Raw genomic sequence first — 55,380 nt, forward strand, 5'->3', positions numbered from 1 at the left:
CCTGTGGTGGGGTGGGAGAGTAGGTTGCCGCCACGGTTTTTTTTCGGGTTGAGAGCCTTCCGTCCTCTTTTTTTTGGGGGTGGGGGGCTTTCCCTGTGTGTGGGGTTGGTGTGTGGGGGGGGTCGCCGTGGGCGGCCCCCCTCTTTTTTTGTGTGTGGGGTGGTGTGGGGTGGGGGTGGCTGGGGGCGGCCCCCTTTTTTTTGTGTGTGGGGTGGTGTGGGGTGGGGGTGCTTTTTTTCGTGTTCGGCTGGGTCGTGGTGGTCGGGCGGGGGTTCGCGCCCGTCCCTACCACCGGGCCCCAGCCACAAGGCCCCGAGAGAACAACAACCCCCAAGGCCCCAGCCGAAAGCCCACGCCCCGGCCCGGAGCGAGGGAAAAGAGCAACCCCAGAGACCACGCCCCGCTGCCGAGCCCCACGTCCAAGGGAGAACGGACACTCCCTGACCCTGCGTGGAGGGCGGCCCAGCGGTCCTTCCCCTGGTGGGTGGTGGAATGATTCACCCATGACGATTCCCATCCCCGCCGACCTGGCGGCCGTGGCCGAGGCGGCCAAAGGGTTCATGCCCACGGACGAAGGCACCGCGCTCTACGAGACCGCTCTCCGGTACGCCCATGTGGGGCCCATCGTCGAGATCGGTACCTACTGCGGCAAGTCCACGATCTTCCTGGGAGCCGCCGCCCGGGTCGCCGGTGTGAAGGTCCTCACCGTCGATCACCACCGTGGTTCCGAGGAGCACCAAGAGGGCTGGGAGTACCACGACAGGACGCTCGTCGACGAGGTGACCGGGAGGTTCGACACCTTGCCGCACTTCCGGCGGACCATCACCGAGGCCGGGCTCGACGACGAGGTCATCGCGATCGTCGGTCGTTCCGCCGATGTGGCCTCGGTGTGGGGCACCCCTCTGGGAATGGTGTTCATCGACGGGGGCCACAGTGAGGAGGCCGCCCAGAACGACTACTCCGGATGGAGCCCGCACGTGGCGCCGGGTGGGGCGCTGGTCATCCACGATGTCTTCCCGAATCCGGAGGACGGTGGCCGACCGCCCTACAACATCTACCTGCGCGCACTGGAGTCGGGGGCGTTCAAGGAGGTCGGTGTGGTGGGTTCCATGCGGATCCTGGAACGGGTCGGCTGACGTTCGCGTTCGTCACGGGCTCCGGGCCATCCGGGGCCCGTCGTGCTTTCCGGGAGAGGGTGACGGTGAGCGATATAACAGACTCCCGGATACACACCTACGCAGGGTAAGCCTTGGGTAAGAAGTCATCACCCGGTTATGGATTCGACCTTGACATGGTTACGGGCCGGTATCGTGTCGGAGAGGGGCGGAGCGGGGGCAGCGCCATTCCCCGAAATACCGCTTCGGTCCCGACTTGAACTGAACCGATCCGGGGCGGTCGCGCGTCAAACACCAGGACGGCACGGTGCCGGACGTGATTTGCCATGGGGGCGGGGAGCTGAGCGAGAGCACGAACGGCGCGAACGGGGCGGATGGACAGCGTCCCGAGCATAACGAGGACATCGCGCCGGATACGAAAAAGACCTCTGCCGAGGACATGTCCAACGAGTCCGTGGCGGATGACAGCGCGACCGGTGGTGCCCCGTCCACCGACGAAGACGCGACGGGGCCGGAGTTCGAGACCGGTCCGATCACTTTCAAGACCAGCGGCACCTTCTTCCGCGAGCGTGTCGCTCAGGTACTCGCGGAGCAGGGTTTCGACGACGCCGAGGAAGCGGGGAAGGGCGACCCTGAGAAGTCGTCCGCCCCCGATGAGCCTTCGGTGACCGGAACCTCGGTCAAGGGAGGGACCGAAAATGGTTCCGCTGTGACTGAGCAGGGCGGTTCGGAGACCGTACAGGACGCTCCGGATCTTCCTTCCGAGCCCGAGGCCGTTCCGAGAGACGCCGAGAGCGGACCTGGGTCCGAGGAGCCCGCAGACGGTTGGACGACCGTGCCCTTGGTGAGGCCCGAGACCCCTGCGGAGGCGCCGCCCGCCTCCCAGGCACCACCCGCTCCCCAGACGCCGCCTGTTTCCGAGGCGCCCGCCGGGGGTTCGGCGACCGTGCCTTTCACGAGGCCCGAGACCCCGTCCGAGACCCCTGCGGAGGCGCCGCCCGCCTCCCAGGCACCACCCGCTCCCCAGGCCGCTCCGCGCTTCGACGTTCCGCCTCCGGTTCCGGTGGCGGGTTCCTGGCCGGCCGAGGCTCCGGGAGGTGGGCCGACCGCGCCCATCAGCGAAGAGTCGGCCGCCGAGGCGGCCGCGATGTGGCCTCAGCCGCGAAGATTGTCCGAGCACGTCGGCCGGAGCGCTTCCGGTGGCGCGCAGCCCCCCCAGGGGCCTCCTCCCGGTCCCTCCGGGCCGGCCGGCAGCGGGCCGCAGCGGCCCCCGGGCCAGAAGAAGACCAAGCGCAAGAAGCCGCTCTGGTGGCGGCTGCTGCGCACCTTCCTCATCGTCACCGGGCTGATGATCGTGGCCGCCTGCGGTGCCTTCGCGTACTTCTACGCCACCGTCGAGGTGCCCGACGCCGCCAAGGCCGACGCCCTCGAACAGGGCTCCACCTTCTACTTCGGGGACGGCGAGACCCAGTTCGCCTACCGGGGCACCGACCGCGACCCCATCACCTACGACGAGATGACCGAGGGCGGCGACCACATCGTCGAGGCGGTCATCTCCGCCGAGGACCGTGGTTTCTGGACCGAGCCCGGTGTCTCCGTTCGGGGCACCACCCGGGCGGTGTGGTCCACCGTGACCGGCAAGCAGGTCCAGGGCGGGTCCACCATCACCCAGCAGATGGTCCGCAACTACTACGAGGGCGTCTCCTTAGACCAGACGGTCGCGCGGAAGATCCAGGAGATCATCATCTCCATCAAGATCGACCAGAGCGAGTCCAAGGAGTGGGTGATGGAGCAGTACCTCAACACCATCTACTTCGGTCGCAACGCCTACGGCATCCAGGCCGCCTCGCAGGCGTACTACCACAAGGACGTCGACGAGCTCACGCCGGAGGAGGCCGCCTTCCTGGCCGCCGCCATCCAGCAGCCGACGCCGTTCGGCGAGGCCGACGTCAACACCACCCCGGAGATGGAGCAGCGTTGGCGCTACGTCGTCAACGGTCTGGTCACCACCGAGGCGATCGGCCAGGGCCAGGCCGACGCGATGGAGTTCCCGGCGCCGGTGGAGTACAACCCCGGTGAGAACAACGACCTGAGCGGTTACCGGGGCTACATGTACGAGGCCGCGGTGCGCGAGCTGACGGACCTCGGGTACACCGAGGACCAGATCAACCGGCAGGGCTACACCGTCGTCACCACGTTCGACGAGGGGATGATGGACGCCGCCTACGAGGTGGTGGAGGCCGCCATCCCGCAGGAGGCCATCCCCGACGGCGTCAACATCGGTCTGGCGACGGTCGACCCCGCCACCGGTGAGGTCCTGGCCTTCTACGGTGGCCACGACTACCGCGAGAACCAGTACGACAGCGCCCTGCTGGGCGGTGCCCAGGCCGGGTCCGCGTTCAAGCCGTACGTGCTGGCCACCGCGCTGGAGGAGGGGTACAGCCTCAACAGTTTCGTGGACGGCAGGGGTCCCAGGGAGATCCAGGGCTCGCGCATCCAGAACGCGGGCAACGCGCCCGGCGGTCCGATGGACCTCATCCAGGCCACCCGGGTCTCCAACAACCTCGGCTTCGTCGAGCTGAACATGGAGGTCGGCTACGAGAACGTCCGCGACACCGCGTACGGCATCGGGCTGCGCGATGGCAGCATCGAGGACCACCAGTTGGTGCCCACCCTGGCGTTGGGCGTCTCCACGGTGACCCCGCTCGACCAGGCCGGCGGGTACGCGACCTTCGCCAACGGCGGGGAGCACGTCGAGACGCACGTGATCAAGTCGATCCTCAACGTCGAGGGCGAGGAGGTGCGCCCCGAGGTGGAGAGCGAGCGTGCGCTCAAGGAGTCCACCGCCTCCGACGTCACCTACGCGTTGCAGCAGGTCGTGCAGGGCGGTACCGGTACCTCCGCCAACATCTGGACGCATCCGGTGGCCGGTAAGACCGGTACCACCTCCGACAGCGTCGCCGCCTGGTTCGTCGGGTACACCCCGCAGCTGTCCACGGCCGTGGGTGTGTACAACGAGAACAACCAGGGCTTCAGCATCCCCGGGTACGACATCTCCGGTGGCGGTGTGGCCGCGCCGATCTGGCGTGACTACATGGCCAAGGCGATGGAGGGGTACGAGCGCGAGGAGTTCCCCTCGCCCGCGTTCGCCGGGTCCACCCAGTACTGGGCCCCGGACCCGTCCACACAGGAGCCCGATCCGCCGGTGGACGACACCCCCGTGGACCCCGGCACCCCGGAGGAGCCGATCTCACCGGAGGTCCCGGAGGTTCCGGAGGTGCCCGAGATTCCCGAGGTTCCGGAGGTGCCCGAGATCCCCGGTCCCGGTGACGGTGACACGGGCGGTGGCGACGTGCCACCGGGACGCGGCGAGGAGGGCCGGTTCTTCCCGGAGTCGGAGTAGTCCTCGTCGTGACGGAAGGGGGCCGCGGACATCACGTCCGCGGCCCCCTTCCGTGTGTCTCAGGCGTCCCAGGTGTGCAGGAAGACCTGGGAGCCCGGGGTCGTTCCGGTGAGGGTGTCCACGGCCAGGATCACGGCGGCGGAGGTCCAGGTGCTGCGTTCCACCGGCCAGCGCACCTGTTCGGCGAACTGGTAACCGGTCCAGTAGATTCCGTCGTCTCCGTCGCGCAGGTGCTGTACCTCGCGCAGGATCCGTACGCCGTCGTCGATCCGGCCCACGGCGGCCAGGCTCATGACCAGCTCCGCGGTCTCGGCGGCGGTCACCCACGGCTGGTCGCTGACGCAGCGCACCCCGAGTCCCGGGACGACGAACCGTTCCCAGCGGTCGGCGAGGCGCTCCTGTGCGGCGGTCCCCACGACCGCGCCGCCCAGGACCGGGTAGAACCAGTCCATGGAGAAACGGGCGCGGTCGGCGAACAGGTCCTCGTCGTCGTTGATGAGGTCGGCCAACCGGTCGGCGGCCTTCGTCCATTCCGGGCGCGGGCGGCCCAGGCGTTCGCCCAGAGCGGCTCCGCAGCGCAGCGCGTGGTGCACGCTGGCGCACACGGTGAGCAGCGCGTGGTCGCCGGGTGAGCCGTCCTCCGAGCGGGCCCAGAGGATCTCCCCGCGTTCGCCGCGCAGGTCGAGGACGAACTCCAGGCCCTCCTCCACCACGGGCCACAGCTCCTCGGCGAAGGCGGTGTCGCCGGTGACGAGCAGGTGGTGGAACAGCCCCACGGCCGGGTAGGCGGAGTGGTTGGCCTCCCGCAACTCCGTCACGGGCGTGCCCTGGCGGAACTTGGCGGGCCAGCCGCCCTCGGGGTGGCGGGAGACCGCCAGCCACCGGTAGGCGCGTCGGGCCGCCGCGGCGTGCTCGGGTTCCCACAGTCCGGTCACGGTCAGCGCCATGGCGGACTCCACGTGGTCCCACACGTCGGTGTGGCCTCCGGGGAACCAGGGGACGGCCCCGTTCGCCTCCTGGCTGTGGACCAGGTAGTCCGCGGAGCGCAGCAGCTGTCCGGCGTCGAGGACGCCGGGAAGGCGCAGGGGCTCGGTGACGTCGGTGACGACGGACATCACGCGGTGGTGCGCGGCTTGCGCACGTACACGATGACGCTCTTGCCGATGACCGGGTTGAGCAGGCGTTCGGCCACCCGGGTCACCGTGGGGGCCTGCAACATGTCCCAGACGAGCAGCTCGTGGTAGGCCTTGGCGAGCGGGTGGTCGTTGTTGTCGGTGCCCACCGCGCACTTGATCCACCAGTAGGGCGCGTGCAGGGCGTGCGCGTGGTGGTGCGGGCCGATCTCGAACCCGGTGGCCTTGAGTTTGGCCTCCAGTTCGGCGCGCGTGTAGATGCGGATGTGGCCGCCCTCGTTGGTGTGGTACTCCTCCGACAGGGCCCAGCAGATCCGCTCGGGGAGGAAGCTCGGCACGGTGACCGCGGCGATGCCGCCGGGCTTGAGGACCCGGTACAGCTCTTTCATCGCCGCGGTGTCGTGCGGGAGGTGCTCGAAGATCTCCGCGGCGATGACGCGGTCGAAGGACCCGTCGTCGAAGGGCATGTCGAGGGCGTCGCCCTTGACGGTCTCGGCGGTGGCCTCGGCGGGAGCCTCGCCCTCCTCCTTCATGGCGGCGAACATGGTCTCGACGGAGGCCAGGTCCTCGACGTTCTGGTCGAAGGCGACGACGTCGGCGCCGCGACGGTAGACCTCGAAGGCGTGGCGGCCGCCGCCGCAGCCCAGGTCGAGCACGCGGTCTCCCGGGCCGACGGGGAACAGGGTGAAGTCGACGGTGATCAGTGGAGGCTCCCTAGGATTCTGCGGATGCGGGGGTGCGGCGCGCTCAGGCGCCGTTGGCCCGCACGGGGGCGGGTCGGCTGTCGCCGTCGGTGGGGTGGCCGCCCGTGACGGACGCGATGGTGGACGCGTAGCGACGGGCGGTCAACTCGGCCACCGCGCGCCAGGTGAAGCGTTCTTGGACGCGGTGCCAGGCGGCTGCGCCCATGCGTTCGCGTTCGGTGTCGTCGTCGAGGAGGGCGGTGAGTTCGGCGGCGAGCAGCTCGGGGTCGCCCGGGGGGATGAGGCGGCCGGCGTCGCCGTCGGTGCCGACGACCTCGGGCAGGGCCCCGGCGTGGCTGGCGATGAGCGGGGTGCCGCAGGCCATGGCCTCCACGGCGGGCAGGGAGAAGCCCTCGTAGAAGGACGGTACGACGGCGATCTGCGCGGCGGCGACGAGTTCGGCCAGGGCGGTGTCGTCGATTCCGCTGACGAACTCGACGCGGTCGCGCAGGCCGAGTTCGTCCACGAGGAGGTCGGTGGGGCCGCCGGGGCGGGGCTTGCTGACGATGGTCAGGGTGACGTCGCGTTCGGTCGCCAGTTTCGCGGCGGCGCGCAGCAGCGTGGCGACGCCCTTGAGGGGGCTGTCGGCGCTGGCGGTGCACACGATGCGTCCGGGGATCCGCTCGATCTCGGGGCGGGGGTGGAAGTAGCGGGTGTCCACGCCGAGCGGGGTGACCTCCATGGCGGCGGGGTCGACGCCGAACTCGCGGGCGATGTCGTCGGCGGAGGACCGGGAGGGGACCAGGATCGGGTCGAGGCGGCGGGCCACCCTGGCCTGCATCTTGACGAACCCGTACCAGCGGCGTTTGGAGAGCCTCTGCCACCCCCGCGCCTCGTCGAGTTCGATGCGGCGGTCGACGCTGATGGGGTGGTGGATGGTGGTGACCAGGGGGATCCCGGCGGACGTGATGCCGAGGAGGCCCCAGCCGAGGGTCTGGTTGTCGTGGACGACGTCGAACTCGCCCAGGCGGCGGCGCAGTTCCCGGTTGGCGCGCAGGGAGAAGGTGAGGGGTTCGGGGAATCCGGCGGTCCACATGGTGGCGACCTCCAGGACGTCGATCCAGTCGCGCCATTCGCGTAGGGGCGGGGCGACGAAGGGGTTCGCGTCGTTGTAGAGGTCCAGGGAGGGGATCTTCTCCAGGGTGACGCCCTCGTCCAGGACGGGGTAGGGCTGTCCGGAGAGGACGGTGACCTCGTGGCCGAGCGCGGCGAGTTCCCGGGAGAGGTGGCGGACGTACACGCCTTGGCCGCCGACGTGCTGTTTGCTTCGGTAGGAGAGCAGGGCGACGCGCAGGGGGCGTTCGGGGTGCGGTCCCGTGTTCATGCCCGACTGGGTCAAGAGTCCACCTCTTCGTTGGGTCGCGGGGCCCGTTCGCCGCCGTCGACCGGCGGGGTGGTCGCCGTCGGGCGTCGTGCGCGCGTCGTCCGGCGGCGGGTGTGGGCGCCCCATATGTTACTCGTCAGTTGTCCTCGGGTCGGCCCCGGGCCGGTTGGTAGGGAATCCTATGCCGGGTCGTTCGGGCCGGTGACGGCGGCCCAACGGGGTCGGTCGGCCCCTGCGATCCGCGTGGTCAGGCGGCGCTCCTCCGACAGGCGCAGGTGTGCGGAGGTCTCGGCGGCGGCCATGTGTCGGGCCCTCACGCTCATGTCGGCCCAGGGGCGGCGCCAGGTGAGGTCGGAGGTGATCTCCCAGAGGGTGGCGGCGGTGCCGTCGGGCAGCAGGTCGAGGATCTCGCGGAGGCGGTCCTCGTGGTGTCCCATGATCTCTTCGGCGCGGGTGCGCAGGCCGGTGAAGCGGCGCTCGTGTGAGGGAAGGCACACCAGGGTCTCGGCGTCCGCGAGGTCGGCGATCGCGCGTTGGGAGGCGAGGAAGTCGCCGAGCGGGTCGCCGTCGTCGGTGGTCAGGGGGAACTGGCCCACGTGGGGGGTGATGCGGGGCAGGACGTGGTCGCCGGTGAAGAGGCGGCCGCCGTCGGCGAGGAGCAGGCACAGGTGGCCGGGGGTGTGGCCGGGGGTCCATACCGCGCGCAGGTCGCGTCCGGGCAGGTCGACGCGTTCTCCGTCGGCCAGGGGGAGGTCGGGGACGACGGGGGGAGGGGAGTAGCGGGGGCCGGCCAGGAGTTCGGCGGTGTCGGTCTCGGGGAAGCCGGCGGAGCGCATCTGGTCGGCCAGGTCGCTCCGTTGTTCGTTCTCGTCGCGGGCGCGCAGGCGTTCGGTGACGGTGATGTCGGCGGGGTGCATGGCGATCCAGGCGTCGGAGGCGGCGCGCAGTCGGCCGGTGAGCCCGGTGTGGTCGGGGTGGAAGTGGGTGAGGACGGCGCCGCGGACCTCGTCGATGCCGTGGCCGATCCGGGCCAGGCCCTTGACGAGGGCCTCCCAGGAGTCGTCGTGGTCCCAGCCGGTGTCGATGAGCACGGGGCCGTCGGACCCGGTCAGGACGTAGACGTAGGTGAAGCCGAGGGGGTTGCCGGGGATGGGGACCGGCAGGCTCCACACGCCTGCTCCGAGGTCCTCGACGGGGGGTGTCTCGGGCATGGGCCACCTCTCACTGGAAACCGAATCGGGTTCGATTCTAGGATGGTCGAGGTCGCCGGGGTCGGGCGGGCGGTGGTCAGGCCCTCGGACGAGCACCCAGAGTCACCGATCGGGGGAGAGGGACGCGCGCCGATCGAAATAGAACATATTCTACAAATCTTGTACCGGTGTTCCTAAAAACCCTGGATCGATTCCGCCATGCCGCTACTTCGCCGGTCAATGAGGCGTGGATCATGGATGAGAACCGCTGCGCGAACGGGAAGCGGTTGGATAACGTGTTCTCATCAGGTCGGTGCTCCCGGTGGGCTTCGGCCAATGACACCTGGTAGCCCCTCCCAGTGCCGCGGCGCATGCTCGACACGCGGAACTGACGACGAATGGGAGAGATCCTGTGGCGGTGCAGGCGCCGATCGGAACCATGTCGCGAAGCCAGACCCAGCGCCGTAAGCGCATCGTGCAGACCGCCGCGGCCCTGGCCGTGCGCGGCGGCGTCGAGGCCATGCAGATGCGCTCGGTGGCCGAACGCGCGGGGGTGGCCCTGGGCACCCTCTACCGGTACTTCCCCTCCAAGATGGACCTCGTCGTGGCCGTGGTCACCGAGGAGCTGGACCTGTTGGAGGGCGGCATCGTCCGTCGTCCGCCCACCGCCGACACCCCGGCGGGGCGTGCCGTGGACGTGCTGCTGCGCGCCACCCGGGGGTTGATGCGCGAGCCGGAGCTGGCCGACGCCCTGGTGCGCTCGCTCATCATGGCCGAGGTCAAGATCGAGCTCGACAGTCGGATCACCGACCTGGTGTGGCGGGTGGCCACCGGTTCCCTGGCCGCGGAGAACGGCGAGGGCGACGACATCGACCGCGACGACGTCGGCTACGTGCTGGCCGGATCGCTCACGAGCGTGTGGATCTTCGAGCTGGTGGAGATCCTCAAGGGCCGCCGGGACGTCGACGAGGTCGAACGGCGACTGCACATCGCCGCCGAACGCCTCCTCGTCTCCTTCTGACCTTCCAGGCCCCTCGCCGGAGCGGGGCCGCCGTGGGCGTCAGCCACCGCCCAGAAGCAGCCCCAGCAGACCGCTGAGCAGACCGCCTCCGCGATCGGACCCGTTGTCGGGTTCCTCGTCGGGGGCGTCGTCGTTTCCGGAGGGCTCCACCGAGGGCTGCTGCGGTGGGGCCTCGCCCTCGGGCGGGTCCTCCCGGTCGGGCGGGGTGGTGTTCTCACCGGGTGCCTCGGGGCCGGGGGAGGTCCGTGCTCCGTCGCCGGGGGCCTCGGTGGGCTCCCCCTCCTCGGGGGAGGCGGGGGTGTCGGAGACGCCGGTGGTGGCGTCCGCCTCGGGGCGGGTGTCGGCGGCGGTGGAGGCGGTCTCCACCTGGACGAGGGCGGGGGGGTCGTCCCCCGTCTCCTCGGGGCCGGTGCCGATGACGGTGGCGGGGCCCTCCATGGCGCCCGCCCACGACCACAGCGCCACCGCCAGGGTGGCGGTGGCCAGGCCCGCGACCACGGGCAGCGTCCGGCGCGAGCGCCGGCGGGGGAGGTCCTCGTCCTCGGCGGTGCCCTCGGGGCCGGGCAGCGGTGCCCGCGGTTCCTCCCGGACCGGGTGGTCGGCCGTGTGCAGCCGGTCTCCGGGCAGGAATCGGGTGGGGCGCGGGGCGCCCTTCTCGTCGTCGGCCGGTCCGGTCTCGACGGCGGTGTCGGTGGTCTCGGCGGCACGGGAGCGGTGCAGCGGGTAACCCTCGGAGGTGAGCGGGTGCATCTCCCGGGCGACGCGGCGCCGCTCGTCGGCCAGTTCGGGGTCGGTGCAGCTCTTCACGATGCGCTCCCTCAGGCCCGGGGGTGGACCCGGGGGGCGCAGCAGGGCCAGGGCGGTGGAGACCTCCTCCATCCGGGCCCGCCACCCGGTCGGAGAGATCGGTCCCTCGTCCTCGGGGATCCGGGCGCGGGCGCGGGCGGCGCGTTCGGGGTCGCGGGCCTCGGCCAGGCCGTCGGCGGCGCGGCGCACGGCCGAGCGGGCCAGTTCGACGCACAGTTCCGGGTCCAGCCCCAGGATGCGGGCGATCGCCGACGCGGGCAGGGCGTGGCGCAGGTGGAGTTCGACGAGTTCGCGGTGGCTGGCCGGCAGTCGGGAGAACATGCGCGCGACCGGCTGCTCGGCGGGCACGGTGGCCAGGCGGGTGTAGGGGCATGCGTGGGCGAACCCGCGACGGCGGGCGGCGGCCCGGACCAGGGCGTACAGCCAGGGGCCGCGTTCGGCCGGGTCGGCGGGGCGTTCGCCCAGGGTGCGCGCGGCGACGAGGCCGTCGTGCACGGCGTCGGCCACCTCCGGGCCCTCGCCCAGCAGTGACCAGGCGTACCGGTACAGGACCGGTGCGAAGGCGTCGTAGAGCGCCTCGACCGTCTCCTGAGCCGGTTCGTCTCTTTCGTTGCCTCTGGTCACGATTCTCCCCCCACTCACCGCAGACGGTAGTGGGGGGAGAAGGGGGGTGTGGGGGAATCGGCCGACTGTGGCTCGAAGGTAAGAGTTCTGTTACCTCTCGCCTTGTCGCCGACCCGTCCCACCGGGTCACTCACCGCCGCGCGAAGGCGATCCGATCGAGATCATGCGTTCGACGGAGCGGCGGGCGAGAGCCGAGGTCTCGGCGTCGACGGTGATCTCCGTGGTGCCGTACCGCAGCGAGTTCAGCAGCTTGTCGGCGTTGATCATCTTCATGTAGTGGCACTCGGCGCGCGAGTTGACCGCCTCGAACTCGGTGTTCGGGTTGGCGTTGCGCAGTTGGTGCAGCATGCCCGTCTCGGTCGCGATGAGGACCTTCTTGGCGGTGGTCTTCTCGGCGGCCGTGAGCATGCCGCCGGTGGACAGGACCTTCACGCGTTCCTGCGGCACGGCGCCGCTGCCGACCAGGTACAGGGCGGAGGTCGCGCAGCCGCACTCGGGGTGCACGTAGACCTCGGCGTCGGGCTCGGACTCCACTCGCCGCCGCAGGGTGTGGCCGTCGATGCCGGCGTGCACGTGGCACTCGCCCATCCAGATGTGGATGTTCTCGCGGCCGGTGACCCGCTTGACGTGGGCGCCCAGGAACTGGTCGGGCAGGAAGAGGATCTCGCGATCCTCGGGGATGGACCTGATGACGTCGGCGGCGTTGGAGGAGGTGCAGCAGATGTCGGTCTCGGCCTTGACCGCGGCCGTGGTGTTGACGTAGGCCACGACGACGGCACCGGGGTGTTCGGCCTTCCACTCCCGCACCTGCTCGGCGGTGATGGTGTCGGCCAGGGAGCAGCCCGCGTCGGGGTCGGGCAGCAGGATGGTCTTCTCGGGTGCCAGGATCTTGGCGGTCTCGGCCATGAAGTGCACGCCGCAGAAGACGATGGTGCTCGCGTCGACGGTGGCGGCCAGACGGGACAGGGCCAGGGAGTCGCCGGTGTGGTGGGCGACGTCCTGGATTTCCGGGCGCTGGTAGTTGTGCGCGAGGATGACCGCGTCGCGCTCCTCCGCCAGGCGGCGGACCTCGGTGGCCCATTCCCGCCTGGTCATGGTGTCCGCCGCGGTGGTGACCGGTGCCATGTCCGTACTACTTCCTTGAGGCTGTGGGCAGGGCGCGGACGCCGTGCCGTGGCTGGTCGGTGCGGGCCGGCAGGTTTTTGTCTGCCAGGCACAAACCTCATGCAGCTTAACATGTCGGGGAACGGAAGGGACAGGGTGGATATCCCGGAAGCAAACGGACAGGCGGTGGGCGTCGTGGCGCAGGACGCGGGCCTGTCGGCGCACGAGGCGCTCGCCGTCGTCCTCCAGATCCGCCGAGGTGAGCTGTGCGTGCTGCTGTGGCGGCGCGCCCTGCCGCCCTGCGAGGGGGAGTGGGCGCTGCCCGGCGGGCGGTTGCGGCCCGAGGAGAGCCTGGGCGCCTCGATCCGCCGCCAGCTCGCCCAGAAGGTCGACGTGCGCGACCTCTCGCACCTGGAACAGCTGGAGACCCGCAGCGACCCCGATCGCAACCCCCAACGGCGCACCCTGGCCACGGCGTACCTGGGGCTGGTACCCGCCGACATCGACCCGGTCGTGCCCGACGACACCCGGTGGCATCCGGCCGCGGACCTGCCCCCGATGGCCTTCGACCACGCCTCCATCGTCCGCGCCGGCCGGCGGCGGCTGCGCGCCAAACTCAGTTACACCAACGTGGGGTTCGCCCTGGCCCCGCCGGAGTTCACCATGTCCGAACTGTCGGGGTACTACCGGGCCGCGTTGGGGCACGACGTGGCCGCCACCAACCTGCGCCGGGTCCTGCTGCGCCGCGGTCAGATCGAGGAGACCGGGCGCTCGGTGCCGTCGGGGCGGTCGGGCGGTCGGCCGGCCGCGCTCTTCCGGTTCCGTTCGCTGAGTCTCCAGATCACCGACGCGTTCGCGGTCCTCCGTCCCCCCGGTGCCGGTTCGGGTGGCTTGTAGACTCCCTCGACGTGGCTATTCGTACTGTGGTGTTCGATGTCGGAGAGACCCTGGTCGACGAGACGCGGATCTTCGCGCGCTGGGCGGACCGGTTCGAGATCCCGCACATGGCGTTCTTCGGCACCATCGGTGGCGTCCTGTCCGACGGGGGGACGCTCACCGACGGGTTCCGACTGCTGGTGCCCGGGTTCGACCTGGCGGCCGAGAGCGCACGCTGGCACGCGGAGGACCCGGACGGCGAGCGCGAGCACTTCGGTGAGAAGGATCTCTACCCCGACGTGCGGCCCGCGTTCGAGACCATGCGCGGGGCCGGCCTGTCGCTGGTCATCGCCGGCAACCAGCCGCCCGAGGCCGGGCCCGCCCTGGAGGCGATGGGGCTGGGCGTGGACGGGATCGGGATCTCCGACACCTGGGGTGTGAAGAAACCGCAGGAGGAGTTCTTCGACCGGGTGCTGGAGCTGTCCGCGGTCGCCCGTCCGGGGATCGCGGCCGAGGAGATCCTCTACGTGGGCGACCGGGTCGACAACGACGTCCTGCCGGCGCGGCGGGCGGGCATGGCCGCGGCCCTGCTGCGCCGGGGGATCTACGGGTACCGGCACGCCGCCTCCGCCGAGGCCGGGGCGGCCGACGTCATCGCCGACGACCTGCACGCGGTCGCGGAGTGGGCCCTGGGCCGGGCCTGAGGGCTCCGGCCGCCGGCCGCCCGCGCGTCGGACACGTGCCCCCATACCAGGTCGAGAAAGGTGATGGTGGCGCGATTCGGCCACGGTGCGCGCCACTCCCGTTTGGCGGACTCGAACAGGGGTACCGTGCGAACGGTCCGCCCCCGGGGTCCCCCCTCCCGTCAGGGCTCGCATCCGTACCGCCATCACCCCGCCCCGGACTGGAGACGACGATGATCACCTTCGAGGGCGCCGCCAAGCACTACCCCGACGGGACCGTGGCCGTCGCCGACCTGGACCTGACCGTGGAGACGGGCCGTACCACCGTCTTCGTCGGGCCCTCCGGCAGCGGCAAGACCACCTCCCTGCGGATGATCAACCGCATGGTCGAACCGACCCGGGGCATCGTGCGCGTCGACGGTGTCGACATCCGCGACCGCGACCCCGCCCTGCTGCGCCGCGGCATCGGCTACGTCATCCAGCAGGCCGGACTGTTCCCCCACCGCACCGTGCTGGACAACATCGCGACCGTGCCGCTGCTCCTCGGGGTCCGCAAGAGGACCGCCCGCGCCCGGGCCGCCGAACTCATGGAACTCGTCGGCCTCGAACCCTCCATGGGCCGACGCTGGCCCCACCAGCTCTCCGGCGGCCAACAACAACGCGTCGGGGTCGCCCGCGCCCTGGCCGCCGATCCGCCGATCCTGCTCATGGACGAACCCTTCAGCGCCGTCGACCCCGTCGTGCGCACCGGTCTCCAGGACGAACTCCTGCGCCTCCAGCGGGAACTGCGCAAGACCATCGTGTTCGTCACCCACGACATCGACGAGGCCGTGCGCCTGGGCGACCGCATCGCGGTCTTTCGGCCCGGCGGCGAGCTCGCCCAGTACGACACCCCCGAACGGCTGCTCACCGAGCCCGCCGACGCCTTCGTCGAATCCTTCGTCGGTCACGACCGGGGCGTACGCCGGCTGTCGTTCTTCCCCGCCCGGAGCCTGTCCCTGCGCGAGGACGTCGTCTGCGGCGACGACCTCAAGGTCGAGGACGTGCTGCACATCGCCGAGGGACACCCCTGGATCCTCGTCATCGACGCGGCCCGCGCCCCTCTGGGCTGGATCGCCGCCCGCGCCCTTCGGGACTCGCCCACCGGGATCCGACTCGGCGAGATGGAGACCGTCCCCTACGGGCACACCTTCTCGGTGGAGACCGACTCCCTGCGCGCCGCTCTGGACGCCGCCGTGCTCTCGCCCGCCGGTCGCGCCGTCGGAGTGGACGAGGACGGGTGCGTCATCGGCGTGGTCGGTCAGGACGACCTCGGCACCGCACTGTGGTCGGTGACCGATTGAACGACGTCATGAGCACGACGCTGGACTGGGCCGAGGGCGTGCTGGGCTGGGCCGTGGCCAACTGGAGCCACCCCGGCGAGCCCGACCGGGGCGTCCTGCCGCGCCTGCTGGAGCACATCCGGTTGGCCTACTCCTCCATCGCCATCGGCCTGGCCCTGGCGATCCCGCTGGGGCTGGCGTGCGTGCGCTGGAGGATCCTGTACCCGCCGCTGTTGACCGGGGTGAACGTGCTCTACGCCGTCCCCTCCATCGCCCTGTTCTTCCTGATGCTGCCCTACACCGGGTTCAGCGACTGGACGGCGATCGTCCCGCTGGCCCTGTACACCCTGGTCATCCTGCTGCCCAACGTGGTCGACGGGCTGCGCCAGGTCCCCGACCACGTGCGCCAGGCGGCGGTGGCCATGGGGTTCGGGCCGCTGCGACGCCTGATCTCGGTGGAGACGCCGGTGGCGCTGCCGATCATCATCGCCGGGCTGCGGGTGGCGTCGGTGGCCACCATCAGCATGGTCAGCGTCGCCTCCCTCGTGGGCCTGGGCGGACTGGGCCGGCTCATCCTCAGCGACGGGTTCCGCCGCCAGTTCGACGCGCCCATCATCGTCGGCATCGTCCTCGTGGTGGCGCTCGCCCTGGTCACCGACGCCCTCCTGGTGCTGGCCCAACGCCTGCTCACCCCGTGGGCGCGACGGGACCGGCGACCGCGCACCGGGCGCGCCCTCCGGCGGGCCGCCGCCGCGGCGCCGACGGGCGCGGAGACGATCGGGTCGACGGCGGGCGCACCGCCCGGGAAGGGATGACCGTGGAGATCCTCGACGGACTCGTCGCCTGGTTCAACGACCCCGCCCAATGGGCCGGGCCCGCGGGCATCCCCGCCCGGTTGGGCGAGCACGTGTACTACTCGCTGCTGGCCCTGGTGCTGTCGGCGCTCATCGCCGTGCCGATCGGCCTGCTCACCGGGCACACCGGGGTGGGCGGTTTCCTCACCGCGAGCCTGGCCAACCTCGCCCGCGCCCTGCCGACCATCGGTGTGCTGTTCCTCATCGTGCTGGCCGCGGGGATCGGCCTGGTGCCGGTGATCACCGCACTGGTCGCCCTGGCCGTGCCGCCGATCCTGGTCAACACCCACGAGGGGGTGCGCTCCGTCGAGCCGGGGCTGCGCGACGCCGCCGCCGGCATGGGCATGCGCGGTCGGGAGGTCCTGCTGCGCCTGGAGGTGCCGGTGGCGATGCCGCTCATCCTCATCGGGATGCGCACCGCCGCCGTCCAGGTCGTGGCGACCGCGACCATCGCCGCCTACGTCGGTGTCGGCGGTCTGGGCCGTTACATCGTCGACGGTCAGGCCCGTCAGGACCTGTCCATGATCCTGGGCGGTTCCGCCCTGGTGGTGCTGCTCGCGGTGGCCACCACCCTGGTGTTCGCCGGGTTGCGACGCGTGCTCGTCGCACCCGGGTTGCGCGCGGAGGCCGCGCCCGCGCGTTGAGGGGCCCGCCGCCGGCGGGCCGATGAGAGAGAAGGTTGCGAACGATGAAGACACGGATCGCCCTCGCCGGGCTCCCCCTGGTGCTCCTGCTGAGCGCCTGCGGCGGCAGCGACCCCTTCGAGGAGGAGGACGGGGGCGACGCCGCGGGAGGCGGCGGCTCCGGCGCCATCGTCGTGGGCTCGGCCGACTTCCCCGAGAGCACGCTGCTCGCCGAGATCTACGGGCGCGCCCTGGCCGCCGAGGACTTCGAGGTGGAGTACCGGCTCAACATCGGCAGCCGCGAGGTGTACTACTCCCAGATCGAATCGGGCCGCCTGTCGGTGTTCCCCGAGTACAACGGCGGCATCCTGGCCTACCTGGACAACGAGGCGCCCTTGGGCACCTCGGAGGAGACCAACGCCGCGATCACCGAGGCGCTCCCCGAAGGCCTGGAGATCCTGGAGTCCTCCGACGCCGAGAACAAGGACTCGGTGACGGTGACCCCGGAGACCGCGGAGGAGTACGGGCTGGGCACCATCGCCGACCTGGCGGAGGTGGCCGACGACCTCACCCTGGGCGCGCCGCCCGAGTTCGAGACGCGGCCGCAGGGCGTTCCCGGCCTCGCCGACGCCTACGGCGTGGAGTTCGGCGGGTTCCGCGCCCTGGAACCGGCGCTGATCCCGCAGGCGCTGCTGGACGACGACATCCAGGCCGCGAACCTGTTCACCACCGACCCGCAGATCGCGGTGGAGGGCTTCGTCGTCCTGGAGGACCCGGAGAACCTGTTCGGCGCCCAGAACATCACCCCGCTCATCAACGCCGACCAGGTGGACGAGGACGCCCGCGCCGTGCTGAACGCCGTCTCGGCGGCCCTGACCACCGAGGCGCTGACCACGCTCAACGAGCGGGTCATCGTCGACAAGGAGGAGGCGGCCGACGTCGCCCGGGAGTGGCTGGAGGTGGAGGGCCTGGTTTAGGCCGTGTTCTCGTGAACCTCCGTGTTCCTTCGCCCCCGGGCTCCGCTTCGGTCCGTGCCCGGCGGGTCCGGGAACGGGGGCCTTCGGCCCCGCGCTCACGTCCTCGTTCCTCGGACGTTCGCTCCGGGCCTTCGGAACCCCGGGGGCGACGCCCGAGGGCGCGGAGGACCATGCGAAGAACAGGCGTCGACCGGGGCCTCTCGGAGTCCCGTTCCGCGCACGACCGCGCCCGGCCCCTCACGGGGTCGGGCGCGGTCGTGCGCTCCGGGTCAGTCGACGGTGCGGTACCGGCCCGCCCGGCGGACCAGGGCCGCCCCGGTGCCCGTCGTGCCGGGCAGGGAGACGACCTCGGCGAAGAAGACGGTGTGGTCGCCGACCACCACCTGTCGGCGCACCGCGCACTCGAACGCCGCCAGCGCCTCGTCCAGTACGATCGCCCGGGTGCGGGCGCCCCGGTGGTGCGCCTGGCCCGACACCAGCAGCCGGGCGCTGGGCCGGCCCTCGGCGGAGAAGCGGCCCGCCAACGCCAGTTGGTCGCCGCCGAGCACGCTCACCGCGAACGCGCCGACCTCCTCGATCACCTCGGCCATGTACCCCTCGGAGCCCACGCTCACCGAGATCACGGGCGGGTCGGCGGAGACCGACCCGAAGGCGCTCACCGTCGCCCCGATGTCGTCCCTGCCGTCGGCGACGGTCACCACCGTGACCCCGGCGGGCAGTGCCCCCATCGCCTCCAGGTACGGTCCGGTCGCCACCGGGTCGTCCACCTCGTCGTCCCCTCGTTCGGTGTCGGCGGCCATCGCGGCCGCCGACGTCGATCATCCCGCACACCCGATCCCGGGGCGTGTCACCCGGGCGCGCGCTCCCGTCGTCTTCGGAGGGCCCGCGGCGCCCTCCCGTCCCGGGTGCGACCCGCTGTCGACGGCGTCCCTCCCACGGCGGGCGGGGCCGCGGACCGCGCCCTACCGGAGGCGACCGGGGTCGGGCATGGTGAGCGGGCCCCCCTCGGGCAGTCCCAGGACGGCGGCGACGTGCCGCAGCGGCCCCCAGGCGCTCAGCGAACTCTGCGGCTGGGCGGCCGCCGGGTCCTCGCTGGACTCGTGCTGGCGCAGTCGGTCCAGCGGGTGCTGACGGGGGAAGGGGCGCAGCGGCAGGGCCCGGCCGCCGACCTTCTCCCGGGCGATGCGCACCGCCGTCTCCAGCCCGCCCAGGGCGTCCACCAGTCCGCGTTCGCGGGCGTCCCGGCCGGTCCACACACGCCCCCGGGCCACCTCGTGGACCTGGTCGCGGGTCATGTTCCGGGCGGCGCCGACCTTGGCGGTGAAGTCGTCGTAGACCTGGTCCAGCAGCGCGTTGACCCTCTCCCACTCCGACTCGGTGAAGGCCCGGTCGGAACCGAACATCCCGGCGTGCTCGCCGGTGCCCACCGTTTCGCTGGTGATGCCGTACCGCTCCAGCAGCGGTCCCAGGACCGGTTTGCCGACGATGACGCCGATCGATCCGGTCAGGGTGCCCGGCTGGGCCACGATCGCGTCCGACCCCAGTGTCACGTAGTAGCCGCCGGAACCGGCGAAGTCGCCCATCGTCGTCACCACCGGGATGCCGGCCTCGCGGGTCAACTGGGACTCGCGGCGGATCGCGTCGGACGCGGTGGGGGAACCGCCCCGGCTGTCCACCCGGAACACCACGGCCTTGACGTGCGGGTCGCGGCGGGCGGCCCGGAACGCCGCCGCCACCGTGTCCGAACCCATGACCGTGCCGCCGCCCAGCGGAGAGCGCCGGGTGCGGCCCAGGCTGATGGTCCCGGTGGCGGTGATCAGCGCGATGTGGTCGGCGGCGCCGACCGGGCGCGGGCGCTGTGCCGGTGTGTGCTTCCGGTGGTAGCGGGTGACGAACTGGAGGCGCGGTTCGGTGTCGGCGTCCCCCCGGGCCCGTGCCAGCAGGTCGGAGTAGATCTCGTCGCGGTAGGCCAGCCGGTCCACCAGTCCGTGTTCGAGGGCCTCCGCGGCGAGGAACGGCCCTTGGGAGACGAGGGCGCGCACCCGCTCCTCCGAGAGGGTGCGGGCCTCGGCGATCCCCTCGACGATCTGGTCGCCGAGGGAGGTGACGATCCGGTCGGTGGCCTCGCGGTGGGCGTCGGTGAACCCGGTCTCGGTGACCCCGTTGAGCGCGTTCTTGTACTCGTGCCGTTTGCCGACCTCGTAGTCCAGGCCGAGCCGGTCCAGGGCGCCCTTGACGAAGGTGCTCTTGATCATGAGGCCGGTCAGCCCCAACAGCCCCGTGGGGGCCATGACGATCTCGGAGAACGCGCACGCCAGGTAGTAGGGCAGGTTTCCGTCGCCCGTCTCACCGAAGGAATCGGCCCAGGCCACGGCCGGTCGTCCGGTGGATCGGAAGTCGGCGACGCACGTGCGCAGTTCCTGGATCTTGGCGAAGCCCAGGGACCGGGTGTCGACCCGGACCAGGAGGGCGGCGACCTCGGGGTCGCGGGCGCCGCGGCGGATCCCCTCCACCACGTCGAGGTAGTGCTGTCGGCGACGGTTGAAGAGTTGACCGATGGGGTCCCCGGGGGCCTCGTCGGCGACCCCCTCGGTCAGGTCCAGTTCCAGTACGAGGGGACCGGTCCGGCGGGGCCCGAACCGGTCGAGGGACAAGGGTTGCGTGATCTTCGCGAGGTCCACCATGGCCCCAGGGTAGTCGCCGGGGGCCGACCGGGTCGGGTGTCGCGGGCCGCCTGTGGACGATGTCGGGAACGTGCGGCTCGTACCCGTGCGGACCGGGTTGTCGGGGCTCCCTTCCGGTGGCGCTAAGGTCGACTGTGTTCTGACCATCGGGACGCACGGTCGAGAGGGACGAGGCATGGCGGGCATCCACGGGCGAGGTCATCGGGCACGCGGTGCGCGCGCCACGGGAGCGGCGATCGCGGCCGCCTCCCTCCTGCTGCTGACGGCCTGCGCCGGGGAGCCCGAGGACGAGGGCGACGACGCCGGCCTTCGGATGGGGGCCGACGGTGTGGTGCCCGGTGTGGAGCCGCCCGGTCCGGAGGGGTTCACCACCGAGAAGGTCGACGGCGTCGCGATCGACGTCCCCGAAGGGTGGGCGGTGCAGAACCAGGACGGCACCCTGTGCGCCAGTCCGCCCGGACAGGACCCCTGTGCCTACGGGTCGATCCAGCTCACCCCCAAGGCCGCGGAGAAGAACCCGAACGACTGGCCCAAGAAGGGCGACGCCCACTCCAAGGACGACGGCTGGGCCGCCGACACGGGCAGCTGCCGCAGCCTCAACTCCGCCGCCTCGGGCGGTATCGGCGTCTCCGGGGCGGAGTTGAAGGTCTCCGACTTCACCGAGCACGCCGACACCCTGAAGTCCCACCACTCCGTGTGGCAGGTGACCTGCGCCAACGACGAGGCCTTCGAGGTGCGCATGTGGTTCCTGCCGGTCAGCGACGTGCTGTTGTACGTGTGGTCGGCCGACTCCCAGTACAGCGCGGTCTACGACGAGGTCGCCCGCTCGATGGACACCACCGAGTACCGCGGCTGAGCCGAACTGCTCGACGTGTCGGCCCGTTCGGGTGTCCACACGGTGGCCTGAGGCCGTAGGGTCGTAGTCGTCATCGTCGCGATGCGGTGACGGTGGTTTCAGGCGACGCGTGAATCGGGGTGCAGCACTGGTGACCGGCATCGGAGCGGCGGGACAGTTGGTTCAGTACACGCTGGAGAACGGGATGCGTCTGGTGACCGCGCCCGCCTCCACCGGTCAGGTGGCCGCCGTGAACCTGTGGTACGGGGTCGGTTCCCGCCATGAGGTGCCCGGCCGTACCGGGTTCGCGCACCTCTTCGAGCACCTGATGTTCCAGGGCAGCGGCAACGTGGCCAAGGGCGAGCACTTCGAGGAGATCGAGCGGCTGGGCGGTGACATCAACGCCTCCACTTCGAGCGACCGCACCAACTACTACGAGACGGTGCCCGTCCACGCCCTCGACCGGATCCTGTGGTTGGAGGCCGACCGGCTGGCCACCCTGCGCGAGGGCATGACCCAGGAGGTGCTGGACAACCAGCGCGACGTGGTCAAGAACGAGCGCCGCCAGCGGTACGACAACCAGCCCTACGGGACCGCGCTGGAGCGCATCCTGCGCCTGGCCTACCCCGAGGGGCACCCCTACCATCACCCCACCATCGGCTCCATGGCCGATCTGGACGCCGCCGACCTGGACTACGTCAAGTCGTTCCACAAGGTCCACTACGGCCCGGACAACTGCGTGATCACCGTGGTCAGCGACCTCGACCCGGAGGACGTCCGCAACCGGGTGGAGAAGTTCTTCGGCCACATCCCGGCGCGCGGGGAGGTCCCCGAGGCCCCCGACGCCACCCTGTACGCGCCGCTGGGCGGACCGCTCCGCGACCGGGTCGTCGAGACCGTCCCGGCCGCCGGGGTGTTCCTGTGCTACCGGGCGCCGTCCTACGGCGAGCGCGGGTTCGACGTCGCCCACCTGCTCTCGGCCGTGCTGGGGCAGGGGCAGGGCAGCCGCCTGTACCGGTCGCTGGTCGTGGACCGGCCGATCGCCGCCGACGACGGCGGGGCCGCCGCCGACGTCCTGCCGTTCCGGTACACCGACAGCCTGCTGCTGGTGAACATGCTCGCCCGCGAGAACGTCGACGGCGACACCCTGGAGGCGGAGATCCTCGCGGAGGTCGCCCGGGTGGCCGAGGGCGTCACCGAGGACGAACTCGACCGGGCGCGCGCCGTCCTGGAGCGGGACCACCTGCAATCCATCTCCGGGCCCGCGGGGCTGGCCGACTCCATCAGCTCCTGCACCCAGCTGTTCGACGATCCCGAGCTGGCGCTGACCTGGCCGACCCGTTGGGCGGACATCACGGCCGAGGAGGTGCGCGCCGCCGCCGAACGGCTGCTCGTCGACGAGAACATGCTCGTCGTCCGATTCGACCCGCGCGGTGAGGACGCCGCCGAGACGCCGGAGGTCGAGGCCCGGGCCGCCGCCTCCGACGACGCCTGAGTCCCGAGCAACCACAGAAAGAGTCGCAGAGCATGTCGCAGAACCGCCCGGACCTCGGTACTCCGGCGTCCTACACCTTTCCCCGGCCTCAGCGGATCACCGTCGGCGGCGGCACGGTCGTCGCGATCGACGTCCCCGGCCAGTACCTGGTCTCCGTTCGCCTGGTGCACCCCTACGGCGGCGCGGTGGAACCGCTCGACGCCATGGGCGTCGGCGCCCTGACCAGCGAGGTGCTGGAGGACGGCCCCGACGGCAACAGCTCCCTGGCGCCCGCGCTGGAACGGCACGGGGCCGAATGGGTGTCCCGGGTCAACTGGGACGGGTTCATCACCGGCCTCGACGTCCCGGTGGGCCGTCTGGGCGAGGCCGTTCGGCTCTTCGCCGACGCGGTGCGCCGGCCCGCGCTGAACCCCGACGACATCGTCCGCCGCCGCGAGCAGCTGCTGGAGCGCTTCTGGTTGGAGGCCGCCACCGCCGGCACCCTGGCCATGCGCAGTCTCGGCGGGCAGCTGTTCACCGGCCGTTACGCCACGCCGCTGGCCGGCGGCCCGGTCCTGTTGGCCGACATCTCCCCCGAGACCGTCGCGTCCTTCCACTCCGACACCCTGGCCTCCGTCGCCGGCACCCTCGTCGTGGTCGGCGACCTGAGCGGGGTCGACCTGATGGACCTGGGCAAGACCGTGTTCGGGGACACCGCGCCCACGCCCGAGCGCGTCATCACCGCACCGGCCCCGCCGCCCGGGCCCCTGCCCCGCGTCCTCATCGTGGACCGCCCCGGTTCGGTGCAGTCGGCCCTGGTCATCGCGCACCGGGCGCCGTCGCGTTCGCAGGTCGACCTGCCGCGTGCCGAGGGCATCGGCGAGGTGCTGGGCGGCATGTTCGGCTCCCGGCTCAACCTGGAGCTGCGCGAGCGCCTGGGGTACACCTACGGTGCCGGCGCGCGGTTCGACCTGCGCCGCGACAGCGGGGTGTTCTTCATGTCCACGCAGGTCGAGGCGGACACCACCGCCCACTCCATCACCTCCTCCCTGGAGCAGGTGGCGAAGCTGCGCGAGTCGGGGGTCACCGAGGAGGAGCTCATCGCGGTCCGCGAGTCCAACACGATCGGGCTGCCGGTGTCCTACTCCACCGCCCGCGCGATGGCCGGGTCGCTGGTCGACATGGTCGTCCACGACCTGCCCGACGATCACGTCGACCGGGTCCGGGCCGGGTACGAGCGGCTCACCAAGGAGGCGTTGGACTCGGCCGCGGTGGAGTACCTGCGCCCGGAGGAGGCCGTGGTCATCGTCGTCGGCGACGCCGAGCGGTTGAGTTCTCCGCTCACCGACATCGGGGTCGGCCCGGTCGAGGTGCGCACCCCCGATGAACTCTGGGTGTGAAACCCGGGACCACCGTGAACCGATGTGCGCGCGGAGGCGTCTCATCCGCACGTGGACCCCTCCTTGTCGAGAACGGGTCGAGGAGGGGTCATCGGCGCATGTGTTCGCTCTCGTTGGACATAACGAAAGCGAACCTATGTGTCGGTGTTATGGCAACGGCCGGTAGGGCGCCCGTGTCCTGCTGGTATAACGATTGATCCGTGCACCTACGTGGTGACAGCGACCGCAATGCTCCGCAGGAGGCCACCATGGCCGGTGAATGGACCCGTGGATAACCGTGTCCTCCCTAGACAACCCCCACACGCAGCGTCCCGAGCCGGCGCCGGATCCCGCGCGCCCGGAGGAGGCCGCCGTGGCCGCCCCCGCGCCTGAGGGGCGTCTGCTGAAGGGGCGCTACCAGTTGCTCGCGGAGATCGCCAGGGGCGGCGTGGGCACCATCTGGCGCGCCGTCGACCTGGTGATCGACCGTGAGGTCGCGGTCAAGGAACTGCGTCTGCCCGAGTCCCTGAGCCGGTCCGACCGCGAGTCCCTGCTCCAGCGGACCACCCGCGAGGCCCGTGTGGCCGGACGGCTGAGCCACCCCAGCCTCATCACGGTGCTCGACGTCGTGGACGAGGACGGGCGACCGTGGATCGTCATGGAGCTGCTGGAGGCCTCCACCCTGGAGGAGATCATCGATGTGGGCGGCCCGCTGCCCTACCAGCGGGTGGCCGAGATCGGGCTCCAGCTCATCGACGCGCTCAAGGTCGCGCACAGCGAGGGCATCGTCCACCGCGACGTCAAGCCGGGCAACGTGATGATCACCAGGAGCGGTCGCGTGGTGCTCACCGACTTCGGTCTGGCGGCCTGGAACGGCGAGTCGGCGCTCAGCGAATCCGGCCGGATCGTCGGTTCCCCCGCGTACCTGTCGCCGGAGCGGGCCAAGGCCGGTCCGGTCGGCCCGGAGTCGGACCTGTGGTCCCTGGGCGCGACCCTGTACGCGGCGGTGGAGGGGTACCCGCCCTACGACCGCAAGGGCTACATCAAGATCCTGCGCCAGGAGCCGTTGGACGAGCCCGCGATGGCCGGTAAGGCCGGCCCGTTGGCGCCGGCGCTGGCCGGGCTGCTCAAAGTGGAGCCCGGGGAGCGGCTGACCGCGGAGAACGCCACCAAGATGCTGCGCATCGCGGCGCTGGCCCCGTGGAGCGGCGAGGACGCCCGCAAGGGCGGGGAGCCCGCCGAGGGGACCGCGGAGGAGGACGGGGAGGAGCCGACCGCGGTGCCGGAGCCGCGCGAGTCGGCCAAGGAGCACTTCAAGGCGGGCGGCCGGATGCTGGCCGAGAACATCAGCGACCGGTTGCGCAACAGCCCGGAGGCGATGAGCGCGTTCGTGGCCTCGCTGCGCGAGTCCACCGACACCCTGGGGCTCACCAACCCCGGTCGACACGCCGGGAAGAACGGCGCGGGCGCGCCCGCCCGCGTCCTCGCGGTCGCGTTGGGCGTGCTGGTGCTGCTGGCGATCGTCCTGTGGGCCCTGCTGGGCCGCTGACCGGTCCTCGAAGGGCGGGAGAGGCGCGCGGGCCCCGGGGCCGCCGCGATGGCCGGATCGAGCGGGTCGGATCACTCGTGGCCGGGGGTTCGGGGGTGGTCTCCCGGGTGGCGAGGCGATCCGGTGGGGCGGCCGCGGGCCGCCGAACAGGATCGCCCCGTCGCCGAGTGGGGCCGGCGGGACTCGAACCCGCACTGTACAGCACCTAAAGCTGGCGTCTCCTGCCAATTGGACTACGGCCCCCGGGCGTGCCCGTGGGGACAACTGTACCGGGATCGGGAGGGCGTCGTCCGCCGGGCCGGGGGGCTCGGACGGTGCTCCTCCTCGATCCCGGTGGGCGGATCAGACGCCCAGTTCCTTCTTGATCCGGTCGACGTGTCCGGTGGCCTTCACGTTGTAGAAGGCCTTGACGACCTTGCCGTCGGCGCCGACGATGACCGTGGAGCGGATGACGCCCTGGACGAGCCGGCCGTAGTTCTTCTTCTCGCCGAAGGCGCCGTAGGCGCGCAGGGTCTCCTTGTCGGGGTCGCCGACCAGGGTGAAGGTCAGCCCCTCCTTGTCGCGGAACTTCGCGAGCTTGTCGGTGGTGTCGGGGGACACGCCGATGACGGTGAAGCCCGCGGAGTCGAACTCGCGGATGTTGTCGCGGAAGTCGCAGGCCTGGGTGGTGCAGCCGGGGGTCATCGCGGCGGGGTAGAAGTACAGCACCACGCTCTGGTCGGTCCGCGTCAGGACCTCTCCGAGGGTGACGGGCTTGCCGTCGGCGTCCTCCAGGGTGAAGTCGGGGGCCTGGTCGCCGGGTTCGAGCCGGATCGGGTCGCTCACGTGGGATTCCTCTCTGTGCCGGGATGCCGGGACGGGCCCGGTCGCTCTCGTCTCCACACTAACGACCCCGTGGGCGAGGGGCGGTGGTGTCCCGTGGTTCGGTTGCGATTCCGGTTCGGTTCATCCGCTTCGGGATCGACCGCCGGTTCGATCACCTATTGTTGACCGCACTTCATGATTGGTCGGTTGGGAGTCTCGGCACCGATGCCTGCATTCACGCTCGACGAGGTCAAGGCCCGTACGCTCAAGGAGCGCGACTCCTGGTGGACGGTCTATCTCGTGGACCCGATCGCGGTCCGTCTCGTGGGACCGGTCGCCAACCGGACGTCGATCACCCCGAACCAGTTGACGGTGGTGGCCCTCTTCCTGGGGTTGGGCGCGGCCGTGTGCTTCGCCCTGGGCTACCGGCAGTTCCTGCTGCTCGGCGCGGTGTTGTACTTCCTGTCCTTCCTGGTCGACTGCATGGACGGCAAGCTGGCCCGGCTGACCGGTACGGAGACGGTGTTCGGCGCCTGGGTGGACTACGTGTCCGACCGGTTCCGGGTGCTGGTCGCGGTGGTGGCCCTCATGGGCGGCCAGTACGTGGTGGCCGAGGAGGCCGACCCGGGCGCCGACCCGGTGTGGTTCGTGTGGTTGGCGCTGGCCGTGGTGTTCCTGGACATGCTGCGCTATCTCAACGCGCTCCAGGTGTACAAGGTGCGCCGGGAGATGCGTTCGCACCTGGCGGCCGCGTTGGAGCGGGCGCGGGCGACCCTGTCGATGCTCGGCCCGGAGGGGGACGACACCGCGGCGGCGACCGGTGCGGGTGGCCGGACCATGAGCGATGGCGGCGAGCAGGCGGTGCTGAGGCACGGCATCGCGGTCCTCGAAGGGATACTGCGCACCCAGACCGAACGGGAGAACCGCAACCGGCGCACGGCCGGCAAGCAGCCGGACCTGACCCTGCCCAAGGTGGACCTGCATCAGGAGTTCCGCACCCGCTTCCCCTGGTACCAGCGGTTCTGGTCGGCGCTCAACGCGCGCCGTGTGCGTACGCACCTGGTCGGCGGCATCGAGTTCCAGATGGCGGTCTTCGTGGTGGCGCCGGTGGCGGTGGCGGTGGCGGGGCTTCCGTCCCTTATCGGCTGGATCACCGCCGTGGCGGGTGTTTTGCTCCTCGCCTTCGAACTCGCCATCATCTATAAACTGTGGTTGTCCACGCGGGACTTCTTCCGCGTGGTCGACGGAATCGACGGCGCGCTGAGATTCTCCGGTCCGTCCGACGGCGCGGAGGACGAGGGTCGGGACACCGGCTCGGACACGGGATCTCATACGACTCTGCGTTAGTGAGAGAGGCAGCCCAGATGGCGGCAGGCGACACCGAACCGCGCCGGACTCCGGCCGATATCGAGGCCGAGATCAACCGCGAGCAGCGACGGCTCGCCGAGACCATCGACGAGTTGGTGGTGCAGGCCAAGCCCGCGAACATCGCACGGCGACAGATCAACCGGGTCAAGGAGAAGGGCGGACGGCTGGTCGACGAGGCCCGCGCCCTGGTCGTCGGTGGTGGCGCGGTACGGGTGGAGAGCCACCTCGTCGAGCCTCGGGAGGGCAGCATCCTCCTCAAGGGCGACGACGAGGTCGTGACCACCTACCAGTCCCGCGGACAGCTCCCCCCCGAAGCGATGATCCTCGCGGTGGGTGTGGGCGCGGTCATCGCGGTGGGCGTGGTGGCCCTGATCGTGCGCCGCAGGCGCGCATAGTCCCATGTCGAAGGGCCCGTGCTCGCGCACGGGCCCTTCGGTCGTGTCCGGGGGTCAGAGGAAGGTCCTGCCCTCACCCCGGTAGGTGGGGACGGCGCGTACGTAGGTGCCGGTGTCGGAGTCGATGAGGTGCAGGGTGTCGAAGCGTTCGCACAGTTCGCCCGCCTTGGTGTGACGCATCCACACCCGGTCGCCGATCTCCAGGGTGTCGGCGACGGCGCCCAGCAGTGGGGTCTGGACCTCGCCGGCGCCCTCCTTGGCGCTGTAGGCCAGGCCGGCGGGCAGGTGGGGGAGGGGCAGGCGGAGCGCGTCGGCGGGCCCCGAGGCGAGGTAGCCGCCGCCCAGGGCGGTGACCGCGCCGCGGGCGGGACGGCGCACGACGGGCAGCGCGAACAGCGCGGCCGGGCGGCCCTCGAACGACCGGTAGTGGTCGAACAGGTGGGGGTGGTAGAGCCCCGAGCCGGCGCCGAGTTCGGTGACGGCCTTCTCCCGGCCGGTGGTGTGCAGGCTGCCGGTGCCTCCGCCGTTGACGAAGCGCACCGGGGCGACCTCGCGCACGGCGCGCACGATGGCGGCCCGGCGTTTGGCGAGTTCGACGGCGGAGCGGTGCTGGACGGTGCGCAGCAGGCGACCGTAGAGGGGGCGGCCGGCGGGGGCGTCGCCGACTCCGGCGATCTGGGCCTCGTAGGCCATGATCCCGTCGAGTCGCAGTTCGGGGCGGCGGACGACGGCGCGGGCCAGGTCGGCGGCCTGGGCGGGGGTGCGCACGGGGGAGCGCAGGCTGCCCACGCGCATCCGGGGGCCGAAGGGCTGCCAGCTCGTGTCGATGTCCAGGCACACCCGGACGGGGGGCGCGTCGGAGGGGCGGGCCCCCTCGTGTTCGGCGGCGGTGACGGCCCGGGAGATCAGGTCGAGGTGGGCGGTGTCGTCCACCATGAGGGTGATGACGCGGGCCGCCGCGGGGTCGGCGGCCAGGCGGACCAGGGCGTCGAGGTCGGCGGTGGGGTAGGCGACGAGGATGTCGCGGCCGAGGGGACCGCCGGGGTCGTCCTGGGCGAGCCAGAGCGCCTCGGGCAGGGTGAAGGCCATGACGCCTTCGTAGCCGGGCGTTTCCAGCGCGGTGCGCAACAGTGCGCGGCAGCGCACGGACTTGCTGGCGACCCGGATGGGTCGGCCGTGCGCGCGGCGGGTGAGGGCGGCCGCGTTGGCGCGGAAGGCGGCCAGGTCGACCATGGCGAAGGGGGCTTGGAGTTCGCGCGTCGCGGCCTCGTACTTCTCACGCAGGCTTGTCATGACTCCGAGCATGCCAGAACATGAATACTTTTCATATTCCCTGGCCGGAATCGGATGATCGCCGACGGGTTCCCGGAACCCGCGGTGCGCACGGAACGGGTGTGAACTGCGACCGGTCTCGGTCGGAGCCGCCCACGACCGACACCCGGTGGATATCCTGGGACGTCACGGCCGCACGGCCGGTCCGACCCCAGAAACGGTTGTCTTCCCATGAGCGAGCGCGAGTACATCCTGACGCTGTCGTGCCCCGACAGCCGCGGCATCGTCGCGGCGGTGGCCAATCTGCTGTCCGACCACGGTTGCAACATCACCGAGAGCCAGCAGTACGGAGACCACTACACCGGCCGCTTCTTCCTGCGCATGCAGTTCGTGGCCGAGCAGGGCGGGCACGGGGTCGTCGGGGAGGACGCCCTGCGCGGTGCCTTCGCCGCGCTGGCCGGGGACTTCGGCCATGGCGACGCGTTCGTGGAGTGGACGCTCAGCGCGCGCGACGTGCGCCCGCGCATGCTCGTGATGGTGTCCAAGTTCGGACACTGCCTCAACGACCTGCTCTACCGTCACCGCAGCGGCCTGCTCGACATCGACATCGCCGCGGTCGTCTCCAACCACCCCGACCTGGAGTTCCTGGCCGACTCCTACGGGGTGGACTTCCACCACCTGCCGGTGACCCCGCAGAGCAAGGGGGAGCAGGAGGCCCGGCTGCTCGAACTGGTCGGCTCCTACGACGTGGACCTGGTGGTGCTGGCCCGCTACATGCAGGTGCTGTCCGAGAAGCTGTGCGCCAAGATGTCGGGCCGGATCATCAACATCCACCACTCCTTCCTGCCGAGCTTCAAGGGCGCCCGGCCCTACCACCAGGCGCACTCGCGGGGCGTGAAGCTCATCGGGGCCACCGCCCACTACGTCACCGCCGACCTCGACGAGGGGCCCATCATCGAGCAGGAGGTGTCCCGGGTCGACCACACGCACAGCCCCGAGCAGCTCACGGCGATCGGTCGGGACCTGGAGTCGGTGGCGCTGGCGCGCGCGGTCAACTGGCACGCGCAGCGTCGGGTCCTCCTCAACGGGGACAAGACCGTCGTCTTCGGGTGAGTCGACCCGCGTCGATTTTCGGACGAACCAGGGGCGCCTTCGGGCGCCCCTTCGTTTTCTGTCCGGGGCAGGGTTTTCGGAGCGGGCTTGGGGCAGGGATGGGGATGTCATTACCTATTCTGACCTGCAACACCTTACTCCAAGTGCCTTGTCGACTACTCACAGTGTGTATATGGTGTGAACTAGTTCGAAACCCGTTCGGTCGCTCAGCGGAGTGATCCACGGGTTTCGGTCCGTAATCCCCGGGGTGGGATCCCCCGGGCGGGGAGGCGTGTACGCACATGGGCAAGAACTTCGACGACGTCGCCGGCAAGGCCAAGGAGGCCTACGGCAAGGCGACCGGTGACCGCTCCGTCCAGGCCGAGGGCAAGATCGACCAGGCCAAGGCCGGCGCCAAGGACACCGCCGACAAGGCCAAGGACAAGGCCGAGGGGTTCAAGGAGAAGGCCGAAGAGGTCATCGAGAACGCCGGCGAGAAGATCAAGGACGTCTTCAAGCGCTGACGTCGCTCACACGACCGGAGCCCGGGACACGGGCTCATCTGCACACTGCGTAGGGGGACCAGTGTCGGACACCAGGACCGAGACCAGGGTGCCGGGGGCCCGTGAGGCGAACCGGACCGGGGACGCCTCGAACGAGGGCGGCCACACCCAGATCGCCGACGGGGTCGTCGCCAAGATCGCCGGCATGGCCGCGCGTGAGATCGGCGGCGTGTACGCGATGGGCGGCGGGGCGGCCCGTGCCATGGGCGTGGTGAGGGACGCCATGACCGGCGGCGGGGACGCCTCGTCGGCGGCGCGCGGAGTCTCCGTGGAGGTCGGTGAACGGCAGGCCGCCGTCGACATCGACCTCGTCGTGGAGTACGGGACCGCCATCCAGGACCTCGCCGCGGCCGTGCGCCGCAACGTCACCAACGCCATCGAGAGGATGGCCGGTCTCGAAGTCACCGAGATCAACATCAGGGTGGGCGACATCCACCTGCCCGATGACGACGACGGCCAAGACGCAGAGGCCGACTCCGGACCTCGGGTCCAGTAGTGATGAACGGCGTCGACGACCCCGGAACGATCGCCCGGCGGGTGGCCGAGGCGGCTCTGCTCTCACCGGACGTGGTGAGGCTGTCCAGCGGGGGCTTCGGGACGTTGTCCACCTCCGTGCCCGGGGGGCGGATCCGAGGGGTGGCGGTGCGCTCCGACACCGTCGAGGTCGGCGTCGTGGTCCACTTCGGGCGCCCGCTGCCGGAGATCGCGACCGAGCTCCGGCGAGGGCTCGCACCGCTGGCCGGCGGCCGCGTCGTCCACATCTCAGTGGAGGACGTGGTCGTCGGCGCCGCGGGCACCCGGCCGCATACGAGATGAGCGCTGGACACAAGGAAGGGGGAGGCCATGTGGCCCATAGTCGGACTGTCCTACGGGACGGTACTGGGGTTGGCCGGCGCGTTCGGCGGATTCACGGCGTTCGCACTCGTACTGGTCCTCGGCCTGGCCGGATTCGTCGGTGGCCGGGCGATGGAGGGTGACATCGACCTGAGCGAGATGTTCTCGCGCCGTTCGGCCTGAAAGGGGTGAGCGTGCCCGGAACACGCACCCAGGACGTTCCCCGACAACGGGAACGGTCGGAGGGCCCCGGGAGGCACGTCCGTTCCGAGGTCGCGCACGGCCCCGGGGGGCGCACGGACATCGCGAACGCGGTCATAGAGAAGACCGCCGCCCGGGCCGTGGGCGAGGTCGAGGGGGCCCGCGCGACGCGCGGGCGGTCGGTGCGCGCCCGCGTGAGCGGGGACATTGTCCTGCTGCGCCTGCGGATCGCCGTGGACTACCCCGAACCCGTCCGAAGGATCGCCGCGCTCGTCCGTTCCCGGGTCCGGGACCGGGTCGAGCACACCACTGGCAAACAGGTCCACCACATCGACATCGAGATCGCCGAAACGGTGCGCTGATCGCGCCGTTCCACCGCTCCACGACCACGGGTCGGGAAGGTCCGCCCTTTCCGACCCGGTCGGGGGCCGCCGCGCTAGGAGTTGTGATGACCACCGTGGAAGAGGTGCTCGGCCGTCCCGACCAGGGGGTCGACCGGGCGGCCAGAAGAGTGGCCGTCCACACGTTCCGGCCCCGTCGTTCATGGCCCGCGGTGATCACGGGGTTCGTGATCCTCGTCGTCGCCGTCGTCGCGGCCGCCGAGGTCATCGCGGCGTTGGCGGGCAGCCCGCTGGGGCTCTTCCCGGTCGACCGCGCGACCGGGTACGCGCAGACCACCACCTGGTCGCAGCCGTCCGTGCAGATCGCCTCGGCGCTGGTGGCCGTGATCGGGCTCGTCCTGATCGTCGCCGCTCTCGCCCCGGGACGCGGTCACTGGACGGCGCTGCGCACCGACGACCCCGCGCTGGTGGTGGGGATGACCCGCAGCGCGCTGCGCCGCGCGGTGACCGCCGCCGCCCACGACGTCAGCGGGGTCGACCACGTCGGGGTGCACGTGCGCGGCAGCCGCATCCGGGTGCACGTGCGCACCGGGCTGCGGGAGTCGCCGGGGCTGCCGGCGGAGGTGACCGCCGCCGTGGAACGGCGGCTGGAGGAATTGGCGCCCCTGCGAAGCATGCGGATCGCCACCCACGTCCGTTACGCGGAGGGATGACCATGGCACGGGACAGGGCGCGCCGATCGGCCCGGGGCAACCGGCAGGGACTGCTGCTGGTGGGGATCGTGCTGTTGGCCGGAGGCGCCGTGGCGTTCGCCGCCGGACGGGGACTGTTCGGGTCGCGGGTGGCGGAGGGGAGCCTGCTCGACGACGCGGCCATGGCGGTCCTGGGGAGTCCGTGGGCTCCTTACGCGGCGGTGGCGGTCGCCTTCGTGGTCGCGTTCCTGGCACTGCGCTGGCTGATGGTGCAGGGCCTCAACGACACGGTCGGCCGGCTGGTCCTGGAACGGGGCGAGGAGGGGCGCGTCGAGATGTCCGAGAGCGTGGCGCGCGGAGCCCTGGAGCAGGAGGTCGCCGACTACCCCGGGGTGCGCCGGGCGCGGGCCCGCCTCACCGAGTCGGCCGACGAGCCGCACCTGCGTCTGTCCCTGACCCTGGAGGACGACGCCGACGTCACCGGGGTGTGGCGCCGGGTGCGCTCCGATGCGCTGGCCAACCTGCGCCGCTCCCTGGAGCTGGAACGGATCCCGGCGGTGGTGCGGATGTCCATGACCGCACCGGCCAAGAACCCCCGGCGCAGTCTCGCCTGACCTGACCTGACCTGACTTGACCTGCGCCCGCCCTCCCCGAGGGCGGGGCGGGCACGGGTCAGGGGTCAGGGGTCACCGATCCCGCCGGTCCGAGGCGCATCGCCCGCGAGGACCGGGGTGCGGGTCGTCGGTCCCGTCCCGGGGCGCCGCGCCGGGTCGGAGTGCTCGGCGGGCCTTGAGGGGACGGGGGGACGGAGGTCCGTGCTTCCGTGGGATCGCCGGGGTCGGGGCGGGTCGTACCGGGGAACGTCGGGGGCGTTCGTTACCTTCGTCACATGACGAAACAGCTGATCGTGAACCTCCCCGTGGCCTCCCTGGAGGCCTCCCGCGCCTTCTTCGGCGGGCTCGGGTTCGAGTTCGACCCGGACTTCTCCGACGAGAACGGCACCTCGATGCTCGTCAACGGGGACGCCTTCGTGCTGCTGCTCGCCAGGCCCTTCTTCGCCGGATTCTCACCCGGCGGGGTGGCCGACCCCGCCGGGGGCGCGGAGACGATTTGTACTTGTCGTGCATGTCGCGGCCGGTGTCCCTCATGGTCTTGATGACCTTGTCCAGCGATACGGATCCACAACGTCTCCCGGCGTTTGGGCATCCTCGGGTATCCTGGCGGCGGGTCGTACCTTGAAAGGGGGCGAGCATGTCGGTACTCGGTATCGAGTTCACGGAGGCGGAGGCGGAGCAGATCCGTCAGACCGCCGCCGCTGAGAAGCGGCCACCGCAGGAACTGGTCCAGGAGATGCGGGAGAGCATGCTCGCCGAGATCCGCCGCCGTCGTTTCCTGGCAGCGGCACGGCGCGTCACCACCCTCTCCGCCGAACTCAACGAGAGGCTCGCCAAGTAGGTGGAGGACGTCTTCTACCTGGACTCGGCGATGGTCACCGACATCACCACCATGGCTCTGGCCCAGGAGCAGCAGGGCGCTGCCGTGGTCCGTGACCACGGGCTTCTGGAGAGCGCCGTCCACCGCCCGAAGGGGTCTTCGTTCGGGGACGAGCACTATCCGGACATCTTCGAGAAGGCCGCCGCGTTGATGCACTCCCTGGCCAGGAACCACGTGTTCCTGGACGGCAACAAGCGAGCCGCGTGGAACTCCACGGCCGTCTTCCTCGAAGTGAACGGAAAGCCCCTGGCGGACCCTGTCGACGTGGACCGCGCCGAGCGCTTCGTCCTCGACGTCGCCACGGGAGGGCTCGACGACATCGAGGACATCGCGGCGGCTCTGCGCACGTTCCACGCGGCGTCCTGAACCGCCGGGTGCGTCAGCACTCGATGACGTTGACGGCGAGGCCGCCGCGCGAGGTCTCCTTGTACTTGTCGTGCATGTCGCGGCCGGTGTCCCTCATGGTCTTGATGACCTTGTCCAGCGACACGAAGTGGCTGCCGTCGCCGCGCAGGGCGATGCGGGCCGCGCTGATGGCCTTGACCGACGCCAGGGCGTTGCGCTCGATGCACGGCACCTGCACCAGACCGCCGATGGGGTCGCAGGTCAGCCCCAGGTTGTGCTCCATGGCGATCTCCGCGGCGTTCTCCACCTGGGCCGGGGTGCCGCCCAGCACCTCCGCCAGACCGGCCGCCGCCATGGACGACGCCGAGCCGACCTCGCCCTGACAGCCCACCTCGGCGCCGGAGATCGACGCGTTCTGCTTGAACAGGATGCCGATCGCCGCCGCGGTCAGCAGGAAGCGGACCACGCCCTCGTCCCCCGCGCCCGGACTGAAGTGCGTGTAGTAGTGCAGCACCGACGGGACGATCCCGGCCGCGCCGTTGGTGGGTGCGGTCACCACCCGGCCGCCCGCGGCGTTCTCCTCGTTGACCGCCAGCGCGTAGAGGGTGATCCAGTCGCTGCCGCGCATCGGGTCCGGGTCGGCGGTGGTCGGGGCGAGCAGCCCCGAGGCGTCGCAGTTCCCGCCGAGCTGCCGGTACAGCCGGTGTGCCCGGCGCGGTACCCGAAGGCCGCCGGGCAGCGTGCCCTCGGTCGTCACCCCGCGCCGCACGCACTGGCGCATGACCGACCAGATCTCCAGGAGTTCGTCGGTGATCTGCGCGTTCGTGCGGCCGAAGGCGCGTTCGTTGGCGAGCATGATCGCGCTGATCGACATGCCCGTCTCCGCGCACAGCCCCAGGAGCTCCTCGGCGCTGTCGAACGGGTGCGGGAGCACGGTGTCGTCGGGTTTGATCCGGTCGGAACCGGCGGCCCGTTCGTCCACGACGAACCCGCCGCCCACGGAGTAGTACACCTTGGTGGCCAGGTCGGCGCCGGTGGAGTCCCGGGCGATGAACCGCATCCCGTTGGGGTGGTCGGGCAGGCTCTCCTTGCGGCGGAAGTCCACGTCCACGGCCGGGTCGAAGCCCACTCGGGGCCCGTCCGGGCCGCCCAGGGCCATGGAGCGTTCCCCGCGGACCCTCTCGACGAGCGCGGGCACCGCCTCCACGTCCACCCCCTCGGGGGTGTGGCCGAGCAGGCCGAGGATCACGGCGGTGTCGCTGCCGTGGCCCTTGCCGGTCAGGGCGAGCGATCCGTACAGTTCCGCGCGCACGTGCGCCACGTCGCCCAGGAGTCCGTCCTCGCGCAGTCGGGTGACGAACGTGCGCGCGGCCTTCATCGGGCCGACGGTGTGCGAACTGGACGGTCCGATACCGATCTTGAACAGGTCGAACACGCTGATGGCCAAGGGTCTGTCCTCCTCGTTGAGCACAGGGACCGTACCTGCCGGACGAACGCCGTGCGGGGCCGGCGGCCCCGCACGGCGGGGCCCTACAGGTTGGGGTAGAGCGGGTACTTCTCGGTCAGCGCCCGCACCCGGGCGCGCAGCGACGCGGCGTCGAACTCCGGCTTGAGCGCCTCGGCGATGACGTCGGCGACCTCGGCGAAGTCCTCGTCACCGAAACCGCGCGTGGCCAGCGCCGGGGTGCCGATCCGCAGACCCGAGGTGACCATCGGCGGTCGCGGGTCGTTGGGCACCGCGTTGCGGTTGACCGTGATGCCGATGGAGTGCAGCCGGTCCTCGGCCTCCTGGCCGTTGAGCTCGGAGTTCACCAGGTCCACCAGCACCAGGTGCACATCCGTCCCCCCGGAGGCCACCTTGACGCCGACCTCGGCGGCGTCCGGGCGGGTCAGACGCTCGGCGAGCAGCCTGGCGCCGGACACGGTGCGACGCTGACGGTCGGCGAACTCCTCGCCCGCCGCCACCTTCAGCGCCACGGCCTTGGCCGCGATCACGTGCTCCAGCGGGCCGCCCTGCATGCCGGGGAACACCGCGGAGTTGATCTTCTTGGCCAGCTCGGCCTTGGTGAGGATCAGACCGCCGCGCGGACCGCCCAGGGTCTTGTGCGTGGTGGTGGTGACCACGTCGGCGAACGGCACCGGGTTGGGGTGCAGGCCCGCGGCGACCAGACCGGCGAAGTGCGCCATGTCGACCATGAGCAGCGCCCCGATGGAGTCGGCGATCTCCCGGAACCGGGCGAAGTCCAACCGGCGCGGGTACGCCGACCAGCCGGCGATGATCATCTTCGGCTGGTGCTCCTTGGCCAGGGCGGCGACCTCGTCGTAGTCGACGGTGCCGTCCTCGTCGCGCACGTGGTAGGCCACGGCGTTGAGGACCTTGCCGGAGTAGTTGATCCGCATCCCGTGGGTCAGGTGGCCGCCGTGGGCCAGGTCCAGACCGAGGATGGTGTCGCCCGGCTTGAGCAGGGCGAAGTACACGGCCGTGTTGGCCTGGGCGCCCGAGTGCGGCTGCACGTTGGCGTGCTCGGCGCCGAACAGGTCCTTGGCCCGGTCGATGGCGAGCTGCTCGATCACGTCGACGTGCTCGCAGCCGCCGTAGTAGCGGCGGCCCGGGTAGCCCTCGGCGTACTTGTTGGTCAGGACGGTGCCCTGCGCTTCGAGGACGGCCTGCGGAGCGAAGTTCTCCGAGGCGATCATCTCAAGGGTGTCGCGCTGGCGGGCCAGTTCCGCGTCGACCGCGGCCGATACTTCCGGGTCGAGTTCGCTCAGGCTCTTGTTGAGCGTGTTGTCGGTGGCCATCGGGGGTCAGTCCTCGCCTTCGGTCAGCTTGGTGTACTCCTCCGCGGACAGCAGGGCGGCGGGTTCCCCGGACAGGCGCACCTTGAACAGCCACGCGCCGTAGGGGTCGGAGTTGATGGACTCGGGCTCGCCCTCCAGGTCCGCGTTGACCTCGACGACCTCGCCATCGACGGGGGAGTAGACGTCGCTGACGGACTTGGTGGACTCCACCTCGCCGCAGGTCTGGCCCGCGCTCACCGCGGTCCCCGTGGCGGGGGCCTCGACGTAGACGATGTCGCCGAGGGACTCGGCGGCGAACGCCGTGATGCCGACCGTGGCGACCCCGTCCTCGATCGAGACCCACTCGTGTTCGGCGGTGTAACCCAGCTCCGTGGGAACGCTCACTTCAACTCTCCTTGGAGGTTCTCTTCATTCCTGCCGCGCCGCCGGATGACGGCCGCCCGGCCCGGCCTACGCCTGATCGCGCTCCGCCCGTGCCGACCCCGGTCCGGGGTTCCGCCGTGCGAGGCGCCGAGGTCCCGTTGGTGCGGGACCCACGTCTACGCCTGCCGCTGGTAGAACGGCAGCTCGACCACGTCGACGTCCTCGCCCCGACCGCGCACGTCCACGGTGAACGCTCCGGTCGTGGTGTCGAGTTCGCCGTCCACGTAGGCCATGGCGATGGGGCGGCCCAGGGTGGGAGAGGGCGCGCCACTGGTGATGGAGCCGACGACCGCGCCGTCGCGCAGGACGTCCTGGCCTCGGCGCAGCGGACGGCGTCCGCGCGCTACGAGACCGATGAGGCGGCGGGGGCGCGCGGTGCGGGCGGCCTCCTCCAAGGCGGCCCGGCCGACGAAGTCGCCCTCCTTGTCGAACTTGACCACGCGGCCGAGCCCGGCGTCGAAGGGGGTGAGGTCGGAGGTGAGCTCCTGCCCGTACAGCGGCATGCCCGCCTCCAACCGCAGGGTGTCGCGGGCGGACAGCCCGGCGGGGACCAGGCCCTTGTCGGCGCCGGCGGCCGCGAGGGCCTCCCACACCTCGACGGCGCGGTCGGCGGGCCGGACGAAGATCTCGAAGCCGTCCTCGCCGGTGTAACCGGTGCGGGCCAGCAGGGCGGGCACTCCGGCGACGGTGTGCTCGTACCCGGCGTAGTAGCGGATCGAGTCCAGGTCGGCGTCGGTGAGCGGCGCGAGGATCTCCACGGCGCGCGGGCCCTGGACGGCGATGAGCGAGTACTCGGCGGACTCGTCGGTGACCTTCACGTCGAACCCGGCGGCGCGTTCGAGGAGGGCCTCGGCGACGACGTCGGCGTTGGCGGCGTTGGCCACGACGAGGTACTCCTCCTCGTCGAGCCGGTAGACGATGAGGTCGTCCATGACGCCGCCGTCGGCGTTGGTGATCATCGTGTACCGGGCCTTGCCCGGCTTGACCTGCGACAGGTGTCCGACCAGGGCGTGGTCCAGGGCTCGGGCGGCGTCCGGGCCCGTGAGTCGGATCTCGCCCATGTGAGAGAGGTCGAAGAGGCCCGCGGCCTCGCGGACGGCCTTGTGCTCGGCGGTCTCGCTGTCATAGCGCAGGGGCATGAGCCAACCGGCGAAGTCGACGAGCGCGGCACCGGCCTTCTCGTGGATCGCGCGCAGCGCGGTCGGCCGCGGCGCGGAGGTGGGCTCTGACATGGGCACTCCCGAGAGGATGGGCGTCGTGTCGTGCATAGGCGTTGCCATCCTCCCCCTCTGTCATCTGTGCCTGAGAGCTTCACCACGCGCTCGGCGTGGCTTGCACCTTCGGCGAGGGACGTGTGGGTCCCTGCTTTCCAGAGTGGTCTCGCCCGTACGGTCCACTGTGCCTGAGAGGTTGTTTCGGGGAGGGATTGCTCCTTCGGCGGCCCGAGCCGGATGCGCGGGCACTCTCCCGTACGGGGTCAGCAACACGTTCAGCCTAGCAGCGGCCGTCGCCGCCGCCCAAGGGTGGCACCGCCGGGACCGGACCGGGCGAATCCCGGGCGGAAGGGGCGGGAAAGGGACTACGGTGTGCCCTGTAATGGGACGCGCACCGAGGGGGACGAGTGCTGTTCGACACGCGGAGAACGAGACGGATCGGATGCGCGTCGGTGGTCGGCGCGACGGTCGTGACGCTGCTGGGGTGCTCCGCTCCCCGGGAGGAGGACCCCCCGGACTCCGGGGAGGGGAGGGCCGCCGTCGTCGGCGGCGATGTGGCCGCCTCGGAGCGGGCGGACCTGGTCGACGTGTTCGCGGCCGCCGAGGTGACGGGCACGTTCGTGCTCTATGACACACAGGAACGTCGTTCGGTGCTGGTGGAACCGGAGCGGGCGCGCGAACGCGCCGTTCCGGGGGACACCTTCGACCTGGTGATCGCGCTGACGGCGTTGCAGACGGGCGCGATCGCCGACGCCGGGGAGGTGGTGGACGCCGGGGGTTCGGCCCCCCGGGACGCGGTCGACCGGGTGGGGCACGGCCCGATGGCCACGTGGGTGGACCGTTTCGAGTACGGCGGTCGCGACATCGGCGCGGACGAGGACGCGGAGACGTTCTGGTCGCGGGGCCCGCTCGGGATCTCCGCCGTGGAGCAGACGGAGTTCCTGGCCGGGTTGGCCCGGGGGGAGCTGCCGGTGGACGCGGAGCACCAGAGCGCGCTGCGCGAGGAGGTCCTCGTGGAGCGGGGCCGGGGGTACGCGCTGTACGGCCGCTCGTCCTGTGACGACGGCACCGACGCGCCGGGATGGTGGGTCGGCTGGGTGACGGGCGATGCGGGCGTGCACACGTTCGCGTTGCGTCTGGAGGCGGACGAGGGGTTCGAACCCGACTCGTGCGAGACCCTGGGGCGCGGGCTGCTGACGGCCCTGGAGGTCCTCCCGGAGGGCGCCGGACCCCGCTGAGCCGCGAGCGCCCCGCCCCCGGTCGAGGGGACGGGGCGCTCGCGCGTGCCGTGGGTTCAGAGGGTCTTGCGGCGCGTGCGGACCGCTTCGGCGAGGGTGGACAGCACCTCGGTGGTGGTGTCCCAGCCCATGCACTTGTCGGTGATGGACTGCCCGTAGACGAGCGCGGTCGGGTCGCCCAGCTTCTGGGCGCCGGGGACGATGAAGCTCTCCAGCATGACCCCGATGACGCCGCGCTGGCCGTCGGCGACCTGGGCGGCGATCTCGGCGGCCACACCCGCCTGGCGCACGTGGTCCTTGCCGCTGTTGGCGTGGCTGGCGTCGATCATCAGTCGGCGGGGCAGCCCCGCCTTGCCGATGACGTCGAGGGCGGAGGCCACCGAGGCGGCGTCGTGGTTGGGGCCGGTGCGGCCGCCGCGCAGGATCACGTGGCAGTCGGGGTTGCCCTCGGTGACGACCACCGAACCGGCGCCTGCCGTGTCCACACCGAAGAAGGTGTGGGAGGCGGCGGCCGCGCCCACCGCGTCCACGGCCACCTGCACGTCGCCGTCGGTGCCGTTCTTGAAGCCCACCGGGGTGCTCAGGCCGCTGCTCAGCTGGCGGTGCACCTGGCTCTCGGTGGTGCGGGCGCCGATCGCGCCCCAGGAGACGGCGTCGGCGATGTACTGCGGGGTGATGGGGTCGAGGAACTCGGTGCCCGCGGGCAGCCCCAGGGAGTTGATGTCCAGCAGGAGTTCGCGGGCCAGGCGCAGACCGCGGTGGACGTCGTAGGTGTCGTTGAGGTCGGGGTCGTTGATGAGACCCTTCCACCCGACGGTGGTGCGCGGCTTCTCGAAGTAGACGCGCATGACCACGCACAGTTCCTCGCTCAGCGAGGGGGCCAGTTCGGCCAGCCGGTGGGCGTAGTCCATGGCCGATTCCCGGTCGTGCACCGAGCAGGGGCCGACGACGACCAGCAGGCGGTCGTCCTCGCCGTCCAGGACCCGCTTGACCTCGGCGCGGGAACGCTCGACCAGGGCGGTGCGCTCCGGGCCCAAGGGCAGTTCCGAGAGCAGGTCCCCGGGAGCGATGAGCGGCTTGTAGTCGACCACCCGTGTGTCGTTGGTGCTGGGCATGCTGCTCCCCTTGTCCTGTGCTCTCGTGTGCGCTGCCGCCACTGTGCACACTAGCGCGACCGCGGAGGTGCGGCGCGGTTACACCGGTATTTCGGACGAGGGTCACATGACGGCCCGCGGTGCCGCGGACAATGGAGAAAAACGCGTCTCGCGATTCGAGACGGAAATTCACCCGCGGTGACGTGCCCGGGTCAATCGTCCGGCTCGGACAGGTCCTCCTCCCAGAACTCGTTCGGATTGCGCGAACCGTCCGCGATCGTGCCGCGCTCGGCCTCCTCCCGGCGCAGCTGCACCCGACGGATCTTGCCCGAGACGGTCTTGGGCAGATCGGCGAACTCCAGGCGGCGGACCCTCTTGTAGGGCGAGAGGCGGGCCCGGGTGTGGGCCAGGATCGCTCGGGCGGTCTCGGCGGTGGGAGCCACTCCCGGGGCCGGTGTCACGAACGCCTTGGCCACCGCCAGCCGTAACGGATCGGGGGAGGGAACGACGGCGGCCTCGGCCACGTATTCGTGTTCCACGAGGACGCTTTCGAGTTCGAATGGTGAGATGCGGTAATCCGACGCCTTGAACACATCGTCCCCGCGGCCGATATAGGTAATGTTCCCGTTCGCGTCCCGGGCGGCGAGGTCGCCGGTGTGGAAGAGGCCCCGACGGGTCACCTGGCGGGTCAGCTCCGGGCTGTCGGCGTACCCCTTCATCACCCCCGGCGGCGCGTTGGTCATGTCCACGCAGATCTCGCCGGTGTCGGCGGGTTTGTCGGTGGCCGGGTCGACCAGCACGACGCGGTAGCCGGGCATCTCGCGGCCCATCGAGCCGGGGATCACGGGCTGCCCGGGGGAGTTGCCGATGAGCAGGGTCGTCTCGGTCTGGCCGAACCCGTCCCGGACGGTGATCCCCCACGCCTCACGCACCCGGTCCACCACCTCGGCGTTCAGCGGTTCCCCCGCGGCCAGTGCCTCGCGCAGGCCCACCTTCCACGACGCCAGGTCGGTCTGCACCAGCATCCGCCACACCGTCGGCGGGGCGCAGAAGGTGTCGACCCCGCGACGCACGATCTCATCGAGCAGTCGCTCGGGGGAGAAGTCGTTCTGGCGGACCGTCAACACCGTCGCCTCGGCGTTCCACGGTCCGAACACGCTGCTGTAGGCGTGCTTGCCCCACCCGGGGACGGACACGTTGAGGTGCACGTCGCCCGGTCGCAGGCCCAGCCAGTACATGGTGGACAGGTGCCCGACCGGGTAGGAGCGCTGGGTGTGCACCACGAGCTTGGGCTTGGCGGTCGTCCCCGACGTGAAGTAGATGAGCAGGGGGTCGTCCGGGCCGACCCGGGAGGGCGGGTGGAACTCCAGTCCGGCGTGTTCGGAGTCCGGGTAACCGAGCCAGCCGTCCATGTACCCCACGCAGATCCGGGTCCAGTGCCCGTGCAGGCCGATGAACTTCTCGGTGTCCACCGGCGAACAGACCACGTGCTTGATCTCGCCGCGGTCCAACCGGTCCAACAGGTCGCCCTCGGTGAGGTTGGTGGCGGTGGGCACCACCACCGCGCCGAGCTTGATCGCGGCCAGGGTGATCTCCCAGAGCTCCACCTGCGCGCCCAGCATCACCAGGATGCGGTCGCCCGGGTGCACGCCCTGACCGTACAACCAGTTGGCGACCTGCGAGGAGCGCTCCGACATGTGCCGGTAGGTGTACTTCTCCTCCTCGCCGTCCTCGTTCACGATCCACAGCGCGGTGCGGTCGGGTCTGCGCTCGGCCACCTCGTCGAAGTGGTCCAGCGCCCAGTTGAACACCGCGGGTCGCGGCCAGATGAACTCCCGGTGAGCGGCCTCGCGGTCATCCCGCAGCCGCAGGAGCAGATCGCGCGCCGCGCGGAACTCCGCGGCCCCTTCGGCCGCCGCCTCTTTGGACATCGCTTCGACCTTTCGGATCTTCGCCCGCCTCGGTCCAGGGCCGGTGTTCTGCGGTTTCTACCCGCGATGGGCGCGGGTGACGCCTGGCGCCCCTGTTCCGGCCCCGCGCGTCCTAGGATGGTGAAGCATGGAGGAACTGCGGGGCTACCACGGCATCTGGAGAATCGACGACGAGGCGATACGGATCCGCTTCGATTCCGGACGCAGGGTGCCCACGCTGTTCAAGGCGTTGGGCGGCTGCACGGTGCCGCTGGCGGCGGTGCGCGACGTCGACTTCGACAGGGGCGACCGCAAGCGCGGATGGCGGCTGCGGCTGGAGTTGGCCCGCGGTACTGACCCGTACGTGATGTTGGGCGTGTCCGCCCGCGACGAGCTCACCCCTCTGGTCCTGGCCGGCCCGCACGACCGCGAACTCGTCGCCGAGTACGTCGCCGACCGGATCAGGGCCGGCGCCCACTACGTCCGTGAGACCCTGGCGACCCCGCCCGACCGGGGCGAGATCGCCCGAGCCCTGGTGGCCCGTCCCCCGTTGCAGGTGCGCACGGCCGAGGGGTCGGCCTCCTTCGACGGCGACAAGGTGCGCCTGCAATGGGACGGGTGGCTGGCCAGTTCCGCCAAGGAGAAGGAGAAGTCCCGCGAGTACCGGCTGGCGGAGATCGAATCGGTGCTCTGGCACCCGCCGGCCGACGTCACCGAGGGGTGCATGCGCATCGTGCTGCGCGGGGTCACCCTGCCCGAGGCGACCGCGCTGGACAACGACTTCTTCACCCTCGCCTCGCACGGTTCCAAGGGCGCGGAGGAGACCTTCCTGATGGCGGCGACCTTGAACGCCCACATCGAGGGGGCCGCCCCGGCCGCCGTCGAGAGCGGTGCAGACGACACGGGCGGCGCCGAGGACATCTTCGCCAAGATCCGCGAACTGGGGCGGTTGCACGCCGAAGGGCTGCTCACCGACGAGGAGTTCTCGACCAAGAAGGCCGAACTCCTCGACCGCCTCTGAGATCTCCGGAAGAACCCGGACACCCCCCCTGACCCGCCCCGGGATCGTCCGGGGCGTACGACGACCTTCAGGAAGGGCCACGCTGTGCGCACCCTGTACCCGCCCATCGAACCGTACGACTCGGGCATGCTCGATGTCGGCGACGGACACCGCGTCTACTGGGAGCTGTGCGGCAACCCCGCGGGCAAGCCCGTGGTGTTCCTGCACGGTGGACCCGGCGGCGGCTGCGTCCCCGACCACCGTCGGCTGTTCGACCCGGAGCGGTACCGGATCCTGCTGTTCGACCAGCGCAACTGCGGGCGCTCCACTCCGCACGCCGGGCAGATGGACGCCGACCTGTCCACCAACACCACCTGGACGCTGGTGGAGGACATGGAGCGGCTGCGCGAGATGATCGGCGTGGACGCCTGGCAGGTGTTCGGCGGGTCGTGGGGGAGCTGTCTGGCCCTGGCCTACGCGCAGACCCACCCGGGCCGGGTCACCGAGCTGATCGTGCGGGGCGTCTTCACGCTGCGCGACGAGGAGCTGCGCTGGTTCTACCAGGAGGGGGCGTCGATGATGTTCCCCGACCTGTGGGAGTCCTATCTGGCGCCCATCCCGGAGGAGGAGCGCGACGACCTCATCGCCGCCTACGCCCGCCGACTGGGGTCGCCGGAGCGGGAGGTCCGGCTGGCGGCGGCCCGGGCGTGGAGCGTGTGGGAGGGCTCCACCGTGACGCTGCTGCCCAACGAGCGACTGCGCGAGCACCACGCGGACGAGGAGTACGCGCTGGCGTTCGCCCGGATCGAGAACCACTTCTTCGTCAACAAGGGGTTCTTCACGCCCGAACAGCTGATCGAGGGCGCCGAGCGCATCCGGCACATCCCCGGGGTGATCGTGCAGGGCCGCTACGACGTGTGCACCCCGGTGCGCACCGCCTACGACCTGCACCGTGCGTGGCCGGAAGCGGAGTTCCACATCGTCGACGACGCGGGGCACGCGTTCAGCGAGCCCGGCATCCTGGACCGGCTGATCGAGGCGACGGACCGGTTCGCGAAGTGACCGCGGCCCGGGCGCGCCGCGGCGCGCCCGGGGCCCGCGCCGGTCGAGGCCGACCCGTGTGAGAGCGACGCCCCGCGCGCGGGTGCCGTCCCCCGGGAGGTGGGACGACGGCCTCCCGTGCGGCTCGACCGCGGGTCCCCGACCGACGGGTACGGGAGGGTCCGTCGGGCCGACCGGGGCGCGCCGTCACCTTGAGGTGCCGGCCGCCGCCAGGGCCTCGTCCCAGGTGGTCGCCCGCTCCAGCAGTCCCCGATAGCGCATGGTGCGCGGGGTGGAGCGCAGCCCGAGCACGCCGGTGAGCACGCCGCCCCGGCCGAGGAACGCCACGAATTTCCGGTCCTCCACGGAGCCGTGCACGACGGCGACCTGATCCGCCGGGGCGCCCTGCCCCAGAAGCTGGATCTTCATCTTGTATTGGTCCGACCAGAAGTAGGGCACCGGGGTGAAGGGTTCGCGCTCCTCCGGGGAGACGAGCAGGTTGTGCGCGACCGCCGCGGCCTGCTCGCCGGCGTTGGTCCAGTGCTCCAGCCGGACGCGCCCGCCGTAACGGGGGTGCGGCCAGTTCGCCAGGTCGCCGACCGCGTACACGTCGGGCGCGGTGGTCGCCGAGTACACGTCGCACGCCACCGACCCGTCGGCCAGCAGTTCGACGGACGATCCCCGCAGCCACCCGGTGTTGAGGTCCACTCCGATGCCGGCCACGACGAGGGGCGTCCCGATGACGGTCCCGTCGGTGAGCCTGACCCGTTCGATCGTGCCGTCGCCCTCGTAGGCCGCCACCCCGGAACCCAGGCGCACGTCCACGCCGTTCTCGCGATGCAGCTCGGTCAGCACCGACCCCAGACGCGGGTCGATCACCCGGGTGAGCGGTGTCGGGGCCGCCTCCACCAGGGTCACGTCGACCCCGAGGGCGCGTGCGCTCGCCGTCACCTCGGCGCCGACGAACCCCGCCCCCACGACCACCAGCCGACCGTGGTGGGTCAGCAGGGGGCGCAGTGCCTCGGCGTCGTCCAGGGTGCGCAGCACGTGCACGCCGGCCAGGTCGGTGTCGGGCCGGCGGGCCCGTGCCCCCGTCGCGATGACCAGTCCGTCGTAGGCGATGTCACCATCGTCGAGCTTCACCGAGCGGGCGTCGGTGTCCAGCCCGATCGCCCTGGTGCCCGGACGGAAGTCCAGGTCCAGGGCGTCGATCTCCGCGTCCTCCATGAGCCGCAGCGCCCGGTTCCCGGCCAGCGGGCCCGGGGCCAGGCCCAACCCGGTCAGCGCCTCCTTGGAGAGCGGCGGGCGGGAGTAGGGGCGGTGCGCCTCCTCCCCGAGGAGCGTGATCCGTCCCTCGAAGCCGCGTTCGCGCAGGCCGGCCGCCGTGTACAGGCCCGCCGTGCCGGCACCGACGATGACGATGTTTCGCACTGTGTCTCCGTTCAGAGCGGGCGGACCTCCCCCACCGCCGCTTCGCCACCGTGGACGGGGACCCGCAGTCGGTCCTCGACGGGGGTGACGTCCACGCCCAGGGTGCGCAGGGCGTCGAGTGCGACCAGGGTACGCGCCCGCTCGGCGGCGTCCCCGTCACTGATCTTCACGGCGACGGTCTCCCCGGTGGCCGCCCCCAGGATCAGCACCCCGTCGGCGCCGATCTTGGAGACCAGGCCGGGCATGCGCGTCATCAGGTCGGTGTCCACCCGGCCTGTGCCGGACACGTACTCGGGGTGGGCGCTCATGGCCGCCAGGACCGCGTGCTCGGGGGACCCCTCGGGGGCGGTGCGCATCCGCCACAGCCCTCGGGCCAGGCCGGCCAGGGAGACGGCCAGCTGGGGCGCCCCGCAGCCGTCGACGGCGGTGTGCGCGACCGGTTCGCCGCACAGGTCCTCGATGGCCTCGCGGACGAGCGTTTGGAGGGGGTGTCCCGGGTCGAGGTAGTCCTCGGTGTCCCATCCCCGGGCGACGCACGCGGAGAGCATCCCGGCGTGTTTGCCGGAACAGTTCATCAGCAGGCGGTCGGGTTCGCGGCCGGCCCGCACGAACTCCTGCCGGGCCGCCGATCCACCGGGGACGGCGGGCGGGCAGCGCAGCGCGTCGGGGGTGAGTCCGGCCTCCGCGAGGATGAGCCGTGCGCGTTCCTCGTGGATCGGTTCGCCGCCGTGGCTGCCGGCCGCGATGGCCAGGGACGGGCCGCTCAGCGGCGCGCCGGCGCGCAGCATCGCCAGGGCCTGGAAGGGCTTGGCGGACGAGCGGGGGAACATCGGCTGGTGCACGGGTCCGCGCGCGTGGGCGATCCGCCCGTCGGCGGCCAGCCCCACGACCGCGCCGTAGTGCACGCTCTCACGCATCCCCGAACGGGTCACCTCGGCGAGGGGGACGTATTCGGGCAGCAGGGCTCGGGTCATACGGGGCTCCTCATCGTTGAAGAGTGCGTGGAGTGTCCGTGGATGTACGGACATGCGTCAGAACGTTACCGCCAGGCTCTTTCTTCCTTTTGCCCGGGACGAGGGGTGGCCCCGTACGTCGGAAGCCGGGAGTAAGGTCGTGGCGGTGGAACCACGGGTCACGACGAAGGGAACGGGCACACGATGGGAACGCTGCGGATGGGCGTGCTGACCCGGCGCAGGGTCGGCCTCCGGGCGGCGGACCTGGAGTACGCGGTGCTCGACACGGAGACGACCGGCCTGGACCCGCGCACGGGCGCCCGCATCGTGGAGATCGCGGTGGTCCGGGTGCGCGGTGACGGCACCCTCCTGGAGGAGTTCACCACCCTGGTCGACCCCCGGGCCGACGTGACCGGCCGCGAGTTCCACGGCATCGGGGAGGGCGATGTCATCGGTGCCCCGACCGCCGACGAGGTGGTACCGGAGGTGGTCCGGTTGCTCTCGGGTGCCGTGGTGGTCGGCCACAACCTCGACTTCGAGCAGCGTTTCCTCACCTCGGAACTGGTGCCCTTCGGGCTCCCCGAGAGCCTGCCGGGGCTGTGCACGCTGCGCGCCCTGCGCGCACAGGTGGACCTGGAGCGCTATTCGCTTCCCAAGGCGTCGTACGCGCTGAGCGGCGTGTGGCCGACCGGTCAGCACACCGCCCTGGGTGACGCCCGTGCCTGTGCGCGACTTCTGGTGGAGATGATCGCCAACGCCCCGGGGGAACTGCGCTACCGGGGCGCGCCGCCGCTCCCGGTCGCGATCCCGGCGCCGCGCCGGGTCCCGGTGGCCGCGGGCGCCCCCGCGGAGGGGGTCCGCTGGAAGCCGCGCACGGCCGCGCCGCCCGGGGACCTGCTCACCCCGCGCCCGTGGGCCGACATCCGTTGGCGTTCCCTGGAACTGGACCCGCTGCTGTGCGGCGGCGCCTTCGGGGCGACCGACCGGGCCATCGCGGAGATGGCGGCGCACCGGGACGCGCGCACGCGTCGCCGGGTCGCGGCGGCGGTCGCGGTCGCCGGAGGATTGGCGGCCGGTGGCCTGTTGGCGGGGCTGAGGCACCGCCTCCGGGTGCGTCAGTAACCGGACAGGACGAGGAAGAACGCGACGATCAGCGCGCTGCCGCCCAGGGTGGTGAGCAGGGCGCGGCCCTGTTCGGTCAACCGGGCGGAGGCCAGCCGCAACCGCGGTGGGGCCGTCACGGTCCGGACGGCCGTCGGACGGCCGCCGGGTCGGTCGGGGACGTAAGAGGGCACCTTGTTGAACATCGCGATCAGCACCAGCACGGCGCCGATCGTCAGGAGTGCGAGCGACACGGAGGGGAGAACCTTCACGACTCGGGTCCGGGATCATGATTCCTACCGGATCCGGGGTGCGGTTCTCGACTCGGTATCGCCCGATGGCCACGCCGATGCCCGTTACGGGCGGACCCTTATGACCCGCAGCTCACGAGTGGTCGCCGAACGTATCGTTCCTGGGGCGCTCAAGGACGATGGTCTCCACGGTTTCGGACGCCACCCCCAGGGCGCGCAGCACGAACCGGGTGACGAGGGCGTGCGTCTCCTCCAGGTCGATATCCCCGCTGACCAGGGGGAGGCGCTGGGAGCCGACCATCGACAGGGTGAGCCGGGCGACCGCCTCGGCGGGCATCGCGTCGAACTCGCCGCCGGCGATCCCCTCCTCCAGGATCTCCGTCAGCAGACTCTGCATCGGGGCCACGTGGGCGGCCAGCGCCCGGTAGGCCTGCGGACCGAGGCTGGCGCCGAGTTCGGCGGCGGGCGGGTGCGGGTGCGCCATGATGCCCTGGAGTTGAAGGCGGACGAACGCCGAGAGCCGTCGTGCCGCGGACACGCCCGAGGGGAGTTCGCGCCGGTAACTCTCCACGAAGCGGTTGTTGACCTCTTCGGTGAAGGCCAACAGCAGGGTGGGCTTGTCCGGGAAGTAGTTGTAGAGCGCGGTGCGGGTGATGCCGGCGGCGTTGGCGACGTCGGTCATGGAGACGCGATCGATCCCCTGTGACCTGATCAGCTCGTCGACGGCCTCCATGATGCGCTCCCGTGTGCGGGCACGGTGGGCGGCGATGGTGGGCGCCGTGATCTTGGGCATTCCTCTATGGTGGCACGCCGAAGGGGCCGGACCGCACCGGTCCGGCCTCGCCGCCGTCCTTCTCCACGGCTTCCGCCCGGGTGGGGTCGGATGTCCGAACCCGGCCGCCCGGGGTCAGGCCCCGGTGACGTGCAGCCGTCCCAGGTCGGCGAACACCTCGGTGTTGAACCGGTAGGCGAGGCGGGTCTCGTCGATGAGCCGGTCGGCGGTCGCGGCGTCCGGCTCCAGGGAGTCGAGCCGCTCGCGGTAGCCGGCGCGGAACCTCGGCAGACTGCCCAGTCCGTCGAACACGTAGAAGGAGACCCCCTCCTCGGTGAGCCCGTAGGCCTTGGCGGCGGTGCGGCGGATGAACTGCCCGCCGGAGACGTCGCCCATGTACCGGGTGTAGTGGTGGGCCACGAACCCTTCGGGGCGGTCGATCATCTGCTCGATGCGGGCGACGTAGGTGCGGGTGGCGGGGGTGGGGGAGACGAGCCCGCGCCAGTCGGCGCCGAGCAGGTGCTCCAGGTCGCGGACCAGGGAGGGGACCCGCTCCAGTTCGGGGTAGTGGAACCGGCCGGCCACGGGGTCCTCGATCAGCGCCCGGCCGACCCGCTCCAGGGCGACGTAGGCGAAGTAGTGCTGGGCGACCATCGCGATGTACCCGGGCAGGGGGAGGGTGCCGGACATGAGGGCCTGCGTGAAGCCGTGGTCCTCGGCGGCCTGGTGGTCGCTCCACGTGGCGGCCTTGAGCCGCTCGGAGAACAGCTCCGAGTCGGGGGCCGTGGTGGGGGCTTCGGCCGTGACGCTCATCCGCGTTCTCCCTCTTCCTAGGTCGGTGCCTTTGATGACATCATGTCATTTAGGTGAGCCTTCCTTCAAGATGGATACGACAGGTCGTCGTTAAAAAAACGGCCGAAGAGCGCTTGGCATGTGTCGGGCGTCACAATGTGGTGTCCCATGCGTTGCACATGCCCCTGCACGCGCACCCTTCCATGGCCGAAGGCACCCCGGATTCCCTTGTCCGGAGCCACTTCCCGGCTCCCGATCCCTCGTCGGAAGCCCGGTTCCCCCGTCCGGCGTTGTATGTGTCTCCCCCACGCCTGCTGGTCAACAGGTCCTCGGGGCGTTTATCTTTTGGGAAGCCATGCGGTCCGAACCACCCCGGGGTGTCCGTCTCGGACCACGGGCGGCGTGACGGCGAGCAGCCGCGGACCGTCAGACCGAAGGCGATGAGTGGATACCAGGAGAACAGGGCACGATCCCACAGCGGTGATCGGTGCGGGGGCGGCGCACGCCGTTCCCGCCGATGGTGTTGCCGCCAACGGCCGCGCCACGCCGGGCGAGGCCGCCCTGAACGAACGGGTGGAGGCTGCCGTCGAATCGGTTGACGTCCTGCTGATCGAAGACGATGCGGGTGACGCCTTCCTCGCCGAGGAACTGCTCGCCGAAACGGCGCTCACCACCCGCATCACCTGGGTCTCCACCCTCAAGGACGCCCGCGAGCACCTCAAGGGCTTCCGCGGCTGCGTCCTGCTCGACCTCAACCTGCCCGACGCGCACGGCCTGGACCTGCTCCGGGAGGTCCTCCAGAGCGCCCCCGCCGCGGCCGTCGTCGTCTTCACCGGACTCGACGACGAGCACGAGGGCATCGCCGCCGTCGCCGCCGGCGCCCAGGACTACCTCGTCAAGGGCCAGGTCGACGGCTCCCTCCTCGGCCGCAGCCTGCGCTACTCCCTGGAACGCCGCCGCGCCGACGAGAACGCCCACCAGCTCCGCGAGGCCCGTCTGCGAGCCCGCGAGAACATGCGCCTCGAACGCGGCCTGCTGCCCCAGGTGCTCCTCCAGCGCTCACCGCTCAGCCATCGCGCCTACTACCGGCCCGGCCGCAAGCGCGCCATCGTCGGCGGCGACTTCTACGACGCGGTCGAGAAGGACGGCACCACCCACATCATCATCGGTGACGTCAGCGGCCACGGCCCCGACGAGGCCGCCCTCGGCGTCAGCCTGCGCATCGCCTGGCGCACCCTCATCATGGCCGGCGTCGCCGAACCCACGGTGCTGCCCAACCTGGAGGCCATCCTCGTCAGCGAGCGGGCCCAGGAGGAGATGTACGCGACGCTGTGCATGGCCAGCATGGACACCGGCGACGACCGGGTCCGGCTGCGCGTCCTCGGTCACCCGCCGCCCATGATCGTCCGGGACGCCTCCGTGGAGGAGACCCCTGTCGCCCCCCAGCCTCCCCTCGGGGTCTTCCCCGTGGAGGACGCGGACGTCGACGAGGTCGTGCTCCCGCGCGGGTCCAGCCTGTTGATGTACACCGACGGCCTCGTCGACGCCTACGACGGGACCCCGCCCGCGCGCCTGGAGGTCGCGGGCCTGCGCCGGCTGGTCACCGGTGTCCTGGAACAGGGCGTGTCCCTCGCCCGCCTGCCCGAACGGGTGGTGGACGAGGCCGAACGGAGCAACGGCGGACCGCTCCAGGACGACGTGGCGATGCTCCTCATCAGCCACGACGACCACCAGGGGAACGGAGAGCGGGAGTGACTCCTGCCGGGGAGGGGGCGGCCATGGCGACCGATACCGACGGAGCCGGAACCCCTTCGGGCTCCCACGTGGCCCCGGTCCCCTCCATCGGCGGCACCCACTTCGTCAACGGGGACAAGGGCCGCCCGGCGGCCCCCCACCAGTCGTGGAGCCTGCGCCGTCGGGTGACCAGCCTGTTGACCGTGGTCGCGGTCGTCCTGGTCGTCGCGGTCTCGATCATCACCCTGGCCGCCTTCAGCGCCCGCGACTCCCTGGTGCTCCAGGTCGACTCGCTCACCCCGGCGGTCGGTTCCGTCGAACAGACCCGCGCGGCCTACCTGACCCAGGATCACGCCCTGCGCGGCTACATCCTCACCGAGGAGCGCGAGTTCCTCCAGCCCTACATCGACGCGCGGTTCAGGCTCACCGAGGAGCGGGCGGTCCTGCGCGAGCTGGCCGAGTCCAGCAGGGAGACCGACCCGCTCCTCGCGGACAACATCGACGCCCTGCTCGCGGCCGGCGACATCTGGACCGAGGAGTTCGCCGAACCCACCCTGGAGCAGGTCGGCAACGGCCAGGAGCCCTCCCAGGACGACCTGCGCCGCGGTCGGGTCCTCTACCTGGAGCTCACCCGCGCCAGCGAGGCCACCGTCCAGCAGCTGGGGACCGAGATCGACGAGGCCCGCAGCGGCCTGACCCTGGCCACCCAGCAGGTCGTCGCCCTGCTGGTGCTGGTCGGGCTGGTCGTGGTGTTCCTCTCGGTGTTCCTGTGGGTGATGCTCCAGCAGTGGGTGCTGCGTCCCCTCGACGAGCTCGCCGGGCACATGCGCCAGGTGTCGGAGGGCTACTACGCCCACCGCATCTCCCTGCACGGACCGCCCGAGATCGTCCGGCTCGGACGGGACGTGGACGCCATGCGCGAACGCATCGTCCAGGACCTGGACGAGGTCGCGTCGGCCCGGCGCAAACTCCAGGAGCAGTCCGGGCTGCTGGAGCACCAGGCCGAGGAGCTGCGCCGGTCCAACCTGGAACTGGAGCAGTTCGCCTACGTCGCCTCCCACGACCTCCAGGAGCCGTTGCGCAAGGTCGCCAGCTTCTGCCAGCTGCTCCAGCGCCGGTACCAAGGGCAGCTCGACGAGCGCGCCGACTCCTACATCGACTTCGCGGTCGAGGGCGCCAAGCGCATGCAGACCCTCATCAACGACCTGTTGGCCTTCTCCCGGGTCGGCCGCACCAAGGACTCCTCCCCGGTGGACCTCGAACGGGCCCTCGACGACGCCCTGAGCAGTCTGTCCACCCGCCTGGAGGAGACACGGGCCGAGGTCACCTGGGCCGAGCTGCCCACCGTCCGGGGCGACCGCACCCTCCTCACCCAGGTGTTCTTCAACCTGGTGGGCAACGCCGTGAAGTTCCGCGGCGAGGACGACCCGAGGGTCCACATCGGCGTCGAACGCGAGGACGACGAGTGGATCTTCAGCTGCCAGGACAACGGAATCGGGATCGAACCGCAGTACGCCGAGCGCATCTTCGTGATCTTCCAGCGGTTGCATACGAGGGAGAAGTACACGGGAACCGGTATCGGTCTGGCGATGTGCAAGAAGATCGTCGAATTCCACGGCGGTCGCGTCTGGCTCGACACCGCACACGGATCCGAAACCACCGGTGAGGGGGAGTCCCCCCGTACCGGAACGCGCATATGCTGGTCTCTGCCCGTCGACTCCGGGCTGGAAGCGACTTCGGAACCGGGTGGGACCCGGACCGCCGAGATCGCCGACGACGGAGTCCGAGAGGTCGAGCCCGCCCCCGCGGACCCGGCACCGGCGGCCGCACGATGGTCCAGGGGTGGGGACGACCCGGAGACGGACGCTCCCGAGGGCGATGCCCCCGGGACACCCTCCGGTGCGCCCGCACCCGATGGCGGTACGGTTCCCCCCGACAACGGGGCGGAACCTGACAGGGGTTCTGAAGGTTGAGCGAGGTCATGTTGGTGCATCCGATCGAGGTGCTGCTGGTCGAGGACGACCCGGGCGACGTCCTCATGACCAAGGAGGCGTTCGAGGAACACAAGCTGGGCAACCGCCTGCACGTGGTCTCCGACGGCGTCGAGGCGCTCCGTTTCCTGCGCCGGGAGGGCGAGTACGCCGAGGCCCCACGTCCGCACCTGATCCTCCTCGACCTCAACCTGCCCCGGAAGGACGGGCGGGAGGTCCTCCAGGAGGTCAAGAACGACGAGGAACTGGCGCACATCCCCGTCGTCGTGCTCACCACCTCCGAGGCGGAGGAGGACGTGTTGCGCAGCTACCGCCTGCACGCCAACGCCTACGTTCCCAAGCCGGTCGACTTCGACCAGTTCATCAAGGTCGTTCGGCAGATAGACGACTTCTTCGTCACCGTGGTGCGGCTGCCCAAGGGCTGAACCGGAGCCGGAGCGGGATCCGACGAACGCGCGTGTTCGCGAAACGGGTGGACGCGCCTGTTTTTCGTTACGGTAAGGGGTATGAGCTTG

54 protein-coding genes, 1 tRNA gene, 1 pseudogene and 1 riboswitch (1 of these 57 only partly in view) are annotated in these 55,380 nt (G+C 71.1%); of the genes and pseudogenes, 34 read left to right on the forward strand and 22 right to left on the reverse strand.

Annotated features, from left to right (window positions below):
* Positions 1 to 503 precede the first annotated feature (503 nt).
* Both PWG71_RS00005 and PWG71_RS00010 read left to right on the forward strand, forming a co-directional pair.
* Positions 504 to 1,136, forward strand: coding sequence for a class I SAM-dependent methyltransferase (locus tag PWG71_RS00005; RefSeq protein ID WP_274807350.1), 633 nt, complete (start codon positions 504 to 506; stop codon positions 1,134 to 1,136).
* A gap of 1,147 nt (positions 1,137 to 2,283) precedes the next feature.
* Positions 2,284 to 4,518, forward strand: a complete 2,235-nt coding sequence (locus PWG71_RS00010; RefSeq protein ID WP_446724950.1) for a transglycosylase domain-containing protein — start codon at positions 2,284 to 2,286, stop codon at positions 4,516 to 4,518.
* Positions 4,519 to 4,577: 59 nt separating this feature from the next.
* Here the strand turns inward: PWG71_RS00010 and PWG71_RS00015 are convergent, their stop codons facing one another.
* The 4 genes from PWG71_RS00015 to PWG71_RS00030 all read right to left on the reverse strand — a co-directional run bounded on the left by PWG71_RS00015 (position 4,578) and on the right by PWG71_RS00030 (position 8,929).
* The gene (locus PWG71_RS00015) at positions 4,578 to 5,633 is read right to left on the reverse strand and encodes a prenyltransferase (protein ID WP_274807352.1); all 1,056 of its coding nucleotides are present in this window, start codon (positions 5,631 to 5,633) and stop codon (positions 4,578 to 4,580) included.
* Complete coding sequence (locus PWG71_RS00020; protein ID WP_446724968.1) at positions 5,633 to 6,298, reverse strand: class I SAM-dependent methyltransferase; 666 nt, start codon at positions 6,296 to 6,298, stop codon at positions 5,633 to 5,635. The genes PWG71_RS00015 and PWG71_RS00020 overlap by 1 nt, the downstream gene beginning before the upstream one ends.
* A 100-nt stretch (positions 6,299 to 6,398) precedes the next feature.
* Positions 6,399 to 7,733, reverse strand: a complete 1,335-nt coding sequence (locus PWG71_RS00025; RefSeq protein WP_446724951.1) for a glycosyltransferase family 4 protein — start codon at positions 7,731 to 7,733, stop codon at positions 6,399 to 6,401.
* A 164-nt stretch (positions 7,734 to 7,897) separates the two neighbouring features.
* Positions 7,898 to 8,929 (reverse strand): MBL fold metallo-hydrolase, encoded by a 1,032-nt coding sequence (locus tag PWG71_RS00030; protein WP_274807354.1) that lies wholly within the window; start codon positions 8,927 to 8,929, stop codon positions 7,898 to 7,900.
* 391 nt (positions 8,930 to 9,320) lie between these two features.
* Between PWG71_RS00030 and PWG71_RS00035 the strand changes: the two genes are divergently transcribed.
* Positions 9,321 to 9,929, forward strand: a complete 609-nt coding sequence (locus PWG71_RS00035) for a TetR family transcriptional regulator (protein WP_274807355.1) — start codon at positions 9,321 to 9,323, stop codon at positions 9,927 to 9,929.
* A gap of 39 nt (positions 9,930 to 9,968) precedes the next feature.
* Here PWG71_RS00035 and PWG71_RS00040 read toward each other — a convergent pair whose 3' ends face one another.
* Both PWG71_RS00040 and nadA read right to left on the reverse strand, forming a co-directional pair.
* Positions 9,969 to 11,360, reverse strand: a complete 1,392-nt coding sequence (locus tag PWG71_RS00040) for a sigma-70 family RNA polymerase sigma factor (protein ID WP_274807356.1) — start codon at positions 11,358 to 11,360, stop codon at positions 9,969 to 9,971.
* 126 nt (positions 11,361 to 11,486) lie between these two features.
* The gene (nadA, locus tag PWG71_RS00045) at positions 11,487 to 12,485 is read right to left on the reverse strand and encodes a quinolinate synthase NadA (RefSeq protein WP_274807357.1); all 999 of its coding nucleotides are present in this window, start codon (positions 12,483 to 12,485) and stop codon (positions 11,487 to 11,489) included.
* 135 nt (positions 12,486 to 12,620) lie between these two features.
* On the opposite strand from nadA, the gene PWG71_RS00050 reads away from it, so the two are divergent.
* The 6 genes from PWG71_RS00050 (at position 12,621) to PWG71_RS00075 (ending at position 17,799) form a co-directional block, all read left to right on the forward strand.
* The gene (locus PWG71_RS00050; RefSeq protein ID WP_274807358.1) at positions 12,621 to 13,361 is read left to right on the forward strand and encodes an NUDIX hydrolase; all 741 of its coding nucleotides are present in this window, start codon (positions 12,621 to 12,623) and stop codon (positions 13,359 to 13,361) included.
* A gap of 11 nt (positions 13,362 to 13,372) precedes the next feature.
* Positions 13,373 to 14,044 carry an HAD family hydrolase gene (locus tag PWG71_RS00055; RefSeq protein WP_274807359.1) on the forward strand — a complete coding sequence of 224 codons (672 nt, stop codon included), beginning with the start codon at positions 13,373 to 13,375 and terminating at the stop codon, positions 14,042 to 14,044.
* Positions 14,045 to 14,256: 212 nt separating this feature from the next.
* The gene (locus PWG71_RS00060; protein ID WP_274807360.1) at positions 14,257 to 15,366 is read left to right on the forward strand and encodes an ABC transporter ATP-binding protein; all 1,110 of its coding nucleotides are present in this window, start codon (positions 14,257 to 14,259) and stop codon (positions 15,364 to 15,366) included.
* A gap of 8 nt (positions 15,367 to 15,374) precedes the next feature.
* Positions 15,375 to 16,160 (forward strand): ABC transporter permease, encoded by a 786-nt coding sequence (locus tag PWG71_RS00065; protein WP_274807361.1) that lies wholly within the window; start codon positions 15,375 to 15,377, stop codon positions 16,158 to 16,160.
* A 2-nt stretch (positions 16,161 to 16,162) separates the two neighbouring features.
* Positions 16,163 to 16,843 carry an ABC transporter permease gene (locus tag PWG71_RS00070; RefSeq protein WP_274808087.1) on the forward strand — a complete coding sequence of 227 codons (681 nt, stop codon included), beginning with the start codon at positions 16,163 to 16,165 and terminating at the stop codon, positions 16,841 to 16,843.
* A 44-nt stretch (positions 16,844 to 16,887) separates the two neighbouring features.
* Positions 16,888 to 17,799, forward strand: a complete 912-nt coding sequence (locus PWG71_RS00075) for an ABC transporter substrate-binding protein (RefSeq protein WP_274807362.1) — start codon at positions 16,888 to 16,890, stop codon at positions 17,797 to 17,799.
* A gap of 269 nt (positions 17,800 to 18,068) precedes the next feature.
* Here PWG71_RS00075 and PWG71_RS00080 read toward each other — a convergent pair whose 3' ends face one another.
* Both PWG71_RS00080 and sppA read right to left on the reverse strand, forming a co-directional pair.
* Positions 18,069 to 18,599 (reverse strand): flavin reductase family protein, encoded by a 531-nt coding sequence (locus PWG71_RS00080; protein WP_274807363.1) that lies wholly within the window; start codon positions 18,597 to 18,599, stop codon positions 18,069 to 18,071.
* Positions 18,600 to 18,761: 162 nt separating this feature from the next.
* Complete coding sequence (sppA, locus tag PWG71_RS00085) at positions 18,762 to 20,483, reverse strand: signal peptide peptidase SppA (protein WP_274807364.1); 1,722 nt, start codon at positions 20,481 to 20,483, stop codon at positions 18,762 to 18,764.
* 175 nt (positions 20,484 to 20,658) lie between these two features.
* On the opposite strand from sppA, the gene PWG71_RS00090 reads away from it, so the two are divergent.
* From PWG71_RS00090 to PWG71_RS00105, 4 genes are all read left to right on the forward strand, one after another.
* Positions 20,659 to 21,339, forward strand: coding sequence for a hypothetical protein (locus tag PWG71_RS00090; RefSeq protein WP_274807365.1), 681 nt, complete (start codon positions 20,659 to 20,661; stop codon positions 21,337 to 21,339).
* A gap of 130 nt (positions 21,340 to 21,469) precedes the next feature.
* On the forward strand, positions 21,470 to 22,813 hold the full coding sequence (locus PWG71_RS00095) for a M16 family metallopeptidase (protein WP_274807366.1): 1,344 nt from the start codon (positions 21,470 to 21,472) through the stop codon (positions 22,811 to 22,813).
* A 32-nt stretch (positions 22,814 to 22,845) separates the two neighbouring features.
* Positions 22,846 to 24,192, forward strand: coding sequence for a M16 family metallopeptidase (locus PWG71_RS00100; protein ID WP_274807367.1), 1,347 nt, complete (start codon positions 22,846 to 22,848; stop codon positions 24,190 to 24,192).
* 259 nt (positions 24,193 to 24,451) lie between these two features.
* On the forward strand, positions 24,452 to 25,720 hold the full coding sequence (locus PWG71_RS00105; RefSeq protein ID WP_446724952.1) for a serine/threonine-protein kinase: 1,269 nt from the start codon (positions 24,452 to 24,454) through the stop codon (positions 25,718 to 25,720).
* Between the two features lie 168 nt (positions 25,721 to 25,888).
* Here the strand turns inward: PWG71_RS00105 and PWG71_RS00110 are convergent.
* Both PWG71_RS00110 and bcp read right to left on the reverse strand, forming a co-directional pair.
* Positions 25,889 to 25,963 (reverse strand) — tRNA-Leu (locus tag PWG71_RS00110).
* Between the two features lie 99 nt (positions 25,964 to 26,062).
* Positions 26,063 to 26,545, reverse strand: coding sequence for a thioredoxin-dependent thiol peroxidase (gene bcp, locus PWG71_RS00115; RefSeq protein WP_274807369.1), 483 nt, complete (start codon positions 26,543 to 26,545; stop codon positions 26,063 to 26,065).
* Positions 26,546 to 26,749: 204 nt separating this feature from the next.
* On the opposite strand from bcp, the gene PWG71_RS00120 reads away from it, so the two are divergent.
* Both PWG71_RS00120 and PWG71_RS00125 read left to right on the forward strand, forming a co-directional pair.
* Positions 26,750 to 27,871: a CDP-alcohol phosphatidyltransferase family protein gene (locus PWG71_RS00120; protein ID WP_274807370.1), complete on the forward strand. Its 1,122-nt coding sequence runs from the start codon at positions 26,750 to 26,752 to the stop codon at positions 27,869 to 27,871.
* Between the two features lie 17 nt (positions 27,872 to 27,888).
* A complete protein-coding gene (locus PWG71_RS00125; RefSeq protein ID WP_274808088.1) occupies positions 27,889 to 28,287 on the forward strand; it encodes a DUF3618 domain-containing protein in 399 nt (132 codons plus the stop codon).
* 54 nt (positions 28,288 to 28,341) lie between these two features.
* On the opposite strand, the gene PWG71_RS00130 is transcribed toward PWG71_RS00125, so the two are convergent.
* A complete protein-coding gene (locus tag PWG71_RS00130) occupies positions 28,342 to 29,580 on the reverse strand; it encodes an alanine racemase (RefSeq protein ID WP_274807371.1) in 1,239 nt (412 codons plus the stop codon).
* Positions 29,581 to 29,790: 210 nt separating this feature from the next.
* Here PWG71_RS00130 and purU point away from each other — a divergent pair, with 210 nt between their 5' ends.
* The 11 genes and pseudogenes from purU to PWG71_RS00185 all read left to right on the forward strand — a co-directional run bounded on the left by purU (position 29,791) and on the right by PWG71_RS00185 (position 35,142).
* Positions 29,791 to 30,672 (forward strand): formyltetrahydrofolate deformylase, encoded by an 882-nt coding sequence (gene purU, locus PWG71_RS00135; RefSeq protein ID WP_274807372.1) that lies wholly within the window; start codon positions 29,791 to 29,793, stop codon positions 30,670 to 30,672.
* A 281-nt stretch (positions 30,673 to 30,953) separates the two neighbouring features.
* Positions 30,954 to 31,175, forward strand: a complete 222-nt coding sequence (locus tag PWG71_RS00140) for a CsbD family protein (RefSeq protein ID WP_274807373.1) — start codon at positions 30,954 to 30,956, stop codon at positions 31,173 to 31,175.
* 61 nt (positions 31,176 to 31,236) lie between these two features.
* Entirely contained in the window at positions 31,237 to 31,710 is a 474-nt protein-coding gene (locus PWG71_RS00145; RefSeq protein WP_274807374.1) for an Asp23/Gls24 family envelope stress response protein, read from the forward strand.
* Between the two features lie 2 nt (positions 31,711 to 31,712).
* Complete coding sequence (locus tag PWG71_RS00150) at positions 31,713 to 32,030, forward strand: hypothetical protein (protein WP_274807375.1); 318 nt, start codon at positions 31,713 to 31,715, stop codon at positions 32,028 to 32,030.
* Positions 32,031 to 32,057: 27 nt separating this feature from the next.
* Positions 32,058 to 32,231 (forward strand): hypothetical protein, encoded by a 174-nt coding sequence (locus PWG71_RS00155; protein WP_274807376.1) that lies wholly within the window; start codon positions 32,058 to 32,060, stop codon positions 32,229 to 32,231.
* An 11-nt stretch (positions 32,232 to 32,242) separates the two neighbouring features.
* The gene (locus PWG71_RS00160; RefSeq protein ID WP_274807377.1) at positions 32,243 to 32,611 is read left to right on the forward strand and encodes an Asp23/Gls24 family envelope stress response protein; all 369 of its coding nucleotides are present in this window, start codon (positions 32,243 to 32,245) and stop codon (positions 32,609 to 32,611) included.
* Between the two features lie 86 nt (positions 32,612 to 32,697).
* The gene (locus PWG71_RS00165) at positions 32,698 to 33,303 is read left to right on the forward strand and encodes a DUF6286 domain-containing protein (RefSeq protein ID WP_274807378.1); all 606 of its coding nucleotides are present in this window, start codon (positions 32,698 to 32,700) and stop codon (positions 33,301 to 33,303) included.
* 2 nt (positions 33,304 to 33,305) lie between these two features.
* Positions 33,306 to 33,896: an alkaline shock response membrane anchor protein AmaP gene (locus PWG71_RS00170; protein WP_274807379.1), complete on the forward strand. Its 591-nt coding sequence runs from the start codon at positions 33,306 to 33,308 to the stop codon at positions 33,894 to 33,896.
* A 275-nt stretch (positions 33,897 to 34,171) separates the two neighbouring features.
* Positions 34,172 to 34,273 (forward strand): annotated as a pseudogene (locus tag PWG71_RS28730) (glyoxalase); the annotation flags it as partial.
* A gap of 260 nt (positions 34,274 to 34,533) precedes the next feature.
* Entirely contained in the window at positions 34,534 to 34,737 is a 204-nt protein-coding gene (locus tag PWG71_RS00180) for a hypothetical protein (RefSeq protein WP_274807381.1), read from the forward strand.
* Positions 34,738 to 35,142, forward strand: a complete 405-nt coding sequence (locus tag PWG71_RS00185) for a type II toxin-antitoxin system death-on-curing family toxin (RefSeq protein ID WP_274807383.1) — start codon at positions 34,738 to 34,740, stop codon at positions 35,140 to 35,142.
* 13 nt (positions 35,143 to 35,155) lie between these two features.
* On the opposite strand, the gene PWG71_RS00190 is transcribed toward PWG71_RS00185, so the two are convergent.
* The 4 genes from PWG71_RS00190 to gcvT all read right to left on the reverse strand — a co-directional run bounded on the left by PWG71_RS00190 (position 35,156) and on the right by gcvT (position 39,575).
* A complete protein-coding gene (locus PWG71_RS00190; RefSeq protein WP_274807384.1) occupies positions 35,156 to 36,568 on the reverse strand; it encodes an L-serine ammonia-lyase in 1,413 nt (470 codons plus the stop codon).
* A gap of 83 nt (positions 36,569 to 36,651) precedes the next feature.
* Positions 36,652 to 37,920, reverse strand: coding sequence for a serine hydroxymethyltransferase (locus tag PWG71_RS00195; RefSeq protein ID WP_274807385.1), 1,269 nt, complete (start codon positions 37,918 to 37,920; stop codon positions 36,652 to 36,654).
* A gap of 6 nt (positions 37,921 to 37,926) precedes the next feature.
* Complete coding sequence (gcvH, locus tag PWG71_RS00200; RefSeq protein WP_274807386.1) at positions 37,927 to 38,304, reverse strand: glycine cleavage system protein GcvH; 378 nt, start codon at positions 38,302 to 38,304, stop codon at positions 37,927 to 37,929.
* Between the two features lie 155 nt (positions 38,305 to 38,459).
* Entirely contained in the window at positions 38,460 to 39,575 is a 1,116-nt protein-coding gene (gene gcvT / locus PWG71_RS00205; protein ID WP_274807387.1) for a glycine cleavage system aminomethyltransferase GcvT, read from the reverse strand.
* A 147-nt stretch (positions 39,576 to 39,722) separates the two neighbouring features.
* Positions 39,723 to 39,823: riboswitch (glycine riboswitch) on the reverse strand.
* Positions 39,824 to 39,964: 141 nt separating this feature from the next.
* On the opposite strand from gcvT, the gene PWG71_RS00210 reads away from it, so the two are divergent.
* Positions 39,965 to 40,795, forward strand: a complete 831-nt coding sequence (locus tag PWG71_RS00210; protein ID WP_274807388.1) for a penicillin binding protein transpeptidase domain-containing protein — start codon at positions 39,965 to 39,967, stop codon at positions 40,793 to 40,795.
* Positions 40,796 to 40,851: 56 nt separating this feature from the next.
* Here the strand turns inward: PWG71_RS00210 and PWG71_RS00215 are convergent, their stop codons facing one another.
* On the reverse strand, positions 40,852 to 41,910 hold the full coding sequence (locus PWG71_RS00215) for a 3-deoxy-7-phosphoheptulonate synthase (RefSeq protein ID WP_274807389.1): 1,059 nt from the start codon (positions 41,908 to 41,910) through the stop codon (positions 40,852 to 40,854).
* Positions 41,911 to 42,101: 191 nt separating this feature from the next.
* Positions 42,102 to 43,820 carry an AMP-binding protein gene (locus PWG71_RS00220; protein ID WP_274807390.1) on the reverse strand — a complete coding sequence of 573 codons (1,719 nt, stop codon included), beginning with the start codon at positions 43,818 to 43,820 and terminating at the stop codon, positions 42,102 to 42,104.
* A gap of 127 nt (positions 43,821 to 43,947) precedes the next feature.
* Here PWG71_RS00220 and PWG71_RS00225 point away from each other — a divergent pair, with 127 nt between their 5' ends.
* Positions 43,948 to 44,820, forward strand: coding sequence for a DUF4429 domain-containing protein (locus PWG71_RS00225; protein WP_274807391.1), 873 nt, complete (start codon positions 43,948 to 43,950; stop codon positions 44,818 to 44,820).
* A gap of 84 nt (positions 44,821 to 44,904) precedes the next feature.
* Positions 44,905 to 45,861, forward strand: a complete 957-nt coding sequence (gene pip / locus PWG71_RS00230; protein WP_274807392.1) for a prolyl aminopeptidase — start codon at positions 44,905 to 44,907, stop codon at positions 45,859 to 45,861.
* A gap of 186 nt (positions 45,862 to 46,047) precedes the next feature.
* On the opposite strand, the gene PWG71_RS00235 is transcribed toward pip, so the two are convergent.
* Both PWG71_RS00235 and PWG71_RS00240 read right to left on the reverse strand, forming a co-directional pair.
* A complete protein-coding gene (locus PWG71_RS00235; RefSeq protein WP_342455930.1) occupies positions 46,048 to 47,271 on the reverse strand; it encodes an NAD(P)/FAD-dependent oxidoreductase in 1,224 nt (407 codons plus the stop codon).
* Positions 47,272 to 47,282: 11 nt separating this feature from the next.
* The gene (locus tag PWG71_RS00240) at positions 47,283 to 48,245 is read right to left on the reverse strand and encodes an asparaginase (protein ID WP_274807393.1); all 963 of its coding nucleotides are present in this window, start codon (positions 48,243 to 48,245) and stop codon (positions 47,283 to 47,285) included.
* 183 nt (positions 48,246 to 48,428) lie between these two features.
* Between PWG71_RS00240 and PWG71_RS00245 the strand changes: the two genes are divergently transcribed.
* Complete coding sequence (locus PWG71_RS00245; protein ID WP_274807394.1) at positions 48,429 to 49,346, forward strand: 3'-5' exonuclease; 918 nt, start codon at positions 48,429 to 48,431, stop codon at positions 49,344 to 49,346.
* Here PWG71_RS00245 and PWG71_RS00250 read toward each other — a convergent pair.
* The 3 genes from PWG71_RS00250 to PWG71_RS00260 form a co-directional block, all read right to left on the reverse strand.
* Positions 49,340 to 49,579 carry a hypothetical protein gene (locus PWG71_RS00250; RefSeq protein WP_274807395.1) on the reverse strand — a complete coding sequence of 80 codons (240 nt, stop codon included), beginning with the start codon at positions 49,577 to 49,579 and terminating at the stop codon, positions 49,340 to 49,342. The genes PWG71_RS00245 and PWG71_RS00250 overlap by 7 nt on opposite strands.
* Before the next feature lie 130 nt (positions 49,580 to 49,709).
* Positions 49,710 to 50,369, reverse strand: coding sequence for a TetR/AcrR family transcriptional regulator (locus tag PWG71_RS00255; protein WP_274807396.1), 660 nt, complete (start codon positions 50,367 to 50,369; stop codon positions 49,710 to 49,712).
* A gap of 114 nt (positions 50,370 to 50,483) precedes the next feature.
* On the reverse strand, positions 50,484 to 51,161 hold the full coding sequence (locus PWG71_RS00260) for a biliverdin-producing heme oxygenase (RefSeq protein WP_274807397.1): 678 nt from the start codon (positions 51,159 to 51,161) through the stop codon (positions 50,484 to 50,486).
* A 459-nt stretch (positions 51,162 to 51,620) separates the two neighbouring features.
* On the opposite strand from PWG71_RS00260, the gene PWG71_RS00265 reads away from it, so the two are divergent.
* From PWG71_RS00265 to PWG71_RS00280, 4 genes are all read left to right on the forward strand, one after another.
* Entirely contained in the window at positions 51,621 to 52,895 is a 1,275-nt protein-coding gene (locus PWG71_RS00265) for a PP2C family protein-serine/threonine phosphatase (protein WP_274807398.1), read from the forward strand.
* A 23-nt stretch (positions 52,896 to 52,918) separates the two neighbouring features.
* On the forward strand, positions 52,919 to 54,847 hold the full coding sequence (locus PWG71_RS00270) for a sensor histidine kinase (protein ID WP_274807399.1): 1,929 nt from the start codon (positions 52,919 to 52,921) through the stop codon (positions 54,845 to 54,847).
* 8 nt (positions 54,848 to 54,855) lie between these two features.
* Positions 54,856 to 55,290, forward strand: coding sequence for a response regulator (locus PWG71_RS00275; RefSeq protein ID WP_274807400.1), 435 nt, complete (start codon positions 54,856 to 54,858; stop codon positions 55,288 to 55,290).
* Between the two features lie 81 nt (positions 55,291 to 55,371).
* Positions 55,372 to 55,380, forward strand: the 5' end (the start) of a protein-coding gene (locus PWG71_RS00280; protein ID WP_274807401.1) for a low molecular weight protein-tyrosine-phosphatase. 522 nt of this gene lie beyond the right edge of the window; 9 of the gene's 531 nt are visible here — the first part of the coding sequence; the start codon lies at positions 55,372 to 55,374; its stop codon lies beyond the right edge, outside the window.

Source organism: Nocardiopsis sp. N85, assembly GCF_028882275.1.
In the GTDB taxonomy this organism is placed as follows: domain Bacteria; phylum Actinomycetota; class Actinomycetes; order Streptosporangiales; family Streptosporangiaceae; genus Nocardiopsis; species Nocardiopsis lambiniae.

Excerpts from the sequence above, each read along its gene's own strand:
- PWG71_RS00005 (WP_274807350.1), top strand. The coding sequence starts at position 504 with ATGACGATTCCCATCCCCGCCGACCTGGCGGCCGTGGCCGAGGCGGCC.
- PWG71_RS00015 (WP_274807352.1), bottom strand. The coding sequence starts at position 5,633 with ATGTCCGTCGTCACCGACGTCACCGAGCCCCTGCGCCTTCCCGGCGTC.
- PWG71_RS00030 (WP_274807354.1), bottom strand. The coding sequence starts at position 8,929 with ATGCCCGAGACACCCCCCGTCGAGGACCTCGGAGCAGGCGTGTGGAGC.
- nadA (WP_274807357.1), bottom strand. The coding sequence starts at position 12,485 with ATGGCACCGGTCACCACCGCGGCGGACACCATGACCAGGCGGGAATGG.
- PWG71_RS00060 (WP_274807360.1), top strand. The coding sequence starts at position 14,257 with ATGATCACCTTCGAGGGCGCCGCCAAGCACTACCCCGACGGGACCGTG.
- PWG71_RS00065 (WP_274807361.1), top strand. The coding sequence starts at position 15,375 with ATGAGCACGACGCTGGACTGGGCCGAGGGCGTGCTGGGCTGGGCCGTG.
- PWG71_RS00075 (WP_274807362.1), top strand. The coding sequence starts at position 16,888 with ATGAAGACACGGATCGCCCTCGCCGGGCTCCCCCTGGTGCTCCTGCTG.
- PWG71_RS00080 (WP_274807363.1), bottom strand. The coding sequence starts at position 18,599 with ATGGCCGCCGACACCGAACGAGGGGACGACGAGGTGGACGACCCGGTG.
- sppA (WP_274807364.1), bottom strand. The coding sequence starts at position 20,483 with ATGGTGGACCTCGCGAAGATCACGCAACCCTTGTCCCTCGACCGGTTC.
- PWG71_RS00090 (WP_274807365.1), top strand. The coding sequence starts at position 20,659 with ATGGCGGGCATCCACGGGCGAGGTCATCGGGCACGCGGTGCGCGCGCC.
- PWG71_RS00100 (WP_274807367.1), top strand. The coding sequence starts at position 22,846 with ATGTCGCAGAACCGCCCGGACCTCGGTACTCCGGCGTCCTACACCTTT.
- PWG71_RS00105 (WP_446724952.1), top strand. The coding sequence starts at position 24,452 with ATGGACCCGTGGATAACCGTGTCCTCCCTAGACAACCCCCACACGCAG.
- PWG71_RS00120 (WP_274807370.1), top strand. The coding sequence starts at position 26,750 with ATGCCTGCATTCACGCTCGACGAGGTCAAGGCCCGTACGCTCAAGGAG.
- PWG71_RS00125 (WP_274808088.1), top strand. The coding sequence starts at position 27,889 with ATGGCGGCAGGCGACACCGAACCGCGCCGGACTCCGGCCGATATCGAG.
- PWG71_RS00130 (WP_274807371.1), bottom strand. The coding sequence starts at position 29,580 with ATGACAAGCCTGCGTGAGAAGTACGAGGCCGCGACGCGCGAACTCCAA.
- purU (WP_274807372.1), top strand. The coding sequence starts at position 29,791 with ATGAGCGAGCGCGAGTACATCCTGACGCTGTCGTGCCCCGACAGCCGC.
- PWG71_RS00140 (WP_274807373.1), top strand. The coding sequence starts at position 30,954 with ATGGGCAAGAACTTCGACGACGTCGCCGGCAAGGCCAAGGAGGCCTAC.
- PWG71_RS00150 (WP_274807375.1), top strand. The coding sequence starts at position 31,713 with ATGAACGGCGTCGACGACCCCGGAACGATCGCCCGGCGGGTGGCCGAG.
- PWG71_RS00155 (WP_274807376.1), top strand. The coding sequence starts at position 32,058 with ATGTGGCCCATAGTCGGACTGTCCTACGGGACGGTACTGGGGTTGGCC.
- PWG71_RS00165 (WP_274807378.1), top strand. The coding sequence starts at position 32,698 with ATGACCACCGTGGAAGAGGTGCTCGGCCGTCCCGACCAGGGGGTCGAC.
- PWG71_RS00170 (WP_274807379.1), top strand. The coding sequence starts at position 33,306 with ATGGCACGGGACAGGGCGCGCCGATCGGCCCGGGGCAACCGGCAGGGA.
- PWG71_RS00180 (WP_274807381.1), top strand. The coding sequence starts at position 34,534 with ATGTCGGTACTCGGTATCGAGTTCACGGAGGCGGAGGCGGAGCAGATC.
- PWG71_RS00195 (WP_274807385.1), bottom strand. The coding sequence starts at position 37,920 with ATGGCCACCGACAACACGCTCAACAAGAGCCTGAGCGAACTCGACCCG.
- gcvT (WP_274807387.1), bottom strand. The coding sequence starts at position 39,575 with ATGTCAGAGCCCACCTCCGCGCCGCGGCCGACCGCGCTGCGCGCGATC.
- PWG71_RS00215 (WP_274807389.1), bottom strand. The coding sequence starts at position 41,910 with ATGCCCAGCACCAACGACACACGGGTGGTCGACTACAAGCCGCTCATC.
- PWG71_RS00220 (WP_274807390.1), bottom strand. The coding sequence starts at position 43,820 with ATGTCCAAAGAGGCGGCGGCCGAAGGGGCCGCGGAGTTCCGCGCGGCG.
- PWG71_RS00225 (WP_274807391.1), top strand. The coding sequence starts at position 43,948 with ATGGAGGAACTGCGGGGCTACCACGGCATCTGGAGAATCGACGACGAG.
- PWG71_RS00240 (WP_274807393.1), bottom strand. The coding sequence starts at position 48,245 with ATGACCCGAGCCCTGCTGCCCGAATACGTCCCCCTCGCCGAGGTGACC.
- PWG71_RS00245 (WP_274807394.1), top strand. The coding sequence starts at position 48,429 with ATGGGAACGCTGCGGATGGGCGTGCTGACCCGGCGCAGGGTCGGCCTC.
- PWG71_RS00255 (WP_274807396.1), bottom strand. The coding sequence starts at position 50,369 with ATGCCCAAGATCACGGCGCCCACCATCGCCGCCCACCGTGCCCGCACA.
- PWG71_RS00260 (WP_274807397.1), bottom strand. The coding sequence starts at position 51,161 with ATGAGCGTCACGGCCGAAGCCCCCACCACGGCCCCCGACTCGGAGCTG.
- PWG71_RS00270 (WP_274807399.1), top strand. The coding sequence starts at position 52,919 with ATGGCGACCGATACCGACGGAGCCGGAACCCCTTCGGGCTCCCACGTG.
- PWG71_RS00275 (WP_274807400.1), top strand. The coding sequence starts at position 54,856 with ATGTTGGTGCATCCGATCGAGGTGCTGCTGGTCGAGGACGACCCGGGC.